The following is a 56,595-nucleotide window of genomic DNA, read 5'->3' as shown; positions in this document are numbered from 1 at the left end:
GGCATCGGCGTGGCGCTCGGCTTCGGCATCATCAACGCGATGTGGCTGGAGGCGGAAGTCTTCTCGCGCGGCGACAAGCGCACCGACGCATCGCGCGCGGATCCGGGGAGCCGGTATTCGTGACGCACCTGGTGTTCTTCTGCGGTCATGCCGGCACCGGCAAGACCACGCTCGCGAAGCGGCTGATCGGGCCGCTGATGCGTGCGACCGGCGAAGCCTTCTGCCTGCTCGACAAGGACACGCTCTACGGCCGCTACAGTTCGGCCGCGATGGGTGCCCTCACCTCCGATCCGAACGATCGTGACAGCCCGCTCTACCTGAAGCACCTGCGCGATCCCGAATACCAGGGCCTGCTCGACACAGCCCGCGAGAACCTCGCGCTCGGCATCGGCGTGCTGGTGGTCGGCCCGCTGTCGCGCGAAGTGCGTGATCGGCGCATCCTCGACCGCACGTGGCTCGGCATCGGGCCGGACGTCGTGCTGACGGTCGTGTGGGTCCACACCGCGGAAGACGTCGCGCACCAGCGAATCGTCGCGCGCGGCAATCCGAACGACGCGTACAAGCTCGCGCACTGGGACGAATACCGGCAACGCCGCTTCGTGCCGACCGGCCACGAATGCGACGGCATCGTGATGTTCGACAACACCGCGCCGTCCGACGCGGACATCGATGCTCTGCTGTACCGCATCGCACCGCCGGCGCCGCAGGCAACGATCGTCCCGCCGCTGCCCGCCTGAGCGGCAGGCATCGCCCTGCTCTTCCCCGCTTCGACTCGCTCAAAAAACAACGCCGGAAGCGCTGTTGCGCTCCCGGCGTCGCACGGCCCTCGTGCCGGAGACCCGTCGTCAGGCGACTTCGTGCACGCGCTCCATCGTGCCGCCTTCGTACAGCTTGCCGAAGCGGTTCGCGAGGAACGCCTTCAGCGACACCTTTTCTTGCGGGATGAAACCGCTCTGCGGCAGCTTCTTCTCGCGGAACAGATCCAGCACCGCGCACATCGCGCCGGCCGTCGTGATCTGGATCGCGCTCATGTGCATCCCGCACACGTCCTTCGCGAAAATCTTGCGCGTGAACACGTCCTGCACGAGCTGACCGTCCTTCACGCCCGTCACCGTGACGAACACGAGCACGACGTCCTGCTTCGTCGACGGCACCGCGCGGCGCATGATCGACTTCAGCGTGTCGCGGTCGCTCGACAGGCGCAGGTCCTCGAGCAGGAACCGCACGAGTTCGCGGTGACCCGGATAGCGCACCGACTTGTAGTCGAGCGTCTCGACCTTGCCCGACAGCGTCTCGCACAGCGTGCCCAGACCGCCCGACGTGTTGAACGCTTCGTATTCGGTACCGTCGAGCGAGAAATGCTCGAGGCCTTCGAGCGGCTGCACCCACTGCTTGCGGCCGTCACGGATCGCTTCGCACGGCTGGCAGTATTCGTTGATCAGGCCGTCGACGCTCCACGTCAGGTTGTACTTGAGCGCGTTGGTCGGATACTCGGGCAGCGCGCCGACGCGCATCTTCACGTCGCGCACTTCGCTGAAGCCGTTCACGAGCTCGTGTGCGGCAATGCCGATGAAGCCCGGCGCGAGGCCGCACTGCGGCATGAACGCGCGGTCCGAACCATCCGCCAGTTCACGGATCGCGTGGGTCGCGCGCACGTCTTCGGTCAGGTCGAAGTAATGGACGCCGGCAGCCTTGGCCGCCGCGGCGACGTTGACCGCAAGGTAGTACGGCAGCGCGTTGACGAGCGCATCGAAGCCCTTCACGGCTTCACGGATCGCATTGGCGTCGGCCGAATCGACACGCTGCGTCGCGATGCCTTCACGCGACAGCTTGGCGAGCGCATCCGCGTCGCGGTCGAACGCGACCACTTCGTAGTCGCCCGTTTCACGCAGCATGTGAGCAATGGTGTGACCGATCAGACCTGCGCCGACGATGGCGATTTTCATGCGCTTATCTCCTGATGATGAGTTTGGTGTTGGTGTACGGCGTCGAGCCATGAACACAGTTTAGGGACGCGCAAAATCAGTTCCAAGACGAAGAATGATGCGAAACGACCGTTTAATTCGACGATATGACGACGTATTTCGTCACAACGACCAAATCGTCTAAAAATCACATATATGACGCGCTGCAAACGGGCCGCGATGGACGCGTTTGGACGGGCACGAAGGAACATGCAAGGCGGAAGATGCGCACGCGAATGAATCGTTGCCCGCGCGCAAGCCGGCATTCGACGCAACGATGCGTGCTCGCGTCCAGATGTGCGACGCAACGCCCCGCCCCGCGGCGAGTGCCGGCGGCGGGTATCAAGGGAAGGGAAAGGAGGAAAAACCGGCGCGACGATTCGAATCGCGCCGCGGTGTCACACGCGACACCGCATGCGATGCGTCATCCGCCGATCGTGCCGCGATCGATCTTGCGCGACAGGATGATCGACGTGGTCGTGCGTTCGACGCCTTCGAGCGTACCGATCTGGTCGAGCAGGTCGTTGAGCCGTTCGGGCGAATCGGCGCGCAGCCACGCGACGTAATCGTACTCGCCGCTCACCGCGCACAGCAGCTGCACCTCAGGCATCCGGTCGAGCTTGCGCAACACGTCCTTGCCGAACTTCGGCGTGAGGATGATGCCGACATACGCATAAATGCTTGCATCGAGCACGTCCTGTCCGAGCCGCACGCTGTAGCCGGCGATCACGTTGGTGCGCTCGAGCCGCGCAATGCGCGCGACGACCGTCGTGCGTGCGACGTCGAGCTGTCGCGCGAGATCGGCGACGCTTGCGCGCGCATCGGCTTGCAGCAGCGCGACGAGTTGCCGGTCGAGGTCGTCGAGTTGGTCGAGACGAGGTGGACGCATGAGGCTGGGCCGGCGTGCAACGCGCCGGCGAAATGGAACGTGACGCGATGATAGCGCCGAACGCCGGTGCGCCCAAACGGCATCGCACGCGGTCACGGGCTTACGCGTTCGTCTCGCCGGCCTCGTTCGCGTGCGGCGTCCGACGTCGATCGAACGCCGTCCGCCCACTATGTCCCTTTCAATTTCGATTCGTTTCGGATGTAAGCAAGTGTCGCATTCACTGCCGCGCCGCACGCAACGTGCTACTAATAATGTGCGACGCGAGAGGCGCGCTTGCGGCGGTTGCCGTCGCGCCCGTTCGCACGACACCACCCGGAGAGCCAATCATGAAGAAAATCTCGCTCACCCTCGCTACGCTCGCCGTTGCAGCCAGCGCATTCGCGCAAACGCCGGCGCAGCCGCAAGCGCCCGCTCCGTCAGTGACGGCTGCGGCGTCGGCCCCGAGCGCCGAACAGCGCGCGGCACGCCACGAAGCGCGCATCGAGCAGCGTATCAAGTACCTGCACGATCAACTGAAGATCACGTCGGCGCAGGAGCCGCAATGGAAGACGTTCGCCGACACGATGCGTGAAAATGGCGACACGATGGGCCGCCTCTATCGCATGCGGATGGAAAGCCAGAACGTGTCCGCGGTCGACGATATGAAGCAGTACGCGGAACTCGCGCAGGCGAACGCGGACGGCGCGAAGAAGCTCGCCGACGCATTCGCGCCGCTCTACCAGAGCTTCCCGGCCGACCAGAAGGCACTCGCCGACACGACGTTCCGCAGCTGGCTGCATCACGGCGGCGAACACCGCGGCAAGGGCAAGGCCCGGAGCAAGGAAGGCAAGGCAGCCGCCGCGCCGGCCGCCAGCGCGCCCGCTCAGCCCTGACGTCCGCCTGCCGGCGCCACGGTGCCCGTCCGGGGCGAACGGCGTCGCGCATCCCGCAGGAATCCGGTGCGTCACACGGCGCGCCGGATTCGGGATAAGCTCCCGGCTTTTCCCGCACTTCCCCCCGCCATGCTCGAACTCAAGCACATCGATCTGCGTACCGACCCGCAGGCCCGTCGCGTCGTGAAGGACGAAACCGTCACGGTCGCATTCGCGGAGGCCGACGGCGAACTGATGAGCCTCGAAGGCCCGAACCGCTATATCGCGGGCGACGCGCTGATCACCGGCTCGACCGGCGACCGCTGGGTCGTGTCGCGCGCTCGCTTCGACGCGAAGTACCTGCCCGCCGATCCGGCGCTCGCGCACGGTGCGCCGGGCGCCTACCGGAACCGTCCGGCCGTCGTGCTCGCCCGCCGGATGGACGAACCGTTCACGATCGCCCGCTCGGAAAACGGCGACACGCTGCGCGGCATCGCCGGCGACTGGGTGATGCAGTATGCGCCCGGCGACTACGGCGTCGTCCAGGCGCAGCGTTTCGCGCAGGTCTACCGCGACGCATAACGCGTAATGCGTAGCGCGCGACGCCGGCATCGCGCCGGCGCGCTCGCTCACGTCAAGGGTCAGGCAAAGTCTTCGTCGAGTTCGAGTTCCGCGTCGCGCTCGACGGCCTCGCCGGCCGCGTGCCGCTCCTCGAGCGAGCCCAGCATCGCTTCCGTGTACGCATGCAGCACCGCATGGCTGCGGGCGCGCTGCATCGGCCTGAGCGCCAGATAGCGCGCCAGCGCGGCCGGCACGATGCGGATGTCGAGCGTCATCCGTTTCGGCGTCGAACCGAAACGCATCGCCAGCCACTGCACTGACAGGAAGCGTCCGCGTTCGTCGGTGCTTTCGACAAAGCGCGTCTGCTCCGGAAAGAGATCGCAGATCACGCGCGCGAGCGCGTCGAATTCGGCGCTCCGGCATTCGATCAGATAGTCGTCCATTCCGCCTCTCCCGTCAGGCCGCCGCACGCGGCGACCGGCACGTCTTCGCCAGCACGGCGACCAGGATCGCGGCCAGCACGAAATACGCGGCCTCGAGCGATCCGGCCGGCAGCACGCGCACCTGATACAGCAGCGCCGGCGCGACCGCCAGCGCATGCAGCACGATCGCGAGCGGCAGCACGCCCGCGCGGCCGGCGCGCACGCCGCGCCAGACCAGCACCGACAGCGCGAGTTGCACCACGAACGCCGAGCAACGCTCGAGCAGCAACAGCAGGATCGACTGTGCCGACAGCGTCGCCAGCATCACGTGCAGCCGCTCGACGGTATCGCCCGGCAGGTCCGCGAGCTGCGTCTCGAGCTGGCCGCGGCTCGCGAGCCACGCAAGATACGACCACTGGCCCCATATGAGCACGCCGACGAACCAGGCTTCGGCACCGGCATTGCCGATCCCGTAGCCGATGCCGCGCCCGTCGCCGGCCGACGCGCCGTAGCGGCGGTTCAGGAACCGGATCCCGAGATAGCGGCCGACTTCCTCAAACACGGCAGTCGCGAGCGCGCTGTACGCGACGAACGCGAGCGGCTGCGTGAGCCAGCCGCCGGCGGGCGTCTGGCTCAGCACGAGGCCATGGAATGCGCGTTCGACGATCATCGCGAACAGCGTGAAGACGGCGACACCGACGATCGTGTCGCGGCGGTCGAGCGAAAGTGGCTTGCGCAGAATACGGAAGAGAACGAACGGCAGTAGCGCGATGATCAGCGTGGCGGCGATCAGCACCGCCAGCGTGACGGGAGCGACAGTCATGAATTTCCTTGTTCGGGGCAGCGCACCTGACGCGCGCCGTGCCCCGAATGATACTCAGCTTGCGGTCGACGCGCGCGCAATCAGCTCGCCCGGCAGCAACGCGACGCGCACGTCGCCGGCCGCGCCGTCGATGCGCTCGTGCACGAATTCGACCGCCTTGTAGCCGATCTCGTAGGTCGGCTGGCGAATCGTCGTGATGCCGATCAGTTCGGCCCATTCCGGATCGTCGATCGACAGCAGCGCGGCCTTTTCCTGCCACGCCGCGCCGAAACGCGCGCGCAGATGGCGCGCGATCGCGAGCGCGACCGGCGCGTTGGCGGCGAACAGCGCCGCACGCACGCCGCGCCGCACCGCGTCGTCGATGCGCGCGTCGAGGTCGGCAAGCGCCGCCGCAGCCGCGGCGGGCTCGTTCAGGTCGAGCACGACCGTCGGCGGCACCGGCAGCCCGCGCGCGTCGAGCGCCGCGCGAAACGCGGCCTCGCGCAGGCGCCGCGAGCTGACACGCTCGAACGGCTGCACGACGAAATGGATCGCATCGAAGCCGCGCGCGACCAGGTGCGCGATCGCCATCTCGATCGCATCGGTATTGTCGAGCCCGATCAGGTCGGCCTCGAAGCCCTCGACCGTCCGGTCGACGAGCACGGCCGGAATGCCGGCGCCGCGCAGCGGACGCAGCACGTCTTCCTCCGCGCCGAGCGCGTTGACGATCAGCCCTTCGACCCGGTAGGTCGTGAGCAGCTGCAGGAAGCGCCGCTCCATCTCGACTTCGTTGGCCGCGTGACAGATGAGCGGCATGTAGCCGAGCGCGTGGCACGCGGCCTCGACGCCCTGCAGCACTTCGACGGTATACGGATTGGTCAGGTCGGCCGCGAGCATGCCGAGCAGCCGGTTGCGGCCGCGCTTCAGCCCGCGCGCCATCTGGTTCGGCCGGTAGTTGAGGCGCGCGATCGCCGTCTCGATCCGCTGGCGCAGATCGGCGGACAGCACGTGCGTCTCGCCGTTCAGATAGCGCGAAACGCTGGTCTTGCCCGTGCCGGCTTCGCGTGCGACGTCGCTGATCGTCGCCGGACGCTGCGTGGAAGGTTGCGAATCGCTCAAGTCGTGCCTCGCGACGTACGATCCGCGCCGCTTCGTGTGCGGACGGACCTTTGTTGTTGGATACGAAAGCCACCCGGCGGACGCCGCCGCTCCCCTGCTTCGCGGTCGATCGAAGCCGGCGCGTTCGCGCCTGCTCCGGTCGCCTGAAACGCACGGCGATCGGCCGCACCGGACCTGGCACGGATGCCCGCCGCCGAACGCCACCGGCCGCGTGGCCGGGTCGTCGATGCGACGAGCGGGCGATCATAACGCAGCCTGCCCTCCGGTACCAAGACCATCGCCTCTAACCCAGCCGGCGGCCCCGCCGACTGACCGGCCCCGCTCAGGCGCGCGCGAGCGCGTCGGGATTGACGAGGTTCGTGCGCAGCGTCCCGGCCAGCGCGCCGACCAGGTTTTCCGCGGCGCAGCGCGCCATCGCATGGCGCGTCTCGTGCGTCGCCGAGCCGATATGCGGCAGCGCGACGACATTGTTCATCCGCAGCAGCGGCGAATCCGCCGGCAACGGCTCCTTCTCGAACACGTCGAGCCCCGCGCCGCGGATCGTGCCCGCGCGCAGCGCGTCGACCAGTGCGGCCTCGTCGACCACCTGCCCGCGCGATGCGTTGATCAGGATCGCGCCGCGCTTCATCTTCGCGAATTCGGCCGCGCCGATCAGGTGACGCGTTTCCGGCGACAACGGCACTTGCAGGCACACGAAATCCGACTGCGCGAGCAGTTCGTCGAGCGTCACGCGGCGGGCGCCGTACTGCGTCTCGGCTTCGGCGTGCGCGGAACGGTTCGCGTACAGCACCTGCATCCGGAAGCCGAGCGCCGCGCGGCGCGCGACCGCGCCGCCGATCCGCCCGAGCCCGACGATGCCGAGGGTCTTGCCCTGCACGTCGGTGCCGTACAGATCGGGGCCGATGCTGCGATGCCAGTGGCCGGCCTTCACCCATTCCGCCAGTTCGACCACGCGCCGCGCGGACGCGAGGATCAGCGAGAACACGGTATCGGCGGTCGATTCCGTCAGCACGTCGGGCGTATGCGCGAGCACGATGCCGCGCCGAGTGAGATCCGCGACGTCGAAGTTGTCGTAGCCGACCGAGATCGTCGACCAGGCCTTCAGCCGCGGTGCGCGATCGAGCATCTGCGGCGTCACCTTCAGGCTCGCGCCGATCGCGCCGTCCGCGTCGCCGAGGGCATCGGCGAGCGCGTCGGCGCCGTCGGCCTGCACGACTTCCGCATGCTCGCGCAGGTACGCGAGCACGTCATCGGGCAGCGGCTTGTACGCGACGATACGAGGCTTCATCGTTTTCATTTTCCTTGCAGCGGCGTCGCGAGCGGGTGCGCATCGCGCGCCTGGGGTTTGACGGACAGCGTGAGGATCACCGCGGCCACGAGCGCGGCGCTCATGAACGCATACGATGCGACGGGCGACCCGGTCGCCCCGTTCAGGTAGCCGACGAAATACGAGCCGACGAACGAGCCGAGCGCGCCCATGCTGTTGATCAGCGCCATTGCGCCGCCGGCGACGTTCTTCGGCAGCAGTTCCGGGACGATCGCGAAAAACGGGCCGTACGGCGCGTACATCGCGGCGCCCGCGACGACCAGCAGCGCATACGAGATCCAGAAATGCGACGAGCCGAGCGCATACGACGCGGCGAACGCGGCCGCGCCGACCAGCAGGAACGGCCACACGAAGCCGCGGCGCGAACCGACCTTGTCGGACGCCCACGACGCGACCAGCATCGCGATCGTCGCCGCGAGGTACGGCAGCGCCGACAGCCATCCGGTCGCGACCATGCCGAGCTCGGAGCCGTTCTTGACGATCGACGGCAGCCACAGCACGAAGCCGTACACGCCGATGCTCCAGCAGAAGTATTGCGCGCACAGCTTGATCACCGCCGGCGAACGGAATGCCTCGCCGTAGTTGCGCACGGGCTTGATCGCTGCCTGTTCGGCCGCGAGCGCGGCATCGAGGTCGCTCTTTTCCTGCGCGTTGAGCCACGGCGAATCGGCTGGCTTGTCCTGCACGAGGAACCACCAGCACACGGCCCAGATGATGGCCGGCACGCCTTCGGCGATGAACATGTGGCGCCAGCCGAATTCGTGCACGAGATAGCCTGACACGATCGACATCCACAGCACGGTGACCGGGTTGCCGAGGATCAGGAACGTGTTCGCGCGCGAGCGTTCGTTCTTCGTGAACCAGTTGCTGATATAGATGAGCATCGCCGGCATCACGGCCGCTTCGACCACGCCGAGCATGAAGCGGATCGCCATCAGCGACGGGATGTTGGTGACGACGCCCGTGAGCGCGGCGCACGCACCCCACAGGACGAGGCTGGCGAACACGAGCTTCTTGACACTGCGGCGCTCCGCATAGATTGCGCCCGGAATCTGGAAGAAGAAGTAGCCGAGGAAGAACAGCGCGCCGATCAGCGACGACAGGCCCTTGCTGATCCCGAGGTCCTGGTTGATGCCGGCCGCTGCCGCGAACCCGTAGTTTGCGCGGTCGAGATAAGCGAGGCTGTAGGTGATGAAGACGATCGGCATGATCGTCCACCAGCGTCGTGCTGCGAGATTGGCTGCCATCAGTGTGTCTCCTGTGTCGACGGGAGTTGGCGCTTCAGCGCCTACTCCCGTCCCATGCCGCTGTTGGCAGGAGTTAGCGCTTCAGCGCTTACTCCTGCCCTGCGGCGGTCGACGGAAGTTCGCGCTTCAGCGCCTACTCCCGTCCCATGCCGCTGTTGGCAGGAGTTGGCGCTTCAGCGCTTACTCTTGCCCTGCGGCGGTCGACGGAAGTTCGCGCTTTAGCGCCTACTCCCGTCCCATGCCGCTGTTGGCAAGAGTTGGCGCTTCAGCGCTTACTCTTGCCCTGCGGCGGTCGACGGAAGTTCGCGCTTTAGCGCCTCCTCCCGTCCCGTCCTTTCGGGAATCGACCGGCATCGGCGCATCGGCGCCTGCTCCGGCCTCATGCAAAACCGTGCACGAAGCACGAAATGGGTCCGCGGATTGTGCCGTGTCCGGCCTCTCATTGCGCGGTGACGCTTTCCTCTAAGCGATCGGCGCGATTGCTGACGTTTTCGAGCCGATCGAGTGCCTCGCGGGTCGGCAAGCCTTCCGAATCGCCGATTACCTGGATCGCGAGCGCCCCGATGCGGTTGCCGCGCGCGACCGCGTGCTCGACGGACCGGCCTTCCAGCAGCGCGCTGACCACGCCGACCGCGAAGCCATCGCCGGCGCCGACCGTGTCGACCACGTTCGCGACGCGCTCGCCCGCAACCACGCCCTCGCGGTCGTCGGCCGTGCGGAAGTACGCACCCTCGGCGCCCAGCTTGATCACCACGCCGCGCGCACCCTGTGCCAGGTAGAAGCCCGCGATATCGGCCGGCGTGTCGTGCCCGGTGAGCTGCTGCCCTTCGGCGAGCCCTGGCAGCACCCAGTCGGCGAGCGTCGCGAGCGCGTTCAGCGTCTTCGCCATCACGTCGGCGGACGGCCACAGCGTCGGGCGCAGGTTCGGATCGAACGAGATCGTCTTGCCGGCCGCGCGCATCTCGCGCGCCAGCTGGAAAGCGAGTTCGCAGGACGTCGCGGAGATCGCCGGCGCGACGCCCGTCAAGTGCAGGTGACGCGCGCCGAGCACGTAGTCGGCCACGTAGTCGTCGCACGACAGGTGGCTCGCGGCCGAGCCCTTGCGGAAATATTCGACGGTCGGGTCGCTGCCGTCGTCGTTGCGCGACTTCAGCTGAAAACCGGTCGGATAGCGCGGATCGACGGTCACGCACGATGCGTCGATGCCTTCGCGCGCAAGCGTGTCGAGCACATAACCGCCGAACGAATCACGGCCCACCCGGCTCATCCAGCCGACCCGGAAGCCGAGCCGCGACAGGCCGATCGCGACGTTCAGGTCCGCGCCCGCGATCCGCTTCGTGAATTGCGCCGCGTGCGCGAGGTGGCCGGGTTCGGCGGCGACGAACATCGCCATCGCTTCACCGTAGGTCACGACATCGAGTTCTGCCTTCATGAATGAATTCCTCCGTATCCTTCCTGCGTCACGCGGCGGCGAGCCACGCCACGCGCCGGCCGGCATCGCCCGCCAGGTCGTTGGCATCGAACGGGAATTCGATGCCGCGCGGCGCCGCTTGCGGCAGGGCCGCGAGCACGCCCGAGACGAGCGTGTCGCCCGGCGCCGGCGCCACAGCGAAACGGCGTGCGCCCTCGCCAACGACTGCCTTGCAATGAATGTATTCCACATGCGGCGCGAGCGCGTGCGCGCACGCGAGCGGCGCTTCGCCCGGCCACTGCCAGTTGCCGATGTCGAACGTCATGCCGAGCGCATCCGGCATGCCCGCTTCGGTCAACGCGGCGAACAGCCCGCTGAATTGAGCGAGCGCGCCCCCCACCGGCAGCTGGCCGTTCTCGACCACCACGCGGGCACGCGCGCCGCGCGACAGCGCGACGATCTCGGACGCATGCGCGTCGCCGGCGAAGCCGCCGAGCTGGAACTTGACGAAGCGCGCCCCGAGCGCGTCGGCTTCCATGAGCGTGTCGCGCAACGCGTCGGCATCGAGCGCGCCGGTTTCCGTGTACAACGTGGCCGGCGTCGAATAGACCGACCAGAGCCCGTGCGTGGCGAGTGCCGTGCCGAGCGCGGCCAGCGCGCCGGGCGTCGCGTCGTCGTCCGATGCGAACAGCTCGCGCCTTACCTCGAAGCCGGTCGCCCCGGATGCGGCCGCGGTCGCGATGAATGCACGGTGGCCCTCCTGACGCACGCGGTCCATCCCGAATGCGCTCGCCACGATCACGATGTCTGCCATTTCTGCCCTTTTTTCATCCGAATGGAACCGGTTCCATTTGCTTGAGACGGATGGTGCACTTCGCGTCGGGTGCACGCCATAGAGGAAATCCCTAGCCCACACCGCCGCCCGCCTGGGCATGTGCATCCGGCGTTCCGGGACCCGCGTCGGCGGCTATTTTTCGTCGTGCGTGATGCACATGTCGAGGAACTGGGCAGCCACGCGCGACGGCGCGGCGCCGTGCGGCACGAGGATCGAGAAATGGCGCGTGAGCGGCGCGGGGGCCAGCGAGCGCGGCACGAGCGCCGCGTCCTCGTGGCGCAGCGACATCGCGGAGACGAATCCGACGCCCATCCCCGCGCGCACGGCCTCCTTCACGGCCTCGACGCCCGCAATCTCGAACGCGACGTGCATCGGCGCGCCGCCATGCGCGAACGCGCGTTCGACGAGCTGGCGCACGCCGGAACCCTCCTCGCGCAACACGAGCGGATGCGCGGCGAGTGCGTCGAGCGTGACGCCGGCTTCGTACTCCGGCGCGGCGAGCGGATGTCCGGCCGGCACGACCGCGACGATCTCGTCCTCGTGCCACGCATGCACGGCGGTGCCGGGCGGAAGCGCCTCGCCGGGCGGCCCTTCGATCATCGCGACGTCGAGCGACGCCAGCGCCGCAACCACGTCGGCCGTATTGCCGCTCATCGTGTGAATCGCCACCCGCGGCACGCGCGGCTGAAACGCCGCGATCAGGTACGGCAGCAGGTAGCTCGCGGGCGTCGTGCTCGCGCCGATCCGCAGCGTGCCGGCCTCGAGCCCGCGCACGGCGTCGCGAAACGCGCGCGCCTGCGCGAATGTGTCGCGCTGCGCCTTGGCATACTGCGCGAGCTGTTCGCCGACCGGCGTCAGGCGGATGCCGCGGCCCTCGCGCTGGTACAGCGGCTCGCCGAACTCGTCCTGCAGCAGGCGCAGCTGGCCCGACACGGCCGGCTGCGACAGATGCAGCGCCAGCGCAGCGCGGCTGATGTTCAGGTGTTCGGCGACGGCCGCGAACGTTATCAGTTGATCCGGGGTCATGGGAATTAATTATCGGTTTTCCGGATAGTTTACGTCACAAATCACAATTTCTCATATCGATATAACCAATTTAGGATTAGGCCATCGCAACCTGTTTCATCACGGTGCCCCATGTCCACTGCTCCGACTCCCCATCTCAACCACGCCGCTCCGTCGACGCGCGGCCAGTTGAACGGCGTGCTGTTCGTCGCGCTGTTCGCCGCCGCCGTCACCAGCCTGTCGCAACTTCCGGCGATCGCCGGGCTCGGCCTGTCACCGCTGATCGTCGGCATCGTCGCAGGCGCGCTGTACGGCAACGCCCTGCGTGACGGCATGCCCGCGAGCTGGGCGGCCGGCGTCAACTTTTCCGCGCGCAAGCTGCTGCGCATCGCGGTCGCGTTCTTCGGCCTGCGCGTGAGCCTGCAGGAGATCGCGCAGGTCGGCCTGCCGGGCCTGACGGTGTCGGTGCTGGTCGTCGTGAGCACGCTCGCGATCGGCACCTGGGTCGGCATGAAGGTGATGAAGCTCGATCGCGACGCGGCGCTCCTGACCGCCGCCGGCAGCGCGATCTGCGGCGCGGCCGCCGTGCTCGCGTTCGAGTCGACGCTGCAGTCGAAGCCGCATCAGAGCGCGATGGCCGTGGGCAGCGTCGTGCTGTTCGGCACGCTGTCGATGTTCCTCTACCCGCTCGCATATCACGCCGGCCTGCTCAATCTCGACCCGACCGGCCTCGGCCTGTTCTTCGGCGGCACGATCCACGAGGTCGCGCAGGTGGTCGGCGCGGCGAGCGACATCAGCCCGCAGGTCGCGCACGTCGCGACGATCGTGAAGATGACCCGCGTGATGCTGCTGGTGCCGGTGCTGCTCACGCTCGGCTGGTGGCTCGCCCGCTCCGCACGCTCGGCCGGTGCGCGCGCCGACGGCGCGCAAGGCAAGCGCAAGGTGGCGGTGCCGTGGTTCGCGCTCGGCTTCCTCGGCTTCGTGATCGTCAATTCGCTGAACGTACTGCCCGCCGACGTCACGCACACGCTGAACGTGCTCGACACCTTCGCGCTGACGATGGCGATGACCGCGCTCGGCATCGAGACCCGCGTGTCGCAGATCCGCGAGGCCGGCCCGCGGGCCCTGACCACCGGCCTGATCCTGTACGTCTGGCTGATCGCCGGCGGCTACGGGATCACCTGGGCCGTGCAGCACTGGCTTGGCTGAGCCGCGCATCCGTGCCGCGACACGCGCCGCGCCCGACGGGAAGGTCCCGCGGGCGCGGCGCAGTGCTATGCTTCGCGTCGTTTTCCTTCGTCCTCTTCATCACCCTCTTTCAGCCGTGCTCTCGTTCCTGCTGAAGCTGCGCACTCGCGCCCAGACGCTGTTCCGCCTGTCGGACGCCCATACGATGCTGATCTGGTCGGCCATCGTCGGCGTCGGCGGCGCCTTCGCCACCATCGCGTTTCGCGAAGGCATCGACCTGATGCAGCGCCTGATCTCCGGACACAGCGGCAGCTTCGTGCAGATGGCGAGAAGCCTGCCGTGGTACGTGCGGTTCTGGATGCCGGCCGCGGGCGGCTTCCTGGCCGGCTGCGTGCTGCTGCTGGCGACGCGCGGCGTCCGGAAATCCGGCAACACCGACTACATGGAAGCCGTCGCGCTCGGCGACGGCGTCGTGCCGGTGCGGCAGAGCCTGTGGCGCAGCGTGTCGTCGCTGCTGACGATCGGCAGCGGCGGCTCGATCGGCCGCGAAGGCCCGATGGTGCAGCTCGCGGCGCTCACCGCGTCGCTGGTCGGCCGCTTCGTGCACTTCGACCCGCCGCGCCTGCGGCTGCTCGTCGCGTGCGGCGCGGCAGCCGGCATCACGTCCGCATACAACGCGCCGATCGCCGGCGCGTTCTTCGTGTCCGAAATCGTGCTCGGCACGATCGCGATGGAGAGCTTCGGGCCGATGGTCGTCGCATCCGTCGTCGCGAACATCGTGATGCGGGAATTCGCCGGCTACCGGCCGCCATACGAGATGCCGGTGTTTCCGGCCGTGACGGGCCCCGAGGTGCTGCTGTTCGTCGTGCTCGGCGCGCTGTGCGGCGTGCTCGCGCCGCAGTTCCTGCACCTGCTCGATGCATCGAAGAACCAGTTCAAGCGGCTACCCGTGCCACTGCCGGTGCGGCTCGCGCTCGGCGGCCTCGCGGTCGGCGTGATCTCGGTGTGGATTCCGGACGTGTGGGGCAATGGCTATAGCGTCGTGAACCAGATCCTGCATTCGCCGTGGACCTGGCAGGCGCTCGTCGCGGTGCTGGTGTTCAAGGTGATCGCGACCGCCGCGACCGCCGGCTCGGGCGCGGTCGGCGGCGTGTTCACGCCGACGCTGTTCGTCGGGGCCGTGTTCGGCTCGCTGTTCGGGCTCGCGATGAACGCGCTGTGGCCCGGCCACACGTCCGCGTATTTCGCGTATGCGATGGTCGGAATGGGGGCGTTCATGGCCGGCGCCACGCAGGCGCCGCTGATGGCGATCCTGATGATCTTCGAGATGACGCTCAGTTACCAGGTCGTGCTGCCGCTGCTGGTGTCATGCGTGTTCGCGTATTTCGTCGCGCGTGCGACCGGCACGACGTCGATGTACGAGATCACGCTGCGCCACCACCAGGACGCGCAGGAACGGCTGCGGCTGCGCACCACCCAGATGCGCGAGCTGATCCAGCCCGCGCAGACGGTCGTGCCGCTCACCGCGAGCGTTGCCGACATGACGCGCGTGTTTCTCGAGTATCCGGTGAAGTACCTGTACGTGACCGACGACGCCGGGCGCTTCCGCGGCGCGGTCGCATTGAAGGACATCACGTCCGACCTGCTCGACAAGCGCGACACGACCGACAAGACGGCCGCGCACTACGCGCATACGCCGTTTCCGCTGCTCACGCCCGACATGCCGCTCGCGACCGCGCTCGAACGCTTCATGGCGTTCCAGGGCGAACGGCTGCCGGTGATCGAAAGCGAGGCCGAGCCGACGCTCGCCGGTGTCGTCTACAAGACATCGCTGCTCGACGCGTATCGGCGAATGACCGGCGAGCGCTGACAGACACGGGGTGCGGCGCGCGATACGGCGCGCCGCGTCCTCGCTCGCGGCGCCGTCGGCGCCGACCGACTGCCGGATCGTTCAGTCCGGCGCGCGCCCCAGCACGACCCGTGCGAAAAACCCCGCGAGCACCGATTCGGCCACGTCGCCCGACACGTGCTGCGGATCGGCCGTATAGTACGACTGCACGCCGTCGCACAGGCACATCAGCCCGAACGCGAGCGTCTCGGCCGGCAGCAGCAGCGGCGTACCCGCGCGCTCGGCGAAGCGCTGGATGAATTCGGCCATCTGCAGCCGCTTGCCATGCAGGAACTGGTTGAAGCGCACGCGAAACTTCGCGTCGCGCGCCGCCTGCAACTTCGCCTCGCCCCACAGCAGCGAATATTCGTCGTCGCGAAACAGCGTGCGGTAGTACGCGAGCGCCATCGACTCCATCTGCTCGCGCGGGCCGCCTACCTCGAAGATCGCCTCGAAATCGGCCCGCACCGAATCATGGTCGCGCTCGAGCAGTTCGAGCAGCAGTTCCGACTTGCTGCGGAAATTCGAATAAAACGCGCCGCGCGTATAGCCGGCCGCCGCCGCGATGTCCTCGACGCTCGCGGCGACATAGCCTTTCTTCATAAAAATACGATGCGCGGCATTCAGCAGACGTTCGCGCGTCTGGTCCCTGCTCTGCTCGCGAGTTAAGCGCTGTGGTTTCATGGCGCGCAGTCTAGCACCAACTCCCTTTCGGATTCATCTTTGCATTCAGATACAGGTGTGTATTAGAATCCGCCACAGTTTCCGAACGACCTTGTTCGGCTGTGTTCGTGGGCGCCGGGCCGGCGCCACTCGGGGCAAGCGCCCGCCGCGCTTGCCGGCTTCGTTCTGCTCTCACCTCATCTGGGGGTTTCGTGAATCGCTCCGGTTCCCGCGCCGTGCTGCTGATCGGCACCGCGCTCGTCCTCGCCGCCTGCCACCCGAAGGAAGCCGCGCCGCCTGCGCCGCGCCCAGTCGTCGCGCTGCCTGCGCACGCCGACGGCGCCGCGGCTGCCGCCACGCTGCCCGGCGAGATCCAGCCGCGTTACGCGACGCCGCTATCGTTCCGCATCGCGGGCAAGATCGTCGAACGCAAGGTGCGGCTCGGCGATACGGTCAAGGCCGGCCAGGTCGTCGCGCTGCTCGATCCGTCCGACGTCGAGAAGAACGCCGCGAGCGCGCAGGCGCAGCTCGATGCCGCATCGCACAGCCTCGCGTTCGCGAAGCAGCAGCTCGACCGCGATCGCGCGCAAGCACGCGAGAACCTGATCGCGACCGCGCAGCTCGAACAGACCCAGAACAGCTACACGTCGGCGCTCGCGCAGCGCGACCAGGCGCAGCAGCAACTCGCCCTCGCGAAGAACCAGCTCCGCTATGCGACGCTCGTCGCCGATCACGCGGGCACCATCACCGCCGAACAGGCCGACACCGGCCAGAACGTTTCCGCCGGCCAGGCCGTCTACCAGCTCGCGTGGTCGGGCGACGTCGATGTCGTCAGCGACGTGCCCGAAGCCGCGCTCGCATCGCTCACGCCCGGCCACGCGGCGAGCGTCACGCTGCCGTCGCTGCCGGGCCGCCAGTTCGCCGCGAAGGTACGCGAAATCGCGCCGGCCGCCGATCCGCAAAGCCGCACTTACCGCGTGAAGCTCACGCTCGCCGCCCCCGATCCGGCCGTGCGCCTCGGAATGACCGCAAACGTCGCGTTCGACGGCGCGCCGGCTGCCGGCAACGCGCCGAGCATCACGCTGCCCGCGACCGCGCTGTTCCACGACGGCCCGCATCCGGCCGTGTGGGTCGTGCGCACGAAGGACGACACGCTCGAACTGCGCCGCGTCGACGTCGCGCGCTTCAACGAACGCACCGTCACCGTGTCGAGCGGGCTGCAGCCTGGCGAGCGCGTCGTGCTGCAAGGCGTGCATACGGTCAGCGCGGGCGAGAAGGTGCGGCCGATCGCACCGCTGCATCCGGAGGACTTCGCGTCATGAGCGGCCCCCGCGAAGAAGGTCGGTTCAACCTGTCGGCATGGGCGCTGCGCCACCAGGCGCTGGTCGTCTACCTGATCGCGCTCGCGACGCTCGCGGGCATCCTCGCGTACACGCGGCTCGCACAATCCGAAGACCCGCCGTTCACGTTCCGCGTGATGGTGATCCGCACGTTCTGGCCCGGCGCGAGCGCGCGGCAGGTGCAGGAACAGGTGACCGACCGGATCGGCCGCAAGCTGCAGGAAACGCCGGCCATCGACTTCCTGCGCAGCTATTCGCGGCCCGGCGAATCGCTGATTTTCTTCACGATGAAGGACTCGGCGCCCGTGAAGGACGTGCCCGAGACCTGGTACCAGATCCGCAAGAAGGTCGGCGACATCGGCTATACGCTGCCGCCAGGCGTACAGGGCCCGTTCTTCAACGACGAGTTCGGCGACGTCTACACCAACATCTGGACGCTCGAAGGCGACGGCTTCACGCCCGCGCAACTCCACGACTATGCGGACCAACTGCGCACGGTGCTGCTGCGCGTGCCGGGCGTCGGCAAGGTCGACTACTTCGGCGACCCCGACCAGCGGATCTTCATCGAGGCCGACAACACGCAGCTCACGCGTCTCGGCATCTCGCCGCAGCAGCTCGGGCAGGCGATCAACGCGCAGAACGACATCTCGTCTGCCGGCGTGCTCACGACCGCCGACGATCGCGTGTTCGTGCGGCCGAGCGGCCAGTTCGACAACGTCGCCGCGATCGCCGACACGCTGATCCGCATCAACGGCCGCACGTTCCGGCTCGGCGATCTCGCCACCGTGAAGCGCGGCTACGACGATCCGCCCGTCACGCAGATGCGCACGAAAGGCCATGCCGTGCTCGGCATCGGCGTGACGATGCAGCCGGGCGGCGACGTGATCCGGCTCGGCAAGGCGCTCGACGCCCAATCGAAGGACCTGCAGGCGCAACTGCCGGCCGGCCTCAAGCTGACGCTGGTGTCGAGCATGCCGCATGCGGTAGCGCATTCGGTCGACGACTTCCTCGAAGCGGTTGCCGAAGCCGTTGCGATCGTGCTGGTCGTGAGCCTCGTGTCGCTCGGCCTGCGCACCGGGATGGTCGTCGTGATCTCGATCCCGGTCGTGCTCGCGGTGACCGCACTCTTCATGTACCTGTTCGACATCGGGCTGCACAAGGTGTCGCTCGGCACGCTCGTGCTCGCGCTCGGGCTGCTCGTCGACGACGCGATCATCGCCGTCGAGATGATGGCCGTGAAGCTCGAGCAGGGCTACAGCCGTGCGCGCGCCGCCGCGTTCGCGTACACGAGCACCGCGTTCCCGATGCTGACCGGCACGCTCGTCACGGTGTCGGGCTTCCTGCCGATCGCGCTCGCGAAATCGAGCACCGGCGAATACACGCGCTCGATCTTCGAGGTGTCGGCGATCGCGCTGATCGCGTCGTGGTTCGCGGCCGTCGTGCTGATTCCGCTGCTCGGCTATCACCTGCTGCCCGAACGCAAGAAGCACGCGCACGAAGCTCACCTGCCGGACGATCACGAGCACGACATCTACGACACGCGCTTCTACACGCGCTTGCGCGGCTGGATCGACTGGTGCATCGAGCGCCGCTTCGTCGTGCTGCTGATCACCGGCGCGCTCTTCGTCGTCGCGCTGATGGGTTTCTCGCTCGTGCCGCAGCAGTTCTTCCCGAGCTCCGATCGACCCGAGCTGCTGGTCGACCTGCGGCTGCCCGAGGGTGCGTCGTTCGCGGCGACGCTGCGCGAGACCGAACGCCTCGAAAAGGTGCTCGACAAGCGGCCCGAGATCGACCATTCGGTGAATTTCGTCGGCAGCGGCGCGCCGCGCTTCTACCTGCCGCTCGACCAGCAGCTGCAGTTGCCGAACTTCGCGCAGTTCGTCGTCACCGCGAAATCGGTCAAGGATCGCGAGAAGCTCGCCACCTGGCTCGAAACCACGCTGCGCGACCAGTTCCCGGCCGTGCGCTGGCGCCTGTCGCGGCTCGAGAACGGCCCGCCCGTCGGCTACCCCGTGCAGTTCCGCGTGAGCGGCGACGACATCGCGACGGTACGCTCGATCGCCGAGAAGGTCGCGGCGACGATGCGCGGCGACGCACGCACGGTGAACGTGCAGTTCGACTGGGATGAGCCGGCCGAGCGCTCGGTGCGCTTCGAGCTCGACCAGAAGAAGGCGCGCGAGCTGAACGTCACGTCGCAGGACGTGTCGAGCTTCCTCGCGATGACGCTGTCCGGCACGACCGTCACGCAGTATCGCGAACGCGACAAGCTGATCGCGGTCGACCTGCGTGCGCCGCGCCCCGATCGCGTCGATCCCGCGAAGCTCGCGGGCCTGGCGATGCCGACGCCGAACGGCCCCGTGCCGCTCGGCTCGCTCGGCCGCTTCACGCCCACGCTCGAATACGGCGTGGTGTGGGAACGCGATCGCCAGCCGACCATTACCGTGCAGTCCGACGTACGCGCCGGCGCGCAAGGCATCGACGTCACGCATGCGATCGACGGCAAGCTGAATGCGTTGCGCGCGCAACTGCCGGTCGGCTACCAGATCAACATCGGCGGATCGGTCGAGGAAAGCGCGAAGGCGCAGGCGTCGATCAACGCGCAGATGCCGCTGATGGCGATCGCCGTGTTCACGTTGCTGATGATCCAGCTGCAGAGCTTCTCGCGCGTGCTGATGGTCGTGCTGACCGCACCGCTCGGGCTGATCGGCGTGGTCGGCACGCTGCTGCTGTTCGGCCAGCCGTTCGGCTTCGTCGCGATGCTGGGCGTGATCGCGATGTTCGGGATCATCATGCGCAACTCGGTGATTCTCGTCGATCAGATCGAGCAGGACATCGCGGCCGGCCACGGACGCTTCGACGCGATCGTCGGTGCGACCGTGCGGCGCTTCCGCCCGATCACGCTCACGGCCGCGGCCGCCGTGCTCGCACTCATTCCGCTGTTGCGCTCGAACTTCTTCGGGCCGATGGCGACCGCGCTGATGGGCGGGATCACGAGCGCGACCGTGCTGACCCTGTTCTACCTGCCCGCGCTGTACGCCGCGTGGTTCCGGGTGAAGCGCGACGAACGCGACCCGCGCGACGGCCCGCTGCCAGGCGGCAGCGCACCGGCCGCGCCGTCGGGAGCCTGACCATGGATGGATCGATGAACCTGAAAACGAAAGCCGTGCGGGCGTTTGCCGTGGCGAGCCTCGCCGGCCCGCTCGCGGGCTGCGCGTGGTTCGCGCCGAGCGGCGAGCCGCCCGCGATGCCGTCGCCCGCGCACTACGGCACCGTGCCGCAAGTGCAGCAGACCGTCGCCGCGCAAGGCGTCGCGCAACAGTTCGAAGTCGGCGCGCAGCCCGTGCCCGACTGGTGGAAGCAGTACCGCTCCGAGGCGCTGAACGCGCTCGTCGACGAAGGCCTGCGCAACAGCCCGACGCTCAGCGCGGCGTCACATTCGCTGGATGCCGCGCGCGAGCAGCTGCGCGGACAGATCGGCAGCTCGATGCTGCCGTCGATCGACGCGGGCGGCCAGGCCACGCGCCAGCGCGCACTCGGCGTGCCGATCCCCGCGCTCGGCGCGCCGACGCTGTTGTACGACACATTCGTCGGGCAACTGCAGGCGAGCTACACAATCGACCTGTTCGGCGCGGCGCGCTTCGCGAACCGCGCGCTCGCGAAACGCGTCGACGTCAGCGCGTTCCAGCTCGAATCGGCGCGCCGGGCACTCGCCGCGAACATCGTCACGGCGTCGATCACGGTGTCGGTGCTCAATGCGCAGATCGCGACGACCGAACGGCTCGTCGCGCTCGCGAACGACCAGGCCCACGACGCGCAACGCCGCTACGCGCTCGGCTCGGCGTCGCACAGCGACGCGCTGAGCGCGCAGCAAAGCGCGGACACCTTCGCCGCGAGCCTGCCCGCGCTGCGCCAGCAGCGCGACTCGGCGCGCCATGCGCTGGCGGTGCTGGTCGGCCGCACGCCCGACCGGCCGCCCGCCGACCTCACGCTCGCCGACCTGAACCTGCCCGCGCAGGTGCCCGTGGTCGTGCCGTCGGACCTGCTGCAAAGTCGCCCCGACATCCAGGCCGCCGACGCGGGGCTGAAGGCGGCCGCCGCCGAAGTCGGCGTCGCGACCGCGCAGCTGTTCCCGCAGCTGTCGCTGTCGGCGGCCATGGGCAAAGGCGGCTTCAGCTGGCCGACGATGCTGTCGGGTGCCGGCGCGATCTGGAACGTCGGCGCGTCGCTGAGCCAGCCGCTGTTCCACGGTGGCGCGCTGCTCGCGCAGCGGCGTGCGGCGAAGGCGACCTACGAGGCCGCGGTCGACCAGTACAGGCAGACTGTGCTGAGCGCGTTCCAGAACGTCGCCGATTCGCTCGCCGCGCTCGAGCACGATGCGGAGGCGCTCGATGCGTCGTCGCGGGCCGCGCTGTCCGCGCACGGCGCGTACGACGACGCGGCCGCCCGCGTGCGGCTCGGCGCGTTGCCGCCCTCGGCCGCGCGCGCGAGCGAGCTGCAGTACCGCAACGCGCGGCTCGACGAAATTCGCGCGACCGGCGCACGCCTCGCGGATACCGCGCGGCTCTATCAGGCAATGGGCACGCCGCCGGTCGAACCGACCGGCAACGCATCGACGGCCGGGAACGTCGACACGGCAGGCCGCGCCGGCAACGAGGGCCAAGGCGCCCTCGCCGCCCAGGCACGCGCGGCCACGCCCGACGCGCCGCCGTCACCGCCGTCGCCACAATAGCGCGCCCCTTGCCCGGGACGCACGGCGCGCGGGACCACCCCGCGCGCCGATCCGCGATCTTCCGCTTGACCCTCACGTAGCGTAACGTTCGAGACTCCAGCGTGCGCACCGAACGGAGGACACCATGCGGCTGAAAGTGGGAGAACTGGCGAAACGCAGCGGCCTGACCGTCCGCACGCTTCATCACTATCACGCGATCGGCCTCCTGATGCCTTCGGCGCGTGCCGACAACGGCTACCGGCTGTACGACCGCGACGACATCGCCCGGCTCCACCAGATCCAGGCCCTGCGTCGCTTCGGACTGTCGCTCGCCGAAATCGGCGACTACCTGAACCAGCCCGGCACCCCGCTCGTCGAGATCGTCGCGAAGCAGATCGCGTCGCTCGACCACCAGCTCGCGCAGGCCGCACAGCTGCGCGAGCGGCTCGTGCACCTGCACGCGCAACTCGCCGCGGGCACCGAGCCGGAACTGGCCGATTGGCTCACCACACTGGAGTTGATGACCGTGTACGACAAATACTTTTCCGAGGAAGAACTCGCGCGCCTGCCGATGTACCGCAAGAGCCAGGCGGGCGACGCCGAATGGATCGCGCTCGTCGCCGACGTGCGCGCGCTGCACGACGCGGGCGTGCCGCCCGAGGACGAGCGCGTCCGTGCACTCGCCGGCCGCTGGATGACGATGCTCGTGCGCGACACGAACAACGATCCGCGGCTGCTCGCGAAGCTGAACCTGATGCACGAGCGCGAACCGGCGATGCAGTCGAAGATCGGCATTTCGACCGTACTGCGCGACTATGTGCTGCGCGCGTCCTCGGAGACGAAGATGCGGATCTTCGAGAAGTATCTCGCGCCGGACGAGATCCGCTTCATGCGCGCGCACTTCGGCGAGCACGCGATGGAATGGCCGCAACTGATGGGCGACGTGCGCGACGCGATCGATGCGGGCGCAAGGCCCGATTCGCCGGAAGGCCGCGCGCTCGCGCAACGCTGGCTCGACCTGTTCCGCAGCTATGCGGGCAACGACCCGGCCACGCACGCGAAATTCCGGGATGCGATGATGACCGAGCCGGCGCTGACGAAGGATTCGTGGGTCGACGACACGCTGCTCGGTTTCATCCGCGAGGCAATGGCCCAGTTGGCGCCGGCGCGTTGATGGCGTAGCCCCCGCGGGCGGTGCATGTCGGTTTCATGCGCTGCCCGCGCGAGCGGTCCGGCTCTCGCTCACCGGTCGCGCACCCCGAGCCCGAGCGCCTTCATCCGCCGGTACAGCGTGCGCTCGCTCATCCCGACGTGCTCGGCCAGCTGCTTGCGCGTACCGTCGAACGTGCCCGCAATCCGCACGAGTTCCGCATCCGACACGCCGCGCGTATCCGCCGCATGCGCGTGCAGTGTGGCCGACGCCGCGACCAGTTCGGCCGGCAGATGTTCGACGCGGATCGTCCCGTCGTCCGCGAACAGGCATGCACGTTCCAGCACGTTGCGCAGCTCGCGGATATTGCCCGGCCATGCATACGCGTCGAGGCACGCACGCGCCTGCTCGCTCAGCACGAACGGCCGGGCCGCGAACGGTCGCGCGCTCGCGTCGCCCGCGCCGGCACGCGCGTTCGCGATGCGCCGCAGGATCGATTCGGCGAGCAGCGCGACGTCGCCGCGCCGCTCGCGCAGCGGCGGCAGCGGAATCGGAAACGCGTTGATCCGGTAGTAGAGATCTTGCCGGAACCGGCCGTCGTCGATCATCTCGCGCAGCGGCTTGTGCGTCGCCGCGACGAGCCGGAAATCCGCGCGCAGCGCCTCGACACCGCCGACGCGCCGGAACGTCCCCGACTCGATCAGCCGCAGCAGCTTCACCTGCATCGGCAGCGGCACGTCGCCGATCTCGTCGAGAAACAGCGTGCCGCCCTGCGCGGTCTCGACGAGGCCCGGCTTGCGCTGGTTGGCGCCGGTAAACGCCCCCTTCTCGTAGCCGAACAGTTCGCTCTCGAACAGCGTCTCGGCGATACCCGAACAGTCGACGACCACGAACGGCCCCATCGCACGCTCGCTCGCCTCGTGCAGCGCCCGCGCGAACAGCTCCTTGCCGGTACCCGATTCGCCGAGCAGCAGCACGGGCAGCATCGACGGCGCAACGCGCTGCAGCGCGCCGAGTGCCGCATTGAACGCATCGGCGCCGCCGACGAGCCCTTCCGCGCTCGGCTGCGCGGACGCGCTGCGCACCGTCGTCAGCCGCTCGACGTACGCGATCACGTCGCCGCGCGCGTCGAAGATCGGCCGCAACTCCACGTCGACGTGCTCGGGGCCGCGCGGCGTATGGTGAATGTGCAACACGCGGTTCAGGCTGCGCGACTCGAGTGCCTGCTTCATCGGGCAATGCTCGCCGGCCTGGTCGCACGGCACGTCGTAGTGATGCGAGACCTGGAAGCAGCGCCGGCCGACGTGCTCGACACCCGCCACGCCGAACTGGCGCCGGTACGCATCGTTCGCCGCGAGGATGCGGTAGTCGGGATCGACGACGATCATCGGCTGCGGGTCGTGCTCGAGATACGCGACGAGCGCACGCACGTCGGGCATGACGTCGCGCGACGGCGCGGGAACGATCGGAATGGTGTCGTGCGGATTCATGAGGCGGCTCGGGAACGGAGGGACAGTCGGACTGCCAGACTGACTGCCAATTCTGCCACAACACTGCCAAATGTGGCAGTCGGCATCAACGACGCCCCGCAGGCCGTGCTCGCGGCGCACCGCGATCAGGCCAGAAATGCGAGCCGAATCAATTACCTGCCATTTCGTCCGGCGTCGCGGCGCGGGCTGGCATGCTTCTTGAGTTTGGGATCCCCGATTGCCGATGCAGAACCCGATCGAGGACATCCCGTGAGCCATGCCCCCATGCTGTCAGTCGAAGGCTTTTTCGACCCGGCGACCCATACCGTCAGCTACCTGTTGCTCGATACCGCAAGCCGCGCGTGCGCGCTGATCGACAGCGTGCTCGACTACGACCCGAAATCCGGCCGCACGCGCACCGCCAGCGCCGACCGGCTGATCGCCCGCGTCGAGGAACTCGGCGCGACCGTGCACTGGCTGCTGGAAACGCACGTGCACGCCGACCATCTGTCGGCCGCGCCTTACCTGAAGGCGCATGTCGGCGGGCAGATCGCGATCGGCTCGCACGTGTGCCGCGTGCAGCACGTGTTCGGCACGCTGTTCAACGCCGGCCCGGGCTTCGCGCAGGACGGCAGCCAGTTCGATCGCCTGCTCGACGACGGCGACACGCTTGCGCTCGGCGCGCTGACGATCCGCGCGCTGCACACGCCGGGCCACACGCCCGCGTGCCTGACCTACTGCATCGACGACGCGACGCAGCGTGCCGCGTTCGTCGGCGATACGCTGTTCATGCCCGACTACGGCACCGCCCGCTGCGATTTCCCGGGCGGCGACGCACGCACGCTGTACCGCTCGATCGCGCGCGTGCTCGCCCTGCCGCCCGATACGCGCCTGTACCTGTGCCACGACTACCAGCCGGGCGGCCGCGACGTGCAGTTCGTGACGACCGTGGCCGAGCAGCGCCGCGCGAACGTGCACGTGAAGGACGGCGTGACCGAGGAGGATTTCGTCGCCATGCGCACCGCGCGCGACGCGACGCTCGACATGCCCGTGCTGATGCTGCCGTCCGTGCAGGTCAACATGCGCGCCGGCCACCTGCCCGAGCCCGAAAACAATGGCGTGCGTTACCTGAAGATCCCGCTCGACGCGATCTGAGCCGCCGCCCCGACCGGAGAACCCCCGACATGACCATCCGCACGCTGACCGACCTGCTGTCGGTCTCGCCCCAGATCGCCGCGACCGACCTGCCCGCGCTCCGCGCGGCCGGCATCCGCACGATCGTCTGCAACCGCCCGGACGGCGAAGGCGCGGACCAGCCGACCGTGGACGAGATCCGCGCCGCCGCTGCGCCGCTCGGCATCGCGGTCCATTACCTTCCGGTCGATACCGGCAAGGTCACCGACGATCAGGCCCGGCAGTTCGACGCGCTCGTCGCGTCGCTCGCCGGCCCGGTACTCGCATACTGCCGCAGCGGCACGCGTTCGGCGACGCTGTGGGCGCTGTCGCAGGCCGACAGGCGTCCGGCCGGCGACATCGTCGCGATCGCCGCCGCGGCCGGCTATGACCTCGGCGCGCTCGCGCCGCGTCTCACACGAGGTGCCACGCAAGGACTCGCGCAGGACGGCCGCCAGGCCGCGCCAGCCATCGACGCGCGGCACGACATCGTGATCGTCGGCGCGGGTGCGGCCGGCGTCGCGGTCGCGTCGAGCCTGCTTGCGCGCGACGCATCGCTCGATATCGCGGTGATCGACCCGGCCGATACGCACTACTACCAGCCCGGCTGGACGATGGTCGGCGCGGGCGTGTTCCGGCCCGACACGACCGCGCGCCGGATCGTCGACCTGCTGCCGCGCGGCGTGAAATGGATCCAGGCCGCCGTCGCCGGCTTCGAGCCCGACGCGCACACGGTGGTGCTCGACGGCTGCCGGCGTATCGGCTACCGCAAGCTTGTTGTGTGCCCGGGGCTCAAGCTCGACTGGCACGCGATCGACGGCCTCGCGGAAACGCTCGGCCGCAACGGTGTCACGTCGAACTATCGCTACGACCTCGCGCCGTACACGTGGGAACTGGTGCAGGCGTTCCGCGGCGGCAACGCGCTGTTCACGCAGCCGCCGATGCCGATCAAGTGCGCCGGCGCGCCGCAGAAGGCGATGTACCTGTCGTGCGATCACTGGCGGCGCGCGGGCCGCCTGGGCGCCGCGAACGTCGAGTTCCTGAATGCGGGCGCCGCGCTGTTCGGGGTCGCCGACTACGTGCCCGCGCTGATGGAGTACGTGAAAAGCTACGACATCGCGCTGTCGTTCGGCCACAACCTCGTCGCGATCGACGGGCCCGCGCGGCGCGCGACGTTCCGGCGCACCTTGCCCGACGGCGGCACGGAAACCGTCGAACGCGCGTTCGACATGATCCACGTCGTGCCGCCGCAGAAGGCGCCCGATTTCGTGCGCGCGAGCCCGCTCGCCGATGCGGCCGGCTGGATCGACGTCGACCCGGCGACGCTGCGGCACAAGCAGTTCGCGGACATCTTCGCGCTCGGCGACGTCACCAACACGACCAACGCGAAGACCGCCGCGGCCGCGCGCAAGCAGGCGCCCGTCGTCGCGCACAATGTGCTCGCGTCTCTGGGCCGCGCGCACGGCGACGCCGCGTACGACGGCTACGGGTCGTGCCCGCTCACCGTCGAGCGCGGCAAGATCGTGCTCGCCGAATTCCTGTACGGCGGCAAGGTCGCGCCGACCTTCCCCGCGTGGCTGATCGACGGCCGGCGTCCGTCCCGGCTCGCGTGGCTGCTCAAGGAGCGCCTGCTGCCGCCGCTCTACTGGAAGGCTATGCTCAAGGGCCGCGAATGGCTCGCGAAGCCCGCGATCGCACGTTGACCGGAACCCGATGACACCATGCTGATTTCCCTCGTACTCGGCAGTCTCGTCGGCGCCGTGCTGGGCCTCACCGGCGCAGGCGGCGGCATTCTCGCGGTGCCCGCGCTCGTCGTCGGGATGGGCTGGCCGATGCAGCAGGCCACGCCCGTCGCGCTCGTCGCTGTCGCGGGCAGCGCGGCGCTCGGCGCGCTCGAAGGGTTTCGTCGCGGGCTCGTGCGCTATCGCGCGGCGCTGTTGATGGCCGTGGCGGGCGTGCCGCTCACGACGCTCGGCGTGAAGCTTGCGCACGTGCTGCCGCAACGCGTGCTGCTGGCGTTGTTCGCGCTGACGATGCTGGTCGTCGCGGGCCGCCTGCTGCGGCAGGCACTGCGCCACGCGCCCGGCGACGCGGATGAGTCGCGGTTGTGCGTCGGCCGCGTGAATCCCGATACGGGCCGGCTCGTGTGGTCCTGGCCGGTCGGGCTCGCGCTTGCGTCGACCGGCGCGGTGACGGGGCTGATGACGGGCTTGCTCGGTGTCGGTGGCGGCTTCGTGATCGTGCCGATGCTGCGCAAGTTCACGAACGTGTCGATGCACGGCGTAGTCGCGACGTCGCTGATGGTGATCGCGCTGGTCGGCACCGGCGGCGTGCTCGCGACGCTCGTGTCGGGCACGCGCGCACCGCTCGACATGATGCTGTGGTTCACGGTCGCGACCGCGATTGGCATGGCGATCGGGCGCAATGCCTCCCGGCACCTGTCCGCGCGGCATGTGCAGGCCGGCTTCGCTGCCGTGCTCGTCTGCGTCGCGCTCGGGCTGCTCGCGAAGGCGGCGTTCGGCGCATAAGCCACCGCGGCGCACACCCCTAAGCAAAACGCCCGGCCCGACTCGTCGTCGGCACCGGGCGTTTTTCGTTGCGTCGGCAACCTGTTCGTGATGACGTCAGGTCGCGAATGCGGCCGTCCGCTTGCGCTCCTGGCGCAGCATCACGAAGTTCGCGATCACCACACCGGCCGTCACCGCGACGATGAACAGCGTCGCGAGCGCGTTCATCTCCGGGTTCAGGCCGAGGCGCACGCGCGAGAACACGACGAGCGGCAGCGTCGTCGAGCCGGGGCCCGACAGGAACGCCGACAGCACGAGGTCGTCGATCGACAGCGTAAACGAGAGCAGCCAACCCGCGATCAGCGCCTGCGAGATCAGCGGCAGCGTGATCGTGAAGAACACCTTCAGCGGCGTCGCGCCCAGATCGAGCGCGGCTTCCTCGAGCGACGGGTTCAGTTCGCGCACGCGCGACTGCACGATGATCGCGACGTACGAAATGCACAGCATCACGTGGCCCAGCCAGATCGTGAACACACCGCGCTCGGCCGGCCAGCCGATCCACTTCGCCAGTTCGATGAACAGCAGCAGCAGCGAGATCCCCTGGATCACCTCCGGAATCACCAGCGGTGCGTTGATCATCCCGCTGAACAGCGCGAAGCCGCGAAAGCGCCCCATCCGCGCGAGCACGAAGCCGGCCCACGTGCCGATGAACACCGACGCGAACGCGGTCAGCACGCCGATCTTCAGCGACAGCCATGCCGCCGTCAGCAGTTCGTCGTCCTCGACGAGCGCCGAGTACCAGCGGAACGAGAAACCCGACCACACGGTGACGAGCTTCGACTCGTTGAACGAATAGACGATCAGGCTGATGATCGGGATGTAGAGGAACGCGAAGCCGGCGAACAGCGCCGCGAACTGCAGGTAACGATTCGGCTTCATCGACGGCGGCCCTCCTGCTCCTTCGCCTGGAAGTGCTGGAACATCGCCATCGGCACGAGCAGCAGCAGCACCATCGCGCAGGTCACGGCCGACGCCATCGGCCAGTCTGCGTTGTTGAAGAATTCATTCCACATCACGCGGCCGATCATCAGCGTGTTCGCGCCGCCGAGCAGTTCCGGAATCACGTACTCGCCGACCGCCGGAATGAACACCAGCAGGCAGCCCGCGATGATCCCGTTTTTCGACAGCGGCAGCGTGATCTGCACGAATGCCTTCCACGGCTTGGCCCCGAGGTCGTACGCGGCTTCGAGCAGACGCAGGTCCATCTTCACGAGGTGCGCGTAGAGCGGCATCACGAGGAACGGCAGGTACGAATACACCATCCCGATATACACCGCGTAGTTCGTGCGGTACAGCTCGATCGGCGTATGGGTCAGGCCGATCCACATCAGGAAGTTGTTCAGCAGCCCGTTGTTCTTCAGGATCCCGATCCATGCGTACACGCGGATCAGGAACGACGTCCAGAACGGCAGCATCACGCCCATCATCAGCAGGTTGCGCGTCGCCGGGTTCGAACGCGCGATGTAGTACGCCATCGGATAGCCGATCAGCAGGCACAGCAGCGTCGTGATCGCCGCGACCAGCACCGAATTCACGTAGGTCGCGAAATACAGGCTGTCGGTGAGCAGGAAAGCATAGTGCGACAGGTTCAGCGCGATGTGCACCACGCCGTCCGCGTACGATGCGAGTTCCGTATACGGCGGAATGCCGAGCTGCAGCTCCGCGAAGCTGATCTTCACGACCAGCACGAACGGCACGAGGAAGAACAGCACGAGCCACGTGTACGGCCCCGCGACGACCGCCGAGCCGCCGGTCAGGTTGAAGCGCCGCACGGGCCACGCGAGCAGGGACTTGAGCGCGCTCATGACGTCAGCACCACGCCCGCGGTCGCGCTCCAGCGCACGTAGATCTCGTCGCCGAGCGCCGGTGTGTCGAGCTCGGTGATCGCGAGGCTCGACACGTTCGCGATCACCGTCTTGCCCGCATCGAGTTTCACGTGATACAGCGAATAGCCGCCCATGTACGCGACGTTGGTGATCTTGCCGCGCGCCCAGTTGAACGCGCCTTCGGGCGGCTTGCGCGTGAGCGCGATCCGCTCGGGACGCACCGACACCGTGACCGGCATCCCGAGCGGGCCCGAGATCCCGTGGCTCACGTACAGCCGGCTCGGCAGCTCCGGCGATTCGATGTACACGTGGTCGGGTTCGTCCTCGACGGTGACGCCTTCGAACAGGTTGGTCGAGCCGATGAACTCGGCCGAGAAGCGGCTGTTCGGATATTCGTAGACTTCGTTCGGCGAGCCGATCTGCACGATCTGCCCTTCGCTCATCACGGCGAGCCGGTTCGCCATCGTCATCGCCTCTTCCTGGTCGTGCGTGACCATGATGCAGGTGACGCCGACCTTGTTCAGGATGTTGACGAGCTCGATCTGCGTGCGCTGGCGAATCTGCTTGTCCAGCGCCGACATCGGCTCGTCGAGCAGCAGCACCTTCGGGCGCTTGACGAGCGAACGCGCGAGCGCGACGCGCTGCTGCTGGCCGCCCGACAGCTGGTGCGGCTTGCGCTTCGCGTACTTGCTCATCTGCACGAGCTCGAGCGCCGCCGCGACGCGCTCCTTCAGTTCCGCCTTCGGCGTGCCTTCCTGCTTCAGGCCGTATGCGACGTTCGATTCGACCGACATGTGCGGGAACAGCGCATACGACTGGAACATCATGTTCACGGGCCGCTTGTACGGCGGCATCTGCGCGAGGTCCTCGCCGTCGATCAGGATCTTGCCCGATGTGACCGTCTCGAGGCCCGCGAGCATGCGCAGCAGCGTCGACTTGCCGGAACCCGAGCTGCCGAGCAGCGCGAACAGCTCGCCCTGGCGCACCGTCAGGTTCACGTTGCGCACCACTTCGGTCTCGCCGAATTTCTTGACGACGTCGACGATCTGGACAAAGTTCTCGGCGCGCGCATCGGCGCCGGACGAAGGAACGAAGGACGGCACGCCCGCGACCGGCGCACCCGACTGGCTATTCATGATGTGCTGCTTCTCTCCTGCGTTTGACGAACAAAGCCCCCGGGGACACCAGGGGCTTCATGACTGCTGGCCTGCTCCGGCTCGCTTCAGCGGCCCGATTTCAGCTCGGTCCACAGACGCGTCTGCAGACGCTGGATTTCAGGCGGCAGCGGCTTGAGCAGGAACAGCGTCTTCACGACGTCGGCCGGCGGGTAGACGGCCGGGTCGTTCGCGACGTCCGGCCGCACGTACTTGCGTGCCTCGGCGTTCGCGCTCGGGTAGTACACGGCGTTCGTGATCGCCGCGTGCACCTTCGGATCCTCGATGTAGTTGATCCACTGCAGCGCGGCGTCCTTGTTCTTCGCGTCCTTCGGGATCGCCATCACGTCGAACCAAACCGGCGCGCCGCCCTTCGGAATGTAGTACTCGACCTTGTACGGCTTCTTCGCCTCGATCGCGCGATGCTTCGCGATCACGACGTCGCCCGACCAGCCGAACGCGAAGCAGATGTCGCCGCCGACCAGGTCGTTGATGTAGCCGGATGAGTTGAATTGCGTGATGTACGGGCGGATCTTCTTCAGCACGTCCATCGCGGCCTTGTAGTCGGCCGGGTTCGTGCTCATCGGATCCTTGCCGATGTAGTGCAGCGCCGCCGCGAACATCTGGTCCGGAGCGTCGAGCACCGACACGCCGCAGGTCTTCAGCTTCGAGAGGTTTTCCGGCTTGAACAGGATGTCCCAGTTGTCGAGCGGAACCTTGCCGAGCGCCTGCTGCGCCTTCGTCAGGTTGTACGCGAGGCCGGTCGTGCCGTACGCCCAGGGCACCGAATACTTGTTGCCCGGGTCCGCGCCGGCGACGAGCGCCATCAGTTGCGGATCGAGGTACTTGAGGTTCGGCAGCTTCGACTTGTCGAGCGGCGTGAAGATGCCGGCGGCGATCTGCTTGCCCGCGTAGTTGCTGGTCGGCACGACGATGTCGTAGCCCGAGCTGCCCGTCAGCAGCTTCGCCTGCAGCGTGTCGTCGCTGTCGTAGTTGTCGTAGCGAACCTTGACGCCCGCCTGCTTCTCGAAGTTCGGGATCGTGTCCTTCGCAATGTAATCGGACCAGTTATAGACATTGAGCTGCGTATCCTTCGCCGCCGCCGCCGATGCACCCACGCACAGCGCAAGCGCTGCGAACCGGCCCACTACCTTTGCTTTCATCCCGTTCTCCCTCCGGCCGGACCTCGTGTCCGGCTGCCGTCTGCCTCGTCATGGCGGCGCATTCTGGCACGCCGCCCCTCGAAAACCCCGAACGCTACCACCATTCGCGCTCCGTCACAAAAAAATCATGCCGGTGTCGCGCAAACGGAACAGATTCCCGCCGCCGGCCACTCGGGCGGCCCGCGCAGCGGGGCATTCCGGGGGAATTCTATCGGGTAATCGGCGTCTGTCCATCAGGAAAAGAAGGCGGCCGCGAAACTGTCCCGACGGGTGGTGCGTCGCGCCATCGGCATCGCGGCCGGGCCGCGTCATCCCGATGCATTAAAATGACGCCCTGACGATTCAACGCGCGAACCCTTCCGATGGCCTCCAATCTCCACGACCTGCCCGACAGCCCCTGCATCGGCGTGTGCTCGACCCTCTTCGACGAAGTCTGCAAGGGCTGCGGCCGCACGGCCGGCGAGGTGTCGAACTGGGTGTTCCTGAGCGACGACGAGAAACGCGCGGTGTGGGAGCGCATCACGCGCGAAGGCACCGCGATGCGCTTTCAGTACGACAAGCTGTAAATCCGCCGCACAAAAAAAGAGCGGCATGCCGACTGCCATGCCGCCAACCCCAACTCTGTTCTTTTCGCTTGCGTCTAGAACTTCATCCCGACGCCCACGCCGACGATCAGCGGATCGATGTGCAACGTGCCGATGCCCTTGTCGCCGAGCGTCGCATCGGTGCTCATCCAGATCTTCTTCACGTCGACGTTCATGAACACCTTCTTCGTCAACTGCACGTCGACGCCGAACTGCAGCGCGGGACCGAAGCTGCTCTTGTTGATCGACACGCCCTCGCCGCCGACGTTGAGCCCGTTGTTGTAGAAGTACGTGTAGTTCAGGCCCGCGCCGACGTACGGACGCACCTTGCCGGCATGGTTGAAGTGGTACTGCAGCAACAGCGTCGGCGGCAGCACGCCCACACCGCCGAGATTGCCGAGGCTCGACGTCATCTGGTGCCGCGACGTGCCGAGGATCAGCTCCACGCCCAGGTAGTCTCGGATCATGTAGGTGAAGTCGAGCTCCGGCACGATCGCGTTGTTCACGCCGGTGTTGATCGCGCCGAGCGTATCGCTCGCGCGCTCGTTCGGCTGGATGCTGATCGCGCGCAACCGGACCAGGACGTCACCCTGGTTGATCCCGTCTCCCGCCGACGCCGCGTGCGACAGCGAGGGCATCATGACGAGGCTTGCCGCCACGGCGGCAGCGGTGACGCATGTTCGAATCGTTTTATGCATGGTACGGACCCCTTGAAGAATTTATTCCATTCTCCCTGTAGGGTCTTTGCGTCGCCTTGATATCCGTCAAGCCAGCGTAAACACTGGACGGTTTGTCGCAGGCTCCGCCGCACGGCCCGTCAGCAGCAGGTCGAGCAGATCGCGCACGCTGCGGATCGCACTGCCGAACGGCAGCGCTTCGCGGCCGCGGAAGAACAGGCCGTTCGCGACGTCGCCGCGCAACGCGGCCGCGAGCCGCGTGTCGATGCAGAAATGGCCGAACTTTTCGATGCCGTCGCGCAGCCCGCAGACGCTCAGGCACTCGAGCGCGGTCGGGCAGCGCTGCTTGAACGCGCCGAGCTTGTCGCGAATGCGCGTTTCGTTGCGCAGGTAGCGATCGAGCCAAGGGGTCTTCACCGCGCGCGCCGGCAGCCCCGTCACGCTGACGAATTCGACGATGTCCTCGGGCAGCGCATCGGCCAGCACGCGCTTGAAGTTCGGATGCGCATCGCCCTCTTCCGTCACCGCGAACGGCGTTCCCACCTGCACGCCGTTCGCGCCGGCCGCGAGCGCCGCTCGTACCGTGTCGTGACTGTTGATCCCGCCCGCGACGATCAGCGGGATCGTGTCGCGCGCGAGACCGAGCGACGCCATCACCTGCGCGGTCTCGTCGAGCACGCGCGCGAAATCGAAGCGCGCATCGTGCATGTCGTCGATCTGCGTGACGCCGAGGTGGCCGCCCGCATGCGCGGGATGCTCGATCACGATCGCATCGGGCAGCCGCCCCTTCTTCATCCACTTCTTCAGCACCAGCGTGATCCCGCGGCTGTCCGACAGGATCGGGATCAGCGCGATGTCATGACCCTGCGTGAGATCGGGCAGATCGAGCGGCAGGCCGGCGCCCATCACGATCGCGTCCGCGCCTTCGTCGCACGCGACGCGCACGTATTCCGCGTGCGCGCTCACCGCCTTCATCACGTTGACCGCGATCATCCCGCGCCCTTCGCTGTACGTCTTCGCGAGGCGAATCTCGCGCGCCAGCGCGTCGAGGTTCGCGGCCTCCAGCGTCGCGCGATCGGGATTCGCGCGACAGCGCGCGAGCAAGTCTGCATGGTGGTGACGCAGGTCGATGCTCGCGATCGTGCCGAGCGCGCCTTCGCGCGCGACGCTGCCCGCGAGGCGGTGCGCGGAGATGCCGACGCCCATGCCGCCCTGCACCACGGGCAGCAAGGTGCGGCCGCGAATCGTGAGCGGCGGGAAGGAAGTGCGTGCGGTCATCTGAACCTCGTCGAAACATCGGAAATCGGAAACGCGATGATCGACGGATCCACCGGCGCGCACCTTGACGGCCGTCAATAAAAAAACGGCACGCGAGCGTGCCGTTCCGGGTCATGCGGCGTGAAACGCTCAGGCCGGATTCGCCGGCTTGAGCTGAATCGACTTGTACTCGAGATACTCTTCGAGCCCGTATACGCCGTTTTCGCGGCCGTATCCGGACTGCTTGTAGCCGCCGAACGGCGCGGCGCCGTTCCACGTGCCGCCGTTGATGTCGACCTGCCCCGTGCGGATGCGGCGCGCGACGCGCATCGCGCGTTCGTCGCTGCCCGCCCACACCGCGCCGCCGAGCCCATACGGCGAATCGTTCGCGATGCGCACGGCCTCGTCTTCGTCGCGATACGTGATGATCGACAGCACCGGTCCGAAGATCTCTTCCTGCGCGATCGCCGATTTCGGATCGACGCGGCCGAACACCGTCGGCTTCACGAAGAAGCCCTTCGCGAGCCCTTCCGGCAGGCCCAGGCCGCCGGTCACGAGTTCCGCGCCGTCGTCGATTCCGCGCTGGATGTAGGCCTGCACGCGCTGCTGCTGCGCGGCCGATGCGAGTGCGCCGAGGCGCGTCGTTTCCTGACGCGGATCGCCCGCGACATACGCCTCGGCTGCCGCCTTCGCGATCGCGCGCGCCTCGTCGTAGCGTGCCTCGGGCACCAGCATCCGCGTGTGTGCCGAACAGGTCTGGCCCGCGTTCAGGTAGCACGCGTTGACCGTGCCCTTCACTGCCGCCGCGAAGTCGGCATCGTCGAGGATCACCGACGCCGACTTGCCGCCCAGTTCGAGCGCGACCCGCTTCACGCTCGCGGCCGCGAGTTCGGCCACGCGCTTGCCGGCACGGGTCGAACCCGTGAACGACACCATGTCGACGTCCGGATCGGTCGCCAGCACCTCGCCGACGACCGGGCCATAACCGCACACGAGATTGAACACACCCGCCGGCAGGCCCGCTTCGTGAATCGCTTCGGCAAGCATGAACGCGTTGAGCGGCGCGACTTCGGATGGCTTCAGGACGACCGTGCAGCCAGCCGCGAGCGCCGGCGCGACCTTCAGCGTGATCTGGTTGAGCGGGTAGTTCCACGGCGTGATCGCCGCGACGACGCCGACCGGCTCGCGCACCACCCGCGAGTTGCCGAGCGTCGCCTCGAATTCGAACGATTCGGCGAGCTTCGCGTATGCCTTCCAGTTGTAGATCGGACCACCGACCTGGATCGCGCGCGACAGCTTGATCGGCATGCCGACTTCACCGGTGATCGACTGCGCGAGTTCCTCACTGCGCGCCTGCAGACGCTCGACGATCTTGCGCAGGTAGCCCGCGCGCGTCGCGGGCGGCGTCGCGGCCCATGCGTCGAACGCCGCGCGCGCCGCACGGATCGCGTCCTGCGCGTCCGACGCCACGCCCTCGGCGATCCGCCCGATCACGGCCTCGGTGCCCGAGTCGATCACGTCGATCGTGCCCGTTCCGGCCGGCTTGCGCCATGCGCCGTCGATATAGAACTGATCGTAGATTTTCATCGCTTCCTGTCTCCCGGAAAACGGCCATTCTAACGAGTGCGGCGCGGCTGCGCGACGACGCCTGATGGGACCTCAGGCGCCGCCGAACGGCCCGCGCGGACGCCGGCGAACGGGCGCCGGACGCCCGCTTCCCGCAACGGCGGCATCCGCGCCACGCCGGCGCGCCACGAGGCCCCACCTCGTGCCCCGCATCGTGCTATGTTTTTACTATCGGCGCCGGCTGCTGCAGGCCGCGCCACCCGGAATCGATGCCTTCGTGAGCGCTGCCATGACCGACGCACCCCATATCCTCGGCTCGCAAGATCGCCTGGAGCTGCTGTGCTGGCTCACCTGCGGCAATCTCGGCGCGTTTTACCTGAACGAAACCTGGCCGGATGCATCGTTCCAGGTGCAGGCCGCGCATCGCTGGCTCGACCGCCACCACCGGCAGTCCGACTGGCTCGCGATCGCGAAGCTGGCCGCGCTGGCGCAGGACATCGCAAAGCGGCATGCCGACTTCGTCGACGCATCGTGGGCGCGCGACGCGGTCGAGGAAATCGTCGATACCGACGATCTCGACTACCGGGCAAAACTCGTGCAATGGGTGTACGAAGACTGCTGCAAGGCGCTCGCCGACAAGCGGCTGGCCGACTGACTGCTCGCGCATGCGCGAGCGCCGGCTTGCGCCATCACGCTATCGGCAGCCGCTGCGTCGACTTCAACTGCCGCAACGACAGGTTCGAGCGGATGCTCAGCACGCCCGGCAATCTGCGCAGCACCCGTTCGACGAAATGACTGTAGTCGTCGAGGTCGGCCGCTACCACCTGCAGCAGGAAATCCGCTTCGCCGGTCGTGTTGTCGCATGCAAGCACGTTGGGGCTCGCCTGGATCAGGCGCTCGAACTCGGCCGTCACCTCCTCGCTATGCTGCGTGCAGACGATCTGCACGAACGCCATCACGCCGAGCCCGAGCTTGCGGCGGTCGAGCCGCGCGTGATAGCCCGCGATCAACCCCGCTTCCTCCAGCCGCCGGAGCCGGCGCCAGCAGGACGTCTCGCTCAGCGAGAACGCTTCGGCGAGCCGCGCATTCGACACGCGCCCGTCCTGCTGAAGCATGTCGAGCATGCCGCGATCGATCTTGTCCAGTGGCTCCATGAAAGCTCCTTGCGGCATTTCCGCGATCAGCGCAAGGCTATCTCAAGATTACCCGTATCTCAATCGCAAAATGAAAGATAAATCCGCTTTCGTCCGGTTATATTGAAAGACTCATTCGATCCAGGAGGAGATGGTGAAAGCAGTCGTTTATGAAGCGTTCGGCGCGGCGCCGCGGTTGATGAATGTCGACGATCCGACGCCGGCGCCCGACGGCGTCGTGATCGAAGTGAAGGCGACCGGCGTGTGCCGCAGCGACTGGCACGGCTGGATGGGGCACGACCCGGACATTGTGCTGCCGCATGTGCCGGGGCACGAACTCGCCGGCGTCGTGGTCGCGGCGGGCGCGGCGGTCACGCGCTGGAAGGCCGGCGACCGCGTCACGGTGCCGTTCGTCGGCGGCTGCGGGCACTGCCCGGAATGCCACTCCGGCAACCAGCAGGTATGCGAGCAACAGTTTCAGCCCGGCTTCACGCACTGGGGCTCGTTCGCCCAGTTCGTCGGCATCCATCACGCGGACCTCAACCTCGTGCGGCTGCCCGACGCGCTCGATTTCCCGACCGCAGCGAGCCTCGGATGCCGCTTCGTGACGTCATTTCGTGCGGTGGTCGACCAGGGGCGCACGTCGGCCGGCCAGTGGGTGGCCGTGCACGGCTGCGGGGGCGTCGGCCTGTCGGCGATCATGATCGCGAATGCGATCGGTGCGAACGTCGTCGCGATCGACATTTCGGACCAGGCGCTCGCGCTCGCGCGATCGGTCGGCGCAGCGGCGACCGTCAATGCGTCGCAAGTCGCCGACGTCGTCGATGCGGTGAAGGAGATCACGCGCGGCGGCGCCCACGTGTCGCTCGATGCGCTCGGCCATCCGAGCACCTGCTTCAACTCGATCAGCAATCTGCGCCGCCGTGGCAAGCATGTGCAGGTCGGGCTGATGCTCGGCGAGCATGCAACGCCGGCCGTGCCGATGAGCAAAGTCATCGCGCACGAACTGGAGATTCTCGGTAGCCACGGGATGCAGGCGCATCGTTACGACGCGATGCTCGACATGGTGCACGCCGGCACGCTCGCGCCAAACCGGTTGATCGGCAAGGAAATCAGTCTGGGTCAATCGATTGATGCGCTGATGAACATGAACCGGTTCGAAGGCGCCGGTGTGACGGTCGTAACGGATTTTTCGGGCTGACGGCGCAGGGCTGACCGCGCGGGCGGTGGTGGTGGCCTGTTCCGGCGCCCCGCACGTGCTGCTGCCCGGGTCGTCGCCGCCGCCAAGCTGCGGATGCGGGACCGCAACCGGCGACCGTGGCCGCGAGCGCTTGCCCCGACAAGAAAAAGCCCGCCAGGCTTTCACCTGGCGGGCTTCCAGTACATCAGGTCGGGCATGGCTGCCCGGGCGATTACTCCTGCCCCTGACTCGTCAGGAACTCCTCGTAATTCCCGCCGAAGTCGAACAGCGTCCCGTCCGTACGCACTTCGATGATCCGGTTCGCCAGCCCGCTCACGAATTCGCGGTCGTGCGAAACGAAGATCAGCGTGCCTTCGAACTGCTCGAGCGCGATCTGCAGCGACTCGATCGACTCCATGTCCATGTGGTTGGTCGGCTCGTCCATCAGCAGCACGTTGTGGCGGCCGAGCATCAGCTTGCCCCAGATCATGCGGCCCTTCTCGCCGCCCGACAGCACCTTCACCGACTTCTTGATGTCGTCCGACGAGAACAGCAGGCGGCCCAGCGTGCCGCGCACCATCGTTTCGTCGTCGCCGTCCTTGCGGTACTGGTCGATCCAGTCCATCAGCGTGATGTCGTTCGGGAACTCCTCGTACGTGTCCTGCGGCATGTAGCCGACATTCGCGTTCTCGGACCACTTCACCGTGCCGTGATCGAGCTCGAGCGCGCCAAGCAGCGAACGCAGCAGCGTCGTCTTGCCCGCGCCGTTCTCGCCGATGATCGCGATGCGCTCGCCCGGCTGCACCGACAGGTTGAAGTTCTGGAAGATCGTGCGCTCGTACTTCTTCGTGATGTCTTCGGCAACCACCGCGACGTTGTGCAGCTTCTTCTCGAACTCGAAGCGAATGAACGGGTTCTGACGCGACGACGGCTTGAATTCCTCGATCTTGATCTTGTCGATCTGCTTCGCGCGGCTCGTCGCCTGGCGGGCCTTCGACTTGTTCGCCGAGAAGCGGCGCACGAAGTCCTGCAGCTCGGCCACGCGCTCCTTCGCACGCGCGTTCGCCGCGGCCTGGCGCTCGCGCGCCTGTGCCGATGCGAGCATGTAGTCGTCGTAGTTGCCCGGCCAGACCTTCAGCGTGCCGTAGTCCATATCGGCCATGTGCGTGCACACCGAGTTCAGGAAGTGACGATCGTGCGAGATGATGATCATCGTCGAGTTGTACTCGTTGAGCGTGTGCTCGAGCCAACGGATCGAGTTGATGTCCAGGTTGTTGGTCGGTTCGTCGAGCAGCAGCACGTCCGGCTTCGAGAACAGCGCCTGCGCGAGCAGCACGCGCAGCTTCCAGCCCGGCGCGACGTCGGCCATCGTGCCGTTGTGGAACTTCTCCTCGATGCCGATGCCGAGCAGCAGCGCGCCCGCGCGCGCCTCGGCGTCGTAGCCGCCGTATTCGGCGAACTTGCCTTCGAGTTCGGCCGCATGCATGTAGTCGTCGTCGGTGGCTTCCGGGTTCGCGTAGATCGCGTCGCGCTCGGTCATCGCGGCCCACATCTCGGTGTGGCCCATCATCACGACGTCGAGCACGCGCACGTTTTCATACGCGAACTGGTCCTGGCGCAGCTTGCCCAGGCGCACGTTCGGCTCCAGCGCGACGTTGCCGGCGCTCGGCTCGAGGTCGCCGCCCAGGATCTTCATGAAGGTCGACTTGCCGCAGCCGTTCGCGCCGATCAGACCATAGCGGTTGCCCTCGCCGAATTTGACCGAGATATTCTCGAACAAGGGCTTCGGCCCGAATTGCATCGTGATGTTGGCAGTAGAAAGCACGGCAGGTCCCGTAAGAGAGAAATCGACGGAAAACCGTGTATTTTAGCAGGTGTCGGAGAAACTGCCGACCGCCCTGTTCCGGCCCCGCCAGCCGGGCCGCCACGCGCGGCACCGGCCCTGCCTCGCGCACCGTCACTTGCCGGCCTTCACCGCCGCCTTCTGCGCCGCCCTGGCCTTCATCTGCCCGAACAGCTCCGAGCACGGCACGTCGCGGTTATTGCTCGGCGCGATCAGCGGAATCAGCGCCGCGAACGGATTGATCAGCCCCAGACCGACCATCGCGCCGGCGCGCAGCGCGAGCGCGCCGGCGTCGACGCCGACCTTCGGATTCTTGAACGTGCCCTTCGCGTACAACGGCGAACGCAACGAGAAGACCCGGAAACCCTTCGTATGCGGATGGATCTTCAGGTCGATCGATTCGTCGCGCAGGTTGACCGGGCCGTCGACGTTGATCAGCGCGTCGTCCGTATCGAGCGCGAACACCTTCGGGTCGAGCATGCCGTCGTTCGCGACGAAGTCGATCGCCGCGCAATTGATGTTCACGTCGCGGGTGCCGAACAGCTTCTCGTAGACGACGTTCGCGACGTTCAGCCCCGCCGCCTCCATCAGCAGCAGGCTGATGCGGCCATCCGTGATGAGCGCCTTCACTTCGCCGGTCGACGTCGCCGCGAGCGCGGCCGGTGAGTTGCCGGTCGCCGACAGCGACGCATCGCCGTTGATTTCGCCGAGCGCGGTCTGCATCACCTTCTGCGTCGGGAACAACTGCTTTAGCCGCAGGTGACGCGCGGCCAGCGTAAAGCGGCCCTTGAGCGGCGTGCGGCTGCCGTCGAGTTGCGCGTTCGTCGCGAGCGTGCCGCCCGCGACGCCGAACTGCAGCGGTTCGAGCGACAGCACGCCGTCCTGCAGCAGGATGTGCGTGTACAGGTCGGTGATCGGCAGTTGCGGACTCTTGATCAGCTTGCGCCCGGTGAACTTCACGTCCGCGTCGATCGCGCTCCAGCGCTCGGTGCGGAACGTCGCGACCGGCAGCACGCGGTCCGGCGGCTGGCGCGTCGTGTCGCCGCGCTTGGCCTTGCTCGCGGCCGAGTCGGCACCGATCACCGGTGCGAGGTCGGAGAACTGCAGCAGGTTCGACACGAGTTCGCCCGACAGCTTCGGCCGCGGTTCGCGCTGCGCCCAGGTGAGCGTGCCGCGGAGATCGCTGCCGCCGACGCGGCCGTTGAAATTTTCATAGCGGAACGTGCTCGCGTGCTGCTTGATGTTGCCGATCAGGCGGCCCTCGGTCGCATACGGCGGCGTGTCCGGCAGCGTGATGCCCGTGATCTGGTAGAGGTGCGACATCGACGTGCCCTGCAGCCACAGACGCAGGTCAAGTGCCGCGAGATGCATCGGGTCGGTCAGCGTGCCGACGATCGCCAGCCGCGTGTCGCCGGCCTTCACGTCGGCCTGCAGCGGGAACGGCTGCGTCGTCTTCTCGATCGCAAGCACGCCGCCGACCTTGCCGGTGCCGCTGATCGGCACGTTCTTGTACCGGCCGTCGACCTTGAGCCCGAACGCATACGTCGGGCCGGCCGGCTTCGCGGCGGCAGCGGCACCCGACGCAGCGGACGCCCCGCTCGCGCCGGATGCCGACACGGCCGTGGATGCGGAGGAAACCGAAGTAGCCGGAGCGGCAGCGGATGCACCCGACGCCGCGACGGCGGACGCCCCGCTCGCGCCTTGCGCCGCCGACGCACCCGACGCGGCCTCGGCACTCGCCGTCGCGCTCAGTCGCGCGGCACCGCTCTTGCCGACGCGTTGCGCCGACGCCGCGCGCGACGTTTGCTCCTGCTCCTTCAGCACGTCGCCGAGCGGAATCGGCTGGCCGAGCGTATCGATCGCGACCGTGAGATCGGCCTTCGTGATCGCATCGCGATACGTGACGACGCCCTTCGCGAAACCGAAGCTGTCGAGCCGCACCTTCCACGGCGACGGCTGCGACGATTGCTTGAACTGGAAGGTCCACGTATTGCGGCCGTCGGCGAGCCGCTCGAGGTCGACCGCGGGATTGACGACATCGATCGACGGAATGACGATTTCGTGCGCGAGGAGCGGAAGAATCGCGAGATCGAAATGCGCGGCATCGAGCGTGACGAACTTGGGCCCCTTCGCCCAATCCGGGTTGCCGATCTCGAGTTGCGTGGCGGAGAAACTCGGCCAGGGCACCCATGCGCGCCAGCCGGTCTCGCCGTCGGGGCGGCGCCAGCCGACCTTGAGATCGCCATTGATCGCGAACGGGCGGCCAAGTGCGGTACTCACATGTTCGTTGACCCACGGTTTCGCGTGGTTCCAGTCGAACGTGAAGATGAAGATGCCGGCCGCCGCAATGACCAATGCGACGATACCGACGATCCATGCAGCCGATTTGCCGATGGCTCGTGCTAGCGTCATGGCGGTTCCGTTGTTGTTCTGCAGAGTTTGCGCACAATGTCGGGCCAACTTGCGTGAGTGAACGGAGCACGACACCGGCGGCTTTTCAATCGGTATTATGGCGCACGCCGCAGCAACGCTTCGGCGCCATTAACGCTTTTTTTCATTTGTGACATGACAGCCCCAAACGGCCTCATCGATGCGCAGCACATCACGCGCCGCGACGCCAGCAGCGGCAAGACACTGCTCGCGCCGACCGACTTCAGCCTCGCCGCGGGATCGCGAATTGCTATCACGGGACCGTCGGGCTCCGGCAAGAGCGTGCTGCTGCGCGCGCTCGCGTTGCTCGACCCGCTCGACGGCGGTCATATCCTGTGGCGCGGCACGCGGATCAGGCGCGGCGCGATTCCGCGCTACCGGCGCAGCATTGCCTACGTCCGCCAGCGGCCCGCGCAGATGGACGGGACCGTCGAAGCGCAATTGCGCTACCCGTATTCACTCGCGATCTACCGCGACGTGACGTTCGACCGCGCACGCGCCGAAGCGCTCGCGGCACGCGCCGGCCGCGGCGCCGATTTTCTCGACAAGCGGGCGAGCGAACTGTCGGGCGGCGAAGCGCAGATCGCCGCGCTTCTGCGCGTGCTGCAGCTCGACCCCGCCGTGCTGTTGCTCGACGAGCCGACGTCCGCGCTCGACCCCGACTCGACGCGCGCGATCGAAGCGCTTGTCGGCGCCTGGTTCGACGCGGCACCCGATGCACGTGCCTACATGTGGATCTCGCACGATCCGGCGCAAGCCGCCCGGATCGGCACGATGCGGCTCGTGATGCAGGCCGGCGTGCTGCACGCCGCGAACGCGATGGAGGCGCAGCAATGAGCCCCGCACTGCAGGACCTGAGCCTCGTCGACGTCGGGATCGCCGCCGCGCTCGTCGCGGTCAACGGCGCGATCTCGGCCGCGCTGTCGCTCGGCCTCGGGCGCAAGCTCGCGCTCGCCGCCGTGCGCACCGTCGTGCAGCTTCTGGCGATCGGCTACGTGCTCGGCTGGGTGTTCGGTCATCCGCACTGGACCGTCGTGCTGCCGCTCACCGCGTTGATGACGCTGATCGCAGGCTTCGCGGGCGCCGGCCGCGGCAAGCACACGTATCGCGGACAGCGTGTCGACAGCATCGCGTCGATCTGGTTCAGCAGCTGGTTCGTCGCGGCGGTCGGCCTGTTCGTCGTGATCCGCATTCATCCGTGGTACACGCCGCAATATGCGATCCCGATCCTCGGGATGATCCTCGGAAATACGCTCACCGGCGTGTCGCTCGGCGTCGAACGGATGATGGAGGAACTGACCGCGCGACGCGACCGCGTCGAGACGGCACTGGCGCTCGGTGCGACGCGCTGGGAGGCCGCGCAGGACGCCGCGCGCCAGGCCGTGCGCGCGGGCATGCTGCCGACGCTCAACCAGATGGCCGTCGTCGGCGTCGTGAGCCTGCCGGGGATGATGACGGGCCAGGTGCTGGCCGGCCAGTCGCCGCTGCAAGCCGTGCGCTATCAGATCGTCATCATGTTCCTGATCGCCGCGGCGTCCGCGCTCGGCACCGTTGGCGCAGTGCTGATGACGTATCGCCGGTTGTTCTCGGCCGATCACCGCTTTCTTGCATCGCGGCTCGAGGAACGCGTGCATTGACCCGCGGCGCCGCGACATACGCGGCATCCGCGTGGCATGCGGTCAGCGGGCAGCGCGGCGTTTGCCGATGGCCCGGCGCAACGCGGCCGTGACGTCGGCGTCGGGTGCCAGCCCGTCGACCGATGCGACGAGCCGAACCGCGCGCGGCGTCGTCACATAGGCCTGCGCACCGACGTAACCGCCGCTGCCGGCCGAGCGCGTCGTAACGACGAGCGCCTGCGGCGCACGCGCGCCGAGGTCCGCCGTGAATGCATCGGCGACGGTGCCGTCACGCGCATGCAGCACACCGGTCACGTAGTCGTCCGTATCGAAGCCGGGTGCGGCATGCGCGGTCGAATACACGCGCACCGCATAACTGCCGGTCGAGCACGGTTCGAGCGCGCCGCTCGACACGACGACGGACTGCTGTCGCGACGGCAGCTCGACTTTCTTCACGAAGCTGCAATCGTCGGCTGCCTGCGCATGGACAGCGACGAACGCAGCCGCCGACAGCAGCACGCGCATGCAATGTTTCATCGAAATGTCGTTCGGGGGAAGATGGAGCATGCCGGAAGGATAGCGTGGCATCCGCATGACGTCACGCAGGCCGCCGCGCGAATGGCCGCGCAACCGGCTCGTGCCGGGCGCGACGAAGTCGAACATCGCTCAACGGGAAGGCCCGAAGCCACGCGCCACGAACCGCCACGCGCGACCCTCCCCGGATCGCCCGGATGCGCATCGCGATGGTTGCGCGCGCACCGGACGCCTCACCGGCCGCGCGCCCCGCTCAGTGCTTGATCGACACCGTCACCTTCGTGCCGTCGCTCATCGTGACGGACTTCGACCCGCCATTGGTCGAAATCGACACCCACTTGACCTGGCTCACCGACACGACGTCCGGGCACTGCAGCGACTTGCCGCCCGCACTCACGTTGCGCGTGCCTTTCGGCGCGGCGGCCTGGAAGCTCATCTGCACGTTCGCGACCCCCTTCGCGTCGACCGACGGCGCGAGCCGCACCTGGGTCTGGCGCACCATCGCGCCGTTCGCGTCGCGCGGCAGATTGTCGGCGTTCGGGCAACCGTCGGGCATCGCGACCGCGCCGCCCGGCGGCACCGACTTCCAGTTGAAGTCATCCGTTTCGCCCGAGCGGATCTTGCGGGTCTCCTGCGTATTGCCGAAGGTCTTCGAGTCGACCTTGACGGTGTATTCGAGCTGCCCCGTCCCGCCGCCCTTCAGGCTGCCCTTGACAGGCGGCGCCGCGAATACGCTCGCGCTGACGCACGCCGCCGCGAACACGGCAGACCACGATGCGGCGACTGACAAGCTGCGTTGGCTCATGCTGACCTCCTTGTAATGCGGCGGCACGCGCGTGCCGCGCGGTTTTCGATGCATGATGCGTTGCCAGTCTACCGCCAAGCGGCATGCAATGCGCCGCAAACGCATCGGGTGTTACCCCGCTTGCGTTCGCGAAGCCGTATCCCGTACGTGCGATACCGGCGCTCAAGAAAACGCCGGGCCGCCTCGCGTCTTCCGCCCCGAAGGAAGTCCCTTCGGGCGCCCGGCGCAAAGCGACAGGTTCGGGGGCACTCAGAAGCCGCTCAGCACCAGCTTGCCGATCGCGCGCCCGGCCTCGAGCAGTTGGTGTGCGCGCCGCAGGTTCGCGGCGTTGATCGTGCCGAGCTGCTCGCCGAGCGTCGTGCGCAGCGTGCCGCCGTCGACGAGCCTCGCCACCTCGCTCAGGATCTTGTGCTGCTCGATCATGTCCGGCGTCTCGAACATTGCGCGCGTGAACATGAACTCCCAGTGAAACGCGGCGCTCTTCGCCTTCAGCAGCTCGACGGGAATCGGCTTCTCGTTCTCGACGATCGTGCAAATGCCGCCCTGCGGCCGGATTACTTCCGCCGCGGCAGGGAAATGACGATCCGTGTCGTTGAAGATCAGCACATAGTCGACGTTCGCATGACCGATCTCGCGCAGTTGCGCAGGCAAGTCGCCGAAATGGTCGACCACGTCGTCCGCGCCGAGCGAGCGCACCCATTCGGCCGACGCCGGCCGCGACGCGGTCGCGATCACATGCAGCTTGCCGAGCGTCTTCGCAAGCTGGATCGCGATCGAACCCACCCCGCCCGCACCGCCGATGATCAGCACCGACTTGCCTGCGTCCGCGCCCTGCGGCGACACGCGCAGCCGGTCGAACAGCGCCTCCCACGCGGTCAGCGCGGTGAGCGGCAACGCAGCCGACGCCGCGAAATCGAGCGAGCGCGGCTTGATCGCCGCGATCCGCTCGTCGACCGTGTGGAATGCGCTGTTCGCGCCGGGGCGCGTGATGCTGCCCGCGTAGAACACCTCGTCGCCGGGCCGGAACATCGTCACCTCGGCACCGACCGCGACGACCGTCCCGGCCGCGTCCCAGCCGAGCACGCGCGGGGTCTCCTCGACCTGCGGCTTCGGCGCGCGCACCTTGGTGTCGACCGGGTTCACGGAGATCGCCTCGACCTTCACCAGCAGGTCGCGCGGGCCCGGCACGGGTTGCGGCAGTTCCACGTCGACGAGCGCCTGCGGGTCGTCGATCGGCAGATAACGGGTCAGTCCAACAGCTTTCATCACGAAACTCCTTCAGGGAAATCGGGCGGGCTGCGGCGCAGCCCCATGCATGTCATCGTAGGCGGCCCGATCATTCGAGAAAACCGCTATATTTCCTGAAACATTTTCAGGAATTTCAGAATAATGACGTCCGATCCGATTCCGGCCCCCGACAAGCCGCTCGACCTGCTCGACGTCGGCCTGTTCGTGCGTGCGGCGCTGCTCGCGAACGTGAGCGCGGCCGGACGCGAGTTCGGCGTGTCGGCCGCGGTCGCAAGCGCGCGCATCGCGCAGCTGGAGCGCCAGCTCGGCGCGCGGTTGCTGCATCGCACCACGCGCCGCATCAGCCTCACGCAGGACGGCGAAGTCTTCATGGCCCGCGCCGAGGCGCTGCTGTCGGCGGCCGACGCCGCGCGCGCGTCGGTCGGCCACGGCCGCAGCGAGCCGTACGGACGGCTGAAGGTGTCGATGTCGTCGTCGTTCGGCCGCCAGCACGTCGCGCCCGTGATTCCCGCATTCCTGCGCCGCTACCCGTCCGTGTCGCTCGACCTGCGGCTATCCGACGAGATCGTCGACCTCGTCGACGACGGCTACGACGTCGCGATCCGCCTCGGCGCGCTGAAGGACTCGACGCTGGTCGCGCGCAAGCTCGCCGCGAACCGGCGCGTGCTGTGCTGCTCGCCCGCGTATCTCGCCGAACACGGGACGCCGCGCCATCCGGCCGATCTCGCGCAGCACGAATGCGTGATCCTCGGCGACCAGCGCGACTGGTCGTTCGTCACGCCGCAAGGCCCGCTCACCGTGCGGGTCGGCGGCCGGCTCGTCGCGAGCAACGGCGAGGCGATCCGCGAAGCGCTCGTCGACGGCTTCGGCATCGCGATCAAGTCGACCTGGGACGTCGGCCCGCTGCTCGCGAGCGGCGCGCTCGTCACGGTGCTCGACGATTACCCGTTCGCGAACGACGTCGCGATCTGGGCCGTCTATCCGAGCCGCGCGCACGTGCCGCTCAAGACGCTCGCGTTCATCGCGTTCCTGGCCGAACACTTCGGCGATCCGCCTTACTGGGATCGCGCGGACGAACGATAGGCGCCATCCCGTGAGCGGAGCTCGCGGCGGCGCCGGACGGGCATCCGCGGCGATCCGGCCGCGCCCGGACACCAACCGGCTACAATGGCGCGTTCGCGACGCGATGGCCCGACGCCGGACGGGGCCCGCGTTCGCAGGCGGCCGCATGCCGGCCGCGCACGCGTTTCATTCGCTTCCAATCATTCCGTCATGACCCACAACCTCGTCATCCAGAGTCTCGCGCCGTTGTCGGACGCGCATCACAAACCGCTGCTCGCGCTGTCGCGCGGCACCCGCATCGTGCAGACCGACGATCACGCGTTGCGTATCGAAAACGCAAACCCCGCGCAGCGGCTCGACATCGACGCGTACTGCGGCACGCACGCGCTCGACTTCGGCTTCGTCGAAGCCGGCCGTACGCTCGGCGAGTTCGGGCTCGTCGTGATGGACATGGATTCGACGCTGATCACGATCGAATGCATCGACGAGATCGCCGATTTCTGCGGGCTGAAGACGCAGGTCGCGGAAATCACCGAGGCATCGATGCGCGGCGAGATCCGCGACTTCAACGAAAGCCTCACGCGTCGCGTCGCGCTGCTCGCGGGGCTCGATGCGCAGGCGCTCGAGCGCGTGTACGAGGAACGGCTGCAATTGTCGCCGGGCGCGGAGACGATGCTCGCCGGCGTGAAGGCCGCGGGACTGAAAACGCTGCTCGTGTCGGGCGGCTTCACGTTCTTCACCGAGCGCTTGAAGGCGCGCCTCGGCCTCGACTACGCGCACGCCAACACGCTCGAGATCGTCGACGGCAAGCTGACCGGCAAGGTGCTCGGCGAAATCGTCAACGCGGACGTGAAGGCGCGCATGCTGCGCGATACCTGTGCATCGCTCGGCCTCGAGCCGCGCCGCGCGATCGCGATGGGCGACGGGTCGAACGATCTGAAGATGATGGCCGAAGCCGGTTTGTCGGTCGCGTTCCACGCAAAGCCCGTCGTGCGCGACGCGGCCACCGTCGCATTCGACCACGTGGGTCTCGACGGGTTGCTGCGGCTATTCTGATTTCCGGTTTGCGCGCACCGCCCATGAAAAAACGCCCGCGCGATGTTGCATCGCGCGGGCGTTTCGTTTTCCGCTTCGGTTCCGTTATCGGCCGAGCGTAGCCTGCAGCGCGCGCTCGATGTCCGCACGCAGGTCGGCTTCGTCCTCGAGACCGACATAGAAGCGCACCAGCGTGCCGCGATGCGGCCACTCCGCACGCATCGACGCCACGTCGTAAGGCATCGCGAGGCTGCATGCGCCGCCCCAGCTCCAGCCGATCGCGAACAGCTCGAGCGCCTCGACGAAACGATCGATCTGCTCGCTGCTGTAGCACTCATCGAACACCACCGAGAACAGCCCGCCCGCGCCGGTGAAGTCGCGCACGAACGATGCGTGCCCCGGACAGTCGGGCAACTGCGGATGCAGCACGGCCGCGATCTCCGGGCGCGCCTTCAGCCATTGCGCGAGCGCGAGCGCGCTCTTGCCGTGCGCGTCGAAACGCACCTGCATGCTCGGCAGGCTGCGCAGCACGAGCGAGCAATCATCGACCGAGACGCCGATCCCGCAGCGCATCCGTGCGAGCTTCAGTTGCGCGTGCAGTTCCGCGTTCGCGGTGATGGTCGCGCCCATCAGTACGTCGCTGCCGCCCGATTGATACTTGGTCAGCGCCTGCACCGAGATGTCGACGCCATGCTCGAACGGCTTGAACGCGAGGCCGGCCGAATACGTGTTGTCGATCGCGGTGACGATGCCGCGCGCCTGCGCGACCGTCGTGATCGCGCGCACGTCGGGCACTTCCATCGTCACCGAGCCCGGCGCCTCGATCCAGATCAACCGCGTGTTCGGCTGGATCAGGTCGGCGATGCCGGCACCGACGAGCGGATCGTAGAAGCGCGCGACGATGCCGAAATCCTTCGCGAGCCAGTTGCCGAAATCGGCGTTCGGCCCGTAGACGTTGTGCGGGATCAGCACGTCGTCGCCCGCCTTCACGATCCCGAAATAGACGTTCATGATCGCCGCGAGGCCCGACGGCTGCAGCAGCGCATGCGTGCCGCCCTCGATCTCGGCGAGCCGCTGCGCGAGCGCGAGCGACGTCGGCGTTGCGTGCAGTCCGTAGCGCCACTGGTTGTCGTTGTGCCAGACCAGCGCGCGCATCGTCGCGAGATCGGGGAACACGACCGTCGATGCACGCTCGACCGGTGGGACGAACGAACGGAAGCCTTCCGGAATGATGTCGTCGGGTTGAACGATGCGGGTCTGAAGTGCGCGCTTCGAAGTGGATGCAGTCATGTCTGGAGACCGGGGGAAAGGCCGTTCGGTTGCGGAATATGTCGCTAGAGTAGCCAAAATCGGCGCGCTTGGCCCGGTACAATGCGCGCCGCGCGCACCGAGCCAGCGCGCGCTCAGTTGGTGGTGCGCAGGTCGACGACGCCGCCGACCGTCTCGATTTCCCGTACGCGGCCGTCGCGCACCTGCAGCGCCGCGCGCTTGCCCGGCGCCGGGCGCAGCACGACGGGTTGCGGATCCGATTCGTCCGAGTTCATCCGGTCGGCCTTCAGGTCGCCCGTCGCGTCGAAGCGGCCGATCCACACGCCCGTGATGTTCGTGCCGTCGTTCGATTCCTCGATTTCGAGCGTGTCTCCGTCGCGATCGCCGGCGAGCAGCACCACCTCGCCCGTGTCCGCGAACTGATATTCGCCGTGCACGCCTTCCTCGTCCGTCTTCGGCCCGAGATGCACGACGATCGGCCGGTCGCCAAGCGTGCCCTCGTAGCGCGGCAGGCGGGCGAATTCCGGATTCGGCCGCAGCGGCCGCGCGGGCGCCGCTTCATCCAGCTGCGCGCCCGGCGCGACGGCCTGCGCCGCGACCATGCCCGGCATCGCGAGGCCCGCCGCCAGCACACTGGCGATCACCAGCGCCCGTTGCCATTCGGAATATCGACCCACCTTGTGTTGCTCCTTGCTTCAGATTCGCTCGAAAAAACGCGGCGACATGCTGCCTGCCGCCGATGGTCATCGTCACGTACGCGAGGCCACGACCGGCGTGCGTGAGCCGCGTCAGCCCTGCATCAGGCGTTCCACCGCCTCGCGCAACGGAATCGGCGCGACCGCGCCGTAACCCGTCGTCGACAGTGCCGCCGCCGCGTTCGCATAACGCGCGGCCGCGAACGGATCGTCGCCCGCGACGATCCGTGCAACGAACGCGCCGCCGAAGCAGTCGCCCGCGCCCGTCGCGTCGACGGCCTCGACCGCGAAGCCCGGCACCACCCGCCGTTCGTTCGGGGTCGCCACGTACGCACCTTCCTTGCCGAGCTTCAGCGCGACGACCCGCGGCCCGTGTTCGAGCATCGCATCGACGATCGCGTCGCGATCGTTCGCGCCCGTGAGCGCCGTGACGTCGTCCCAGCTCGGCAGGCAGATGTCCGTCTGGCGCAGCGCTTCGCGCATCACCGCGCGGGCGCGCGGCAGCGGCCACAGCTTCAGGCGCAGGTTCGTATCGAAGCTGACCTGCGCGCCGTTGCTGCGCGCGTGATCGATCGCCGCGAACGCGGCGTCGCATGCGGCCGTGCTGATCGCGAGGCTGATGCCCGACAGGTGCACGGCCTTCGCCGCCGCCAGCGCATCGAGCGGCAGGTCGGCCACCGCATAGCGGCTCGCCGCCGAGCCAGCGCGCAGATAGTCGAACTGGTGACCCTCAGCGCCGTGCGTGACGAAATACACGCCGGTCGGCGCCGCGCAGTCGATCCGCACGTACGTCGTGTCGACGCGCTCCGCCGCCCACATGTCGGCCAGCAAGCGGCCGAACGGATCGTCGCCGATCGCGGACACGAAGCCCGTCGACGCACCCTGGCGCGCCGCGGCGATGCAGAAGTTCGACGTGTCGCCGCCGAAGCCCTGCAGGAACTCCGGACGCCCCGGCTGCGACTGGTTGAATTCGATCATCGCCTCGCCGAGCGCGAGGATCTGCGGAAACGCCGCGGTCATCGCTTATACCTCGCCCCACAGGTCGTGGCCGTCCGCGCCGGTGATCTTCACCGACACGAAATCGCCGACCTTGTAGCGCTTCGACGCCTTCGTCGCCGGTTCGACGTAGACGACCCCGTCGATCTCCGGCGCATCCGCCGCCGTGCGGCCGATGCCGCCTTCCTCGCTGACTTCGTCGATCAGCACCTTGAGGGTCTTGCCAACCTTGCGCTGGATGCGCTGCGCCGACACTTCCTCGGCGACTTCCATGAAGCGCGCGCGGCGCTCTTCGCGAACGTCGTCCGGCAGTGCGCCGTCGAGGTCGTTCGCCGTCGCGCCTTCGACCGGCGAATAGGCAAAGCAGCCGACGCGATCGAGTTCCGCCTCGCGGATGAAGTCGAGCAGCGTTTCGAACTGCTCTTCCGTCTCGCCGGGGAAGCCGGCGATGAACGTGCTGCGAATCGTCAGGTCCGGACAGATCTCGCGCCACTTCTGCACGCGCTCGAGCACCTTCTCGGCGTTCGCCGGGCGCTTCATGCGCTTCAGCACTTCCGGATGCGCGTGCTGGAACGGCACGTCGAGATACGGCAGCACGTGGCCCTTGAACGGGCCTTCGGCCATCAGCGGAATGACTTCGTCGACGCTCGGATACGGATACACGTAGTGCAGGCGCACCCATGCGCCGTACTGTGCGGCGAGTTCGCCGAGCGCGGCGACCAGGTCGGTCATGCGCGTCTTGATCGGCTTGCCGTTCCAGAAGCCCGTGCGGTACTTCACGTCGACGCCGTACGCGCTCGTGTCCTGCGAGATCACGAGCAGTTCCTTCACGCCCGACTTGAACAGGTTCTCCGCTTCGAGCATCACTTCCGCGACCGGGCGCGACACGAGGTCACCGCGCATCGACGGAATGATGCAGAACGTGCAGCGGTGGTTGCAGCCTTCGGAAATCTTCAGGTACGCATAGTGGCGCGGCGTGAGCTTGATGCCGGCGGCCGGCACGAGGTCGACGAACGGGTCGTGCGGCTTCGGCAGATGCGAGTGCACGGCCTGCATCACTTCACCCACCGCGTGCGGGCCGGTGACGGCGAGCACCTTCGGGTGGACTTCCTCGATGAGGTTCGAACCGCTGGCGCTCGACTTCGCGCCAAGGCAGCCGGTGACGATCACCTTGCCGTTCTCGGTCAGCGCTTCGCCGATCGCGTCGAGGCTTTCCTGCACGGCCTCGTCGATGAAGCCGCAAGTGTTGACGACGACGAGGTCGGCACCGTCGTAGGTGCCGGAGATTTCATAACCTTCGGCGCGCAGCTGGGTGATGATTTGTTCGGAGTCGACGAGCGCCTTCGGGCACCCGAGGGATACGAAGCCTACTTTGGGGGACTGGGACATCTGGAATGTGGGGGGCGTGGCGGCAAAAGCGTGAGTTTACAGCTATTTATGGGTCAGCGAGGCAAAACCGGCGATCAAGACGCCGTGGATGGCGCCCTCAATACGCAGCGCACGCAGGCGCATCGGACCGCCACCGGCGGCTGATCCAGCCCTTTCAGACCGAGATGACGAAACGATGGGCACGATCACCGCACGTCGTGCACGACAATCGCCCCGGCCTCACTTCGCCCCTATGCGAAAATCGCTGCATCCGCTCCCTTCACTTACCCAATGGGGTTCGCATGACCACCCACATCACGATCGAATTCACCGAGCACGCCGCCGAGACCATCGGCGAGCAGACCAGCACCAGTTTTTCCTATGACCAGGGCGCCCACGTGCCGCAGCCGGGCGACTTCGTCGAACTCGAGAATTCGCGGCAGACGTTTCTCGTGATCGGCCGGGTGTTTTCGCTGAAGGCGAACTACTGCGCGGTGAAGCTCGTGCTCGACCTTCCTCCCGCAGACGATCACCCGGATTTCGATCCGGCACTCTGAAGTAAGCCGGCGAACCGCGGGCGCTTTGCCGCTGCCCGTCATCACAAGGCCCGACGCAACGGCGATCGGCCGCAATGGCACAAACGCACGCCATGAGGCGCGACACGCCCGGGTATCGATTCGCTGATGACTGTCTGGATGAGATCGGGGCGACCAGATTACGATCATGCCCGCCCCCACGCGAGGGTACGGGCATTCGGTGCCGACGATCAGGAGCGACCGTCGGCAACATCTTGCGGTAGCGGCCATCGTCGTGCCTGGGCACACGATCGGCCGCATCGCACCGCCGCGCGTCGCGGCGCCAAACCAGGCGTCGGGCGGCGGGTGCCGCCGCGACCGGCCTGCCGCGCACGCGTTACTTCTTCTCCGGCTCCGGCGCGCCCGGTTGCTTGAACGGGAACGTGCTGAACATCGACTTCGCCTGGCTCTGCATCTGCTCCTGCATTTGCACGAACATGTTCTTCGACTGCTCGATGTAGCTCGTCATCATCCCTTGCATCATCGGCGCCTGCATGTTCATGAACTGCGACCAGACTTCCGGATTCATCGCGTTGCCTTCGTACAGGTTCTTCGATTGATCCGCGAGCTTGTTCTGGATGTCGATGAACGCCTGGATGTTCTTTTCCAGGTACGTTCCCATCATGCCCTGCATCGCATGACCGTAGAAACGGATGATCTGCGACAGCATCGACGACGAGAACATCGGCACGCCACCGCTCTCTTCCTCGAGGATGATCTGCAGCAGGATGCTGCGCGTCAGGTCCTCGTTGGATTTCGCGTCGACGACCTTGAAGTCCTCCTGTTCCAGCACGAGCTGCTTGACGTCGGTCAGCGTGATGTACGTGCTCGTCTCGGTATCGTAGAGCCGGCGGTTCGGGTACTTCTTGATGAGCCGCTCGGCCGTTTTCTTTGTAGTAGTCATGTAACGCCTTTCGGTGCAGCGTAGCGCAAGTGACAAATCCCCGCCTCCCGGATCCGGGAAGCGGGGGCCTTCGGAAACGCCAGGCCGCGCGGCCGCAGCGGCGCGCGCGGCCGGACGTTCAGCCCATATGCAGGCCGCCGTTCAGCGAGAAGTCGGCGCCCGTCGCGAAGCCGGAGTCATTCGACGCGAGCCACGCGACGATCGAACCGATTTCCTCCGGCCCGCCGAGACGACGCACGGGAATCGTCGCGACGATCTTCTCGAGCACGTCCGGCCGGATCGCCTTCACCATGTCGGTGCCGATGTAGCCGGGCGACACGGTGTTGACCGTCACGCCTTTCGTTGCGACTTCCTGCGCGAGCGACATCGTGAAACCGTGGATGCCGGCCTTCGCGGTCGAGTAGTTCGTCTGGCCGAATTGCCCCTTCTGGCCGTTCACCGACGAAATGTTGATGATCCGGCCCCAGCCACGCTCGACCATCCCGTCGATCACCTGCTTCGTCACGTTGAACAGGCTCGTCAGGTTGGTGTCGATAACGGCCGTCCAGTCTTCATGCGTCATCTTGCGGAACACGACGTCGCGCGTGATGCCCGCGTTGTTGACCAGCACGTCGATCTCGCCGACTTCGGCCTTGACCTTGTCGAACGCTGCCTTGGTCGAGTCCCAGTCGCCCACGTTGCCTTCCGACGCGATGAAATCGTAGCCGAGCGCCTTCTGTTCCTCGAGCCATTTCACCCGGCGCGGCGAGTTCGGGCCGCAACCCGCGACCACCTTGAAGCCGTCTTTCGACAGACGCTGGCAGATGCTGGTGCCGATGCCGCCCATCCCGCCCGTTACGTACGCAATTCGCTGAGACATAAATCTCACTCCATTTTTTGGTTTCGAGAGCCGCCGGAGGCCCCCTCTGACTTCACGTGCGCCGGCCGAAGCCGCAATCGGCCGGCGCACGGATTGGTTTGGCGGTGACCGACGACCCGGTTACGGACGTTCGACCGCGAGCGCGACGCCCATCCCGCCGCCGATGCACAGCGACGCCAGCCCGCGCTTCGCATCGCGCTTGACCATCTCGTGCAGCAGCGTCACCAGGATCCGGCA

At 67.4% G+C, this 56,595-nt stretch carries 53 protein-coding genes (1 of these 53 only partly in view); 21 read left to right on the top strand and 32 right to left on the bottom strand.

Going from position 1 to position 56,595, the window contains the following annotated elements:
* Both cydX and DIE11_RS31890 read left to right on the top strand, forming a co-directional pair.
* Positions 1–123, top strand: partial view of a cytochrome bd-I oxidase subunit CydX gene (gene cydX, locus DIE11_RS31895; protein WP_082729050.1) — the 3' portion only. 24 nt of this gene lie to the left of the window's left edge; the window shows 123 of its 147 coding nt (coding positions 25–147); the start codon falls outside the window, past its left edge; the stop codon is at positions 121–123.
* Positions 120–737 carry an ATP-binding protein gene (locus DIE11_RS31890; protein ID WP_059524280.1) on the top strand — a complete coding sequence of 206 codons (618 nt, stop codon included), beginning with the start codon at positions 120–122 and terminating at the stop codon, positions 735–737. The genes cydX and DIE11_RS31890 overlap by 4 nt, the downstream gene beginning before the upstream one ends.
* Before the next feature lie 108 nt (positions 738–845).
* Here DIE11_RS31890 and DIE11_RS31885 read toward each other — a convergent pair whose 3' ends face one another.
* Together DIE11_RS31885 and DIE11_RS31880 are read right to left on the bottom strand one after the other, a co-directional pair.
* Entirely contained in the window at positions 846–1,946 is a 1,101-nt protein-coding gene (locus DIE11_RS31885; RefSeq protein ID WP_124629432.1) for a saccharopine dehydrogenase family protein, read from the bottom strand.
* Between the two features lie 442 nt (positions 1,947–2,388).
* A complete protein-coding gene (locus DIE11_RS31880) occupies positions 2,389–2,853 on the bottom strand; it encodes an Lrp/AsnC family transcriptional regulator (protein WP_006481526.1) in 465 nt (154 codons plus the stop codon).
* Between the two features lie 326 nt (positions 2,854–3,179).
* Between DIE11_RS31880 and DIE11_RS31875 the strand changes: the two genes are divergently transcribed.
* Together DIE11_RS31875 and DIE11_RS31870 are read left to right on the top strand one after the other, a co-directional pair.
* Entirely contained in the window at positions 3,180–3,725 is a 546-nt protein-coding gene (locus DIE11_RS31875) for a Spy/CpxP family protein refolding chaperone (RefSeq protein ID WP_124629431.1), read from the top strand.
* 129 nt (positions 3,726–3,854) lie between these two features.
* Positions 3,855–4,286: a PGDYG domain-containing protein gene (locus tag DIE11_RS31870; protein ID WP_124629430.1), complete on the top strand. Its 432-nt coding sequence runs from the start codon at positions 3,855–3,857 to the stop codon at positions 4,284–4,286.
* 59 nt (positions 4,287–4,345) lie between these two features.
* On the opposite strand, the gene DIE11_RS31865 is transcribed toward DIE11_RS31870, so the two are convergent.
* The 8 genes from DIE11_RS31865 to DIE11_RS31830 all read right to left on the bottom strand — a co-directional run bounded on the left by DIE11_RS31865 (position 4,346) and on the right by DIE11_RS31830 (position 12,454).
* Positions 4,346–4,708, bottom strand: a complete 363-nt coding sequence (locus tag DIE11_RS31865) for a DUF3022 domain-containing protein (RefSeq protein ID WP_124629429.1) — start codon at positions 4,706–4,708, stop codon at positions 4,346–4,348.
* A gap of 13 nt (positions 4,709–4,721) precedes the next feature.
* A complete protein-coding gene (locus DIE11_RS31860; protein WP_124629428.1) occupies positions 4,722–5,510 on the bottom strand; it encodes a YhfC family intramembrane metalloprotease in 789 nt (262 codons plus the stop codon).
* Positions 5,511–5,564: 54 nt separating this feature from the next.
* Positions 5,565–6,608: a LacI family DNA-binding transcriptional regulator gene (locus tag DIE11_RS31855; RefSeq protein WP_059606862.1), complete on the bottom strand. Its 1,044-nt coding sequence runs from the start codon at positions 6,606–6,608 to the stop codon at positions 5,565–5,567.
* A 322-nt stretch (positions 6,609–6,930) separates the two neighbouring features.
* Positions 6,931–7,896, bottom strand: a complete 966-nt coding sequence (locus DIE11_RS31850; RefSeq protein WP_124629427.1) for a D-glycerate dehydrogenase — start codon at positions 7,894–7,896, stop codon at positions 6,931–6,933.
* 5 nt (positions 7,897–7,901) lie between these two features.
* Entirely contained in the window at positions 7,902–9,182 is a 1,281-nt protein-coding gene (locus DIE11_RS31845) for an MFS transporter (RefSeq protein ID WP_059606864.1), read from the bottom strand.
* Positions 9,183–9,621: 439 nt separating this feature from the next.
* Entirely contained in the window at positions 9,622–10,614 is a 993-nt protein-coding gene (locus tag DIE11_RS31840) for a sugar kinase (protein WP_124629426.1), read from the bottom strand.
* A 28-nt stretch (positions 10,615–10,642) separates the two neighbouring features.
* On the bottom strand, positions 10,643–11,407 hold the full coding sequence (locus tag DIE11_RS31835; protein ID WP_124629425.1) for a TIM barrel protein: 765 nt from the start codon (positions 11,405–11,407) through the stop codon (positions 10,643–10,645).
* Between the two features lie 153 nt (positions 11,408–11,560).
* Positions 11,561–12,454, bottom strand: a complete 894-nt coding sequence (locus tag DIE11_RS31830) for a LysR family transcriptional regulator (protein WP_124629424.1) — start codon at positions 12,452–12,454, stop codon at positions 11,561–11,563.
* 111 nt (positions 12,455–12,565) lie between these two features.
* Here DIE11_RS31830 and DIE11_RS31825 point away from each other — a divergent pair, with 111 nt between their 5' ends.
* Both DIE11_RS31825 and DIE11_RS31820 read left to right on the top strand, forming a co-directional pair.
* Positions 12,566–13,642 (top strand): YeiH family protein, encoded by a 1,077-nt coding sequence (locus DIE11_RS31825; RefSeq protein WP_124629423.1) that lies wholly within the window; start codon positions 12,566–12,568, stop codon positions 13,640–13,642.
* Positions 13,643–13,757: 115 nt separating this feature from the next.
* Positions 13,758–15,491 (top strand): ClcB-like voltage-gated chloride channel protein, encoded by a 1,734-nt coding sequence (locus DIE11_RS31820; protein WP_221622477.1) that lies wholly within the window; start codon positions 13,758–13,760, stop codon positions 15,489–15,491.
* Between the two features lie 81 nt (positions 15,492–15,572).
* Here the strand turns inward: DIE11_RS31820 and DIE11_RS31815 are convergent, their stop codons facing one another.
* Positions 15,573–16,193: a TetR/AcrR family transcriptional regulator gene (locus DIE11_RS31815; protein WP_124629421.1), complete on the bottom strand. Its 621-nt coding sequence runs from the start codon at positions 16,191–16,193 to the stop codon at positions 15,573–15,575.
* A gap of 191 nt (positions 16,194–16,384) precedes the next feature.
* Between DIE11_RS31815 and DIE11_RS31810 the strand changes: the two genes are divergently transcribed.
* The 4 genes from DIE11_RS31810 to DIE11_RS31795 all read left to right on the top strand — a co-directional run bounded on the left by DIE11_RS31810 (position 16,385) and on the right by DIE11_RS31795 (position 23,394).
* On the top strand, positions 16,385–17,494 hold the full coding sequence (locus tag DIE11_RS31810; protein WP_124629420.1) for an efflux RND transporter periplasmic adaptor subunit: 1,110 nt from the start codon (positions 16,385–16,387) through the stop codon (positions 17,492–17,494).
* Complete coding sequence (locus DIE11_RS31805; protein ID WP_124629419.1) at positions 17,491–20,640, top strand: efflux RND transporter permease subunit; 3,150 nt, start codon at positions 17,491–17,493, stop codon at positions 20,638–20,640. Before DIE11_RS31810 ends, DIE11_RS31805 begins: the two co-directional genes overlap by 4 nt.
* A gap of 2 nt (positions 20,641–20,642) precedes the next feature.
* Entirely contained in the window at positions 20,643–22,241 is a 1,599-nt protein-coding gene (locus tag DIE11_RS31800) for an efflux transporter outer membrane subunit (protein ID WP_124629418.1), read from the top strand.
* Positions 22,242–22,365: 124 nt separating this feature from the next.
* Positions 22,366–23,394: a MerR family transcriptional regulator gene (locus tag DIE11_RS31795; RefSeq protein ID WP_124629417.1), complete on the top strand. Its 1,029-nt coding sequence runs from the start codon at positions 22,366–22,368 to the stop codon at positions 23,392–23,394.
* Positions 23,395–23,462: 68 nt separating this feature from the next.
* Here the strand turns inward: DIE11_RS31795 and DIE11_RS31790 are convergent, their stop codons facing one another.
* Positions 23,463–24,860: a sigma-54-dependent Fis family transcriptional regulator gene (locus tag DIE11_RS31790; RefSeq protein ID WP_124629416.1), complete on the bottom strand. Its 1,398-nt coding sequence runs from the start codon at positions 24,858–24,860 to the stop codon at positions 23,463–23,465.
* A 264-nt stretch (positions 24,861–25,124) separates the two neighbouring features.
* On the opposite strand from DIE11_RS31790, the gene DIE11_RS31785 reads away from it, so the two are divergent.
* Genes DIE11_RS31785 through DIE11_RS31775 form a run of 3 tightly spaced genes read left to right on the top strand, consistent with a single transcriptional unit; the run spans position 25,125 to position 28,540 of the window.
* Positions 25,125–25,994, top strand: coding sequence for an MBL fold metallo-hydrolase (locus DIE11_RS31785; RefSeq protein WP_409364593.1), 870 nt, complete (start codon positions 25,125–25,127; stop codon positions 25,992–25,994).
* 29 nt (positions 25,995–26,023) lie between these two features.
* Positions 26,024–27,715 (top strand): bifunctional protein tyrosine phosphatase family protein/NAD(P)/FAD-dependent oxidoreductase, encoded by a 1,692-nt coding sequence (locus DIE11_RS31780; RefSeq protein ID WP_124629414.1) that lies wholly within the window; start codon positions 26,024–26,026, stop codon positions 27,713–27,715.
* A gap of 18 nt (positions 27,716–27,733) precedes the next feature.
* Positions 27,734–28,540, top strand: coding sequence for a sulfite exporter TauE/SafE family protein (locus tag DIE11_RS31775; RefSeq protein WP_124629413.1), 807 nt, complete (start codon positions 27,734–27,736; stop codon positions 28,538–28,540).
* Positions 28,541–28,636: 96 nt separating this feature from the next.
* Here DIE11_RS31775 and DIE11_RS31770 read toward each other — a convergent pair whose 3' ends face one another.
* The 4 genes from DIE11_RS31770 to DIE11_RS31755 all read right to left on the bottom strand — a co-directional run bounded on the left by DIE11_RS31770 (position 28,637) and on the right by DIE11_RS31755 (position 32,722).
* Positions 28,637–29,458 carry an ABC transporter permease subunit gene (locus tag DIE11_RS31770; protein ID WP_059606893.1) on the bottom strand — a complete coding sequence of 274 codons (822 nt, stop codon included), beginning with the start codon at positions 29,456–29,458 and terminating at the stop codon, positions 28,637–28,639.
* Positions 29,455–30,384, bottom strand: coding sequence for an ABC transporter permease subunit (locus DIE11_RS31765; RefSeq protein WP_124629412.1), 930 nt, complete (start codon positions 30,382–30,384; stop codon positions 29,455–29,457). The genes DIE11_RS31770 and DIE11_RS31765 overlap by 4 nt, the downstream gene beginning before the upstream one ends.
* Entirely contained in the window at positions 30,381–31,541 is a 1,161-nt protein-coding gene (locus DIE11_RS31760; RefSeq protein WP_059606897.1) for an ABC transporter ATP-binding protein, read from the bottom strand. Before DIE11_RS31760 ends, DIE11_RS31765 begins: the two co-directional genes overlap by 4 nt.
* Before the next feature lie 86 nt (positions 31,542–31,627).
* The gene (locus DIE11_RS31755; protein WP_124629411.1) at positions 31,628–32,722 is read right to left on the bottom strand and encodes a polyamine ABC transporter substrate-binding protein; all 1,095 of its coding nucleotides are present in this window, start codon (positions 32,720–32,722) and stop codon (positions 31,628–31,630) included.
* 362 nt (positions 32,723–33,084) lie between these two features.
* Between DIE11_RS31755 and DIE11_RS31750 the strand changes: the two genes are divergently transcribed.
* The gene (locus DIE11_RS31750) at positions 33,085–33,288 is read left to right on the top strand and encodes a DUF1289 domain-containing protein (protein ID WP_027784516.1); all 204 of its coding nucleotides are present in this window, start codon (positions 33,085–33,087) and stop codon (positions 33,286–33,288) included.
* Positions 33,289–33,362: 74 nt separating this feature from the next.
* Here the strand turns inward: DIE11_RS31750 and DIE11_RS31745 are convergent, their stop codons facing one another.
* The 3 genes from DIE11_RS31745 to DIE11_RS31735 all read right to left on the bottom strand — a co-directional run bounded on the left by DIE11_RS31745 (position 33,363) and on the right by DIE11_RS31735 (position 36,827).
* Positions 33,363–34,004 carry an OmpW family protein gene (locus DIE11_RS31745; RefSeq protein WP_059683537.1) on the bottom strand — a complete coding sequence of 214 codons (642 nt, stop codon included), beginning with the start codon at positions 34,002–34,004 and terminating at the stop codon, positions 33,363–33,365.
* A gap of 66 nt (positions 34,005–34,070) precedes the next feature.
* Entirely contained in the window at positions 34,071–35,261 is a 1,191-nt protein-coding gene (locus DIE11_RS31740) for a nitronate monooxygenase family protein (RefSeq protein WP_124629410.1), read from the bottom strand.
* Positions 35,262–35,390: 129 nt separating this feature from the next.
* On the bottom strand, positions 35,391–36,827 hold the full coding sequence (locus DIE11_RS31735) for an aldehyde dehydrogenase family protein (RefSeq protein ID WP_124629409.1): 1,437 nt from the start codon (positions 36,825–36,827) through the stop codon (positions 35,391–35,393).
* Between the two features lie 268 nt (positions 36,828–37,095).
* Here DIE11_RS31735 and DIE11_RS31730 point away from each other — a divergent pair, with 268 nt between their 5' ends.
* Positions 37,096–37,461, top strand: a complete 366-nt coding sequence (locus tag DIE11_RS31730; RefSeq protein ID WP_059606906.1) for a hypothetical protein — start codon at positions 37,096–37,098, stop codon at positions 37,459–37,461.
* A gap of 34 nt (positions 37,462–37,495) precedes the next feature.
* Here the strand turns inward: DIE11_RS31730 and DIE11_RS31725 are convergent, their stop codons facing one another.
* Positions 37,496–37,960, bottom strand: a complete 465-nt coding sequence (locus DIE11_RS31725; protein WP_059606908.1) for an Lrp/AsnC family transcriptional regulator — start codon at positions 37,958–37,960, stop codon at positions 37,496–37,498.
* 133 nt (positions 37,961–38,093) lie between these two features.
* On the opposite strand from DIE11_RS31725, the gene DIE11_RS31720 reads away from it, so the two are divergent.
* Entirely contained in the window at positions 38,094–39,140 is a 1,047-nt protein-coding gene (locus DIE11_RS31720; protein WP_124629408.1) for a zinc-dependent alcohol dehydrogenase family protein, read from the top strand.
* Positions 39,141–39,351: 211 nt separating this feature from the next.
* Here the strand turns inward: DIE11_RS31720 and DIE11_RS31715 are convergent, their stop codons facing one another.
* Positions 39,352–40,944, bottom strand: a complete 1,593-nt coding sequence (locus tag DIE11_RS31715) for an ABC-F family ATPase (RefSeq protein ID WP_059606912.1) — start codon at positions 40,942–40,944, stop codon at positions 39,352–39,354.
* A gap of 132 nt (positions 40,945–41,076) precedes the next feature.
* Entirely contained in the window at positions 41,077–43,374 is a 2,298-nt protein-coding gene (locus DIE11_RS31710) for an AsmA family protein (protein ID WP_124629407.1), read from the bottom strand.
* A 153-nt stretch (positions 43,375–43,527) separates the two neighbouring features.
* Here DIE11_RS31710 and DIE11_RS31705 point away from each other — a divergent pair, with 153 nt between their 5' ends.
* The gene (locus DIE11_RS31705) at positions 43,528–44,229 is read left to right on the top strand and encodes an ATP-binding cassette domain-containing protein (RefSeq protein ID WP_124629406.1); all 702 of its coding nucleotides are present in this window, start codon (positions 43,528–43,530) and stop codon (positions 44,227–44,229) included.
* Complete coding sequence (locus DIE11_RS31700) at positions 44,226–45,029, top strand: ABC transporter permease (protein ID WP_059606916.1); 804 nt, start codon at positions 44,226–44,228, stop codon at positions 45,027–45,029. The genes DIE11_RS31705 and DIE11_RS31700 overlap by 4 nt, the downstream gene beginning before the upstream one ends.
* A gap of 42 nt (positions 45,030–45,071) precedes the next feature.
* Here the strand turns inward: DIE11_RS31700 and DIE11_RS31695 are convergent, their stop codons facing one another.
* The 3 genes from DIE11_RS31695 to DIE11_RS31685 all read right to left on the bottom strand — a co-directional run bounded on the left by DIE11_RS31695 (position 45,072) and on the right by DIE11_RS31685 (position 47,613).
* Positions 45,072–45,545, bottom strand: a complete 474-nt coding sequence (locus tag DIE11_RS31695; RefSeq protein WP_124629405.1) for a PliI family lysozyme inhibitor of I-type lysozyme — start codon at positions 45,543–45,545, stop codon at positions 45,072–45,074.
* A 250-nt stretch (positions 45,546–45,795) separates the two neighbouring features.
* Positions 45,796–46,347, bottom strand: coding sequence for a DUF6013 family protein (locus tag DIE11_RS31690; RefSeq protein WP_124629404.1), 552 nt, complete (start codon positions 46,345–46,347; stop codon positions 45,796–45,798).
* A gap of 249 nt (positions 46,348–46,596) precedes the next feature.
* The gene (locus DIE11_RS31685) at positions 46,597–47,613 is read right to left on the bottom strand and encodes a zinc-binding alcohol dehydrogenase family protein (RefSeq protein WP_059606918.1); all 1,017 of its coding nucleotides are present in this window, start codon (positions 47,611–47,613) and stop codon (positions 46,597–46,599) included.
* A gap of 123 nt (positions 47,614–47,736) precedes the next feature.
* On the opposite strand from DIE11_RS31685, the gene DIE11_RS31680 reads away from it, so the two are divergent.
* Together DIE11_RS31680 and serB are read left to right on the top strand one after the other, a co-directional pair.
* Complete coding sequence (locus DIE11_RS31680; protein ID WP_124629403.1) at positions 47,737–48,678, top strand: LysR family transcriptional regulator; 942 nt, start codon at positions 47,737–47,739, stop codon at positions 48,676–48,678.
* Positions 48,679–48,867: 189 nt separating this feature from the next.
* Complete coding sequence (gene serB / locus DIE11_RS31675; RefSeq protein ID WP_059606921.1) at positions 48,868–49,713, top strand: phosphoserine phosphatase SerB; 846 nt, start codon at positions 48,868–48,870, stop codon at positions 49,711–49,713.
* Positions 49,714–49,797: 84 nt separating this feature from the next.
* Here the strand turns inward: serB and DIE11_RS31670 are convergent, their stop codons facing one another.
* The 4 genes from DIE11_RS31670 to rimO all read right to left on the bottom strand — a co-directional run bounded on the left by DIE11_RS31670 (position 49,798) and on the right by rimO (position 54,041).
* Positions 49,798–50,982: a cystathionine beta-lyase gene (locus tag DIE11_RS31670; protein ID WP_124629402.1), complete on the bottom strand. Its 1,185-nt coding sequence runs from the start codon at positions 50,980–50,982 to the stop codon at positions 49,798–49,800.
* A 113-nt stretch (positions 50,983–51,095) separates the two neighbouring features.
* Positions 51,096–51,638, bottom strand: coding sequence for a hypothetical protein (locus DIE11_RS31665; RefSeq protein ID WP_124629401.1), 543 nt, complete (start codon positions 51,636–51,638; stop codon positions 51,096–51,098).
* Between the two features lie 111 nt (positions 51,639–51,749).
* On the bottom strand, positions 51,750–52,676 hold the full coding sequence (locus DIE11_RS31660; RefSeq protein WP_059606927.1) for a sugar kinase: 927 nt from the start codon (positions 52,674–52,676) through the stop codon (positions 51,750–51,752).
* 3 nt (positions 52,677–52,679) lie between these two features.
* Positions 52,680–54,041, bottom strand: a complete 1,362-nt coding sequence (rimO, locus tag DIE11_RS31655; RefSeq protein WP_124629400.1) for a 30S ribosomal protein S12 methylthiotransferase RimO — start codon at positions 54,039–54,041, stop codon at positions 52,680–52,682.
* Between the two features lie 281 nt (positions 54,042–54,322).
* Between rimO and DIE11_RS31650 the strand changes: the two genes are divergently transcribed.
* Positions 54,323–54,577, top strand: a complete 255-nt coding sequence (locus DIE11_RS31650) for a hypothetical protein (RefSeq protein WP_124629399.1) — start codon at positions 54,323–54,325, stop codon at positions 54,575–54,577.
* 355 nt (positions 54,578–54,932) lie between these two features.
* Here DIE11_RS31650 and phaR read toward each other — a convergent pair whose 3' ends face one another.
* The 3 genes from phaR to DIE11_RS31635 all read right to left on the bottom strand — a co-directional run.
* Complete coding sequence (phaR, locus tag DIE11_RS31645) at positions 54,933–55,499, bottom strand: polyhydroxyalkanoate synthesis repressor PhaR (protein ID WP_124629398.1); 567 nt, start codon at positions 55,497–55,499, stop codon at positions 54,933–54,935.
* 118 nt (positions 55,500–55,617) lie between these two features.
* Positions 55,618–56,358, bottom strand: coding sequence for a 3-ketoacyl-ACP reductase (locus DIE11_RS31640; RefSeq protein WP_059606930.1), 741 nt, complete (start codon positions 56,356–56,358; stop codon positions 55,618–55,620).
* Positions 56,359–56,478: 120 nt separating this feature from the next.
* The coding region (locus DIE11_RS31635) for a hypothetical protein (protein ID WP_148093061.1) at positions 56,479–56,595 on the bottom strand (117 nt) is incomplete at its 5' end.

The sequence above is a fragment of the Burkholderia sp. Bp9012 genome, from assembly GCF_003853825.1.
In the GTDB taxonomy this organism is placed as follows: domain Bacteria; phylum Pseudomonadota; class Gammaproteobacteria; order Burkholderiales; family Burkholderiaceae; genus Burkholderia; species Burkholderia diffusa.
This window is presented reverse-complemented; position numbering and strand designations above follow the sequence as displayed.

Bases quoted from the DNA above. Each gene is read 5' to 3' on its own strand.
- DIE11_RS31680 (WP_124629403.1), top strand. From the start codon at position 47,737: ATGACGTCCGATCCGATTCCGGCCCCCGACAAGCCGCTCGACCTGCTC.
- DIE11_RS31780 (WP_124629414.1), top strand. From the start codon at position 26,024: ATGACCATCCGCACGCTGACCGACCTGCTGTCGGTCTCGCCCCAGATC.
- DIE11_RS31730 (WP_059606906.1), top strand. From the start codon at position 37,096: ATGACCGACGCACCCCATATCCTCGGCTCGCAAGATCGCCTGGAGCTG.
- DIE11_RS31690 (WP_124629404.1), bottom strand. From the start codon at position 46,347: ATGAGCCAACGCAGCTTGTCAGTCGCCGCATCGTGGTCTGCCGTGTTC.
- DIE11_RS31885 (WP_124629432.1), bottom strand. From the start codon at position 1,946: ATGAAAATCGCCATCGTCGGCGCAGGTCTGATCGGTCACACCATTGCT.
- phaR (WP_124629398.1), bottom strand. From the start codon at position 55,499: ATGACTACTACAAAGAAAACGGCCGAGCGGCTCATCAAGAAGTACCCG.
- DIE11_RS31760 (WP_059606897.1), bottom strand. From the start codon at position 31,541: ATGAATAGCCAGTCGGGTGCGCCGGTCGCGGGCGTGCCGTCCTTCGTT.
- DIE11_RS31770 (WP_059606893.1), bottom strand. From the start codon at position 29,458: ATGAAGCCGAATCGTTACCTGCAGTTCGCGGCGCTGTTCGCCGGCTTC.
- DIE11_RS31805 (WP_124629419.1), top strand. From the start codon at position 17,491: ATGAGCGGCCCCCGCGAAGAAGGTCGGTTCAACCTGTCGGCATGGGCG.
- DIE11_RS31825 (WP_124629423.1), top strand. From the start codon at position 12,566: ATGTCCACTGCTCCGACTCCCCATCTCAACCACGCCGCTCCGTCGACG.
- DIE11_RS31785 (WP_409364593.1), top strand. From the start codon at position 25,125: ATGCTGTCAGTCGAAGGCTTTTTCGACCCGGCGACCCATACCGTCAGC.
- DIE11_RS31865 (WP_124629429.1), bottom strand. From the start codon at position 4,708: ATGGACGACTATCTGATCGAATGCCGGAGCGCCGAATTCGACGCGCTC.
- DIE11_RS31755 (WP_124629411.1), bottom strand. From the start codon at position 32,722: ATGAAAGCAAAGGTAGTGGGCCGGTTCGCAGCGCTTGCGCTGTGCGTG.
- DIE11_RS31740 (WP_124629410.1), bottom strand. From the start codon at position 35,261: ATGACCGCACGCACTTCCTTCCCGCCGCTCACGATTCGCGGCCGCACC.
- DIE11_RS31795 (WP_124629417.1), top strand. From the start codon at position 22,366: ATGCGGCTGAAAGTGGGAGAACTGGCGAAACGCAGCGGCCTGACCGTC.
- DIE11_RS31650 (WP_124629399.1), top strand. From the start codon at position 54,323: ATGACCACCCACATCACGATCGAATTCACCGAGCACGCCGCCGAGACC.
- DIE11_RS31830 (WP_124629424.1), bottom strand. From the start codon at position 12,454: ATGACCCCGGATCAACTGATAACGTTCGCGGCCGTCGCCGAACACCTG.
- rimO (WP_124629400.1), bottom strand. From the start codon at position 54,041: ATGTCCCAGTCCCCCAAAGTAGGCTTCGTATCCCTCGGGTGCCCGAAG.
- DIE11_RS31840 (WP_124629426.1), bottom strand. From the start codon at position 10,614: ATGAAGGCAGAACTCGATGTCGTGACCTACGGTGAAGCGATGGCGATG.
- DIE11_RS31850 (WP_124629427.1), bottom strand. From the start codon at position 7,896: ATGAAGCCTCGTATCGTCGCGTACAAGCCGCTGCCCGATGACGTGCTC.
- DIE11_RS31700 (WP_059606916.1), top strand. From the start codon at position 44,226: ATGAGCCCCGCACTGCAGGACCTGAGCCTCGTCGACGTCGGGATCGCC.
- DIE11_RS31775 (WP_124629413.1), top strand. From the start codon at position 27,734: ATGCTGATTTCCCTCGTACTCGGCAGTCTCGTCGGCGCCGTGCTGGGC.
- DIE11_RS31875 (WP_124629431.1), top strand. From the start codon at position 3,180: ATGAAGAAAATCTCGCTCACCCTCGCTACGCTCGCCGTTGCAGCCAGC.
- DIE11_RS31685 (WP_059606918.1), bottom strand. From the start codon at position 47,613: ATGAAAGCTGTTGGACTGACCCGTTATCTGCCGATCGACGACCCGCAG.
- DIE11_RS31640 (WP_059606930.1), bottom strand. From the start codon at position 56,358: ATGTCTCAGCGAATTGCGTACGTAACGGGCGGGATGGGCGGCATCGGC.
- DIE11_RS31800 (WP_124629418.1), top strand. From the start codon at position 20,643: ATGGATGGATCGATGAACCTGAAAACGAAAGCCGTGCGGGCGTTTGCC.
- DIE11_RS31660 (WP_059606927.1), bottom strand. From the start codon at position 52,676: ATGACCGCGGCGTTTCCGCAGATCCTCGCGCTCGGCGAGGCGATGATC.
- DIE11_RS31835 (WP_124629425.1), bottom strand. From the start codon at position 11,407: ATGGCAGACATCGTGATCGTGGCGAGCGCATTCGGGATGGACCGCGTG.
- DIE11_RS31745 (WP_059683537.1), bottom strand. From the start codon at position 34,004: ATGCATAAAACGATTCGAACATGCGTCACCGCTGCCGCCGTGGCGGCA.
- DIE11_RS31750 (WP_027784516.1), top strand. From the start codon at position 33,085: ATGGCCTCCAATCTCCACGACCTGCCCGACAGCCCCTGCATCGGCGTG.
- DIE11_RS31710 (WP_124629407.1), bottom strand. From the start codon at position 43,374: ATGACGCTAGCACGAGCCATCGGCAAATCGGCTGCATGGATCGTCGGT.
- DIE11_RS31815 (WP_124629421.1), bottom strand. From the start codon at position 16,193: ATGAAACCACAGCGCTTAACTCGCGAGCAGAGCAGGGACCAGACGCGC.
- DIE11_RS31860 (WP_124629428.1), bottom strand. From the start codon at position 5,510: ATGACTGTCGCTCCCGTCACGCTGGCGGTGCTGATCGCCGCCACGCTG.
- DIE11_RS31695 (WP_124629405.1), bottom strand. From the start codon at position 45,545: ATGAAACATTGCATGCGCGTGCTGCTGTCGGCGGCTGCGTTCGTCGCT.
- DIE11_RS31790 (WP_124629416.1), bottom strand. From the start codon at position 24,860: ATGAATCCGCACGACACCATTCCGATCGTTCCCGCGCCGTCGCGCGAC.
- DIE11_RS31735 (WP_124629409.1), bottom strand. From the start codon at position 36,827: ATGAAAATCTACGATCAGTTCTATATCGACGGCGCATGGCGCAAGCCG.
- DIE11_RS31725 (WP_059606908.1), bottom strand. From the start codon at position 37,960: ATGGAGCCACTGGACAAGATCGATCGCGGCATGCTCGACATGCTTCAG.
- serB (WP_059606921.1), top strand. From the start codon at position 48,868: ATGACCCACAACCTCGTCATCCAGAGTCTCGCGCCGTTGTCGGACGCG.
- DIE11_RS31880 (WP_006481526.1), bottom strand. From the start codon at position 2,853: ATGCGTCCACCTCGTCTCGACCAACTCGACGACCTCGACCGGCAACTC.
- DIE11_RS31670 (WP_124629402.1), bottom strand. From the start codon at position 50,982: ATGACTGCATCCACTTCGAAGCGCGCACTTCAGACCCGCATCGTTCAA.
- DIE11_RS31705 (WP_124629406.1), top strand. From the start codon at position 43,528: ATGACAGCCCCAAACGGCCTCATCGATGCGCAGCACATCACGCGCCGC.
- DIE11_RS31765 (WP_124629412.1), bottom strand. From the start codon at position 30,384: ATGAGCGCGCTCAAGTCCCTGCTCGCGTGGCCCGTGCGGCGCTTCAAC.
- DIE11_RS31870 (WP_124629430.1), top strand. From the start codon at position 3,855: ATGCTCGAACTCAAGCACATCGATCTGCGTACCGACCCGCAGGCCCGT.
- DIE11_RS31845 (WP_059606864.1), bottom strand. From the start codon at position 9,182: ATGGCAGCCAATCTCGCAGCACGACGCTGGTGGACGATCATGCCGATC.